This is a genomic window from Microbacterium sp. Soil_C_42, from assembly GCF_057656735.1.
Window position 1 is genome coordinate 1 of sequence record NZ_JBDGJU010000030.1, and the last position, 43,302, is coordinate 43,302.

42 protein-coding genes are annotated in these 43,302 nt (G+C 70.8%); 17 read left to right on the forward strand and 25 right to left on the reverse strand.

The features are described from left to right. Positions 1 to 313: 313 nt before the first annotated feature. The gene (locus tag AC3A46_RS15215) at positions 314 to 1,546 is read right to left on the reverse strand and encodes an AI-2E family transporter (protein ID WP_487665952.1); all 1,233 of its coding nucleotides are present in this window, start codon (positions 1,544 to 1,546) and stop codon (positions 314 to 316) included. 133 nt (positions 1,547 to 1,679) lie between these two features. Here AC3A46_RS15215 and AC3A46_RS15220 point away from each other — a divergent pair, with 133 nt between their 5' ends. After that, complete coding sequence (locus tag AC3A46_RS15220; RefSeq protein ID WP_045302127.1) at positions 1,680 to 1,973, forward strand: chorismate mutase; 294 nt, start codon at positions 1,680 to 1,682, stop codon at positions 1,971 to 1,973. Between the two features lie 100 nt (positions 1,974 to 2,073). On the opposite strand, the gene AC3A46_RS15225 is transcribed toward AC3A46_RS15220, so the two are convergent. Genes AC3A46_RS15225 through AC3A46_RS15235 form a run of 3 tightly spaced genes read right to left on the reverse strand, consistent with a single transcriptional unit; the run spans position 2,074 to position 4,069 of the window. After that, positions 2,074 to 2,769, reverse strand: a complete 696-nt coding sequence (locus tag AC3A46_RS15225; RefSeq protein WP_487665953.1) for a hypothetical protein — start codon at positions 2,767 to 2,769, stop codon at positions 2,074 to 2,076. Then, positions 2,766 to 3,680, reverse strand: coding sequence for an ABC transporter ATP-binding protein (locus tag AC3A46_RS15230; RefSeq protein ID WP_311293444.1), 915 nt, complete (start codon positions 3,678 to 3,680; stop codon positions 2,766 to 2,768). Before AC3A46_RS15230 ends, AC3A46_RS15225 begins: the two co-directional genes overlap by 4 nt. Next, positions 3,677 to 4,069 (reverse strand): GntR family transcriptional regulator, encoded by a 393-nt coding sequence (locus AC3A46_RS15235; protein ID WP_487665954.1) that lies wholly within the window; start codon positions 4,067 to 4,069, stop codon positions 3,677 to 3,679. The genes AC3A46_RS15230 and AC3A46_RS15235 overlap by 4 nt, the downstream gene beginning before the upstream one ends. 354 nt (positions 4,070 to 4,423) lie before the next feature. Between AC3A46_RS15235 and AC3A46_RS15240 the strand changes: the two genes are divergently transcribed. From AC3A46_RS15240 to AC3A46_RS15260, 5 genes are all read left to right on the forward strand, one after another. Next, positions 4,424 to 5,776: a quaternary amine ABC transporter ATP-binding protein gene (locus tag AC3A46_RS15240; RefSeq protein WP_487665955.1), complete on the forward strand. Its 1,353-nt coding sequence runs from the start codon at positions 4,424 to 4,426 to the stop codon at positions 5,774 to 5,776. After that, a complete protein-coding gene (locus AC3A46_RS15245) occupies positions 5,773 to 6,750 on the forward strand; it encodes an ABC transporter permease (protein ID WP_487665956.1) in 978 nt (325 codons plus the stop codon). The genes AC3A46_RS15240 and AC3A46_RS15245 overlap by 4 nt, the downstream gene beginning before the upstream one ends. A gap of 16 nt (positions 6,751 to 6,766) precedes the next feature. Continuing rightward, complete coding sequence (locus AC3A46_RS15250; protein WP_487665957.1) at positions 6,767 to 7,663, forward strand: glycine betaine ABC transporter substrate-binding protein; 897 nt, start codon at positions 6,767 to 6,769, stop codon at positions 7,661 to 7,663. Positions 7,664 to 7,813: 150 nt separating this feature from the next. After that, positions 7,814 to 8,710: a patatin-like phospholipase family protein gene (locus AC3A46_RS15255; protein ID WP_487665958.1), complete on the forward strand. Its 897-nt coding sequence runs from the start codon at positions 7,814 to 7,816 to the stop codon at positions 8,708 to 8,710. Then, positions 8,710 to 9,777, forward strand: coding sequence for a 1-acyl-sn-glycerol-3-phosphate acyltransferase (locus tag AC3A46_RS15260; RefSeq protein WP_487665959.1), 1,068 nt, complete (start codon positions 8,710 to 8,712; stop codon positions 9,775 to 9,777). The genes AC3A46_RS15255 and AC3A46_RS15260 overlap by 1 nt, the downstream gene beginning before the upstream one ends. Positions 9,778 to 9,959: 182 nt before the next feature. Here AC3A46_RS15260 and AC3A46_RS15265 read toward each other — a convergent pair whose 3' ends face one another. From AC3A46_RS15265 to purL, 4 genes are all read right to left on the reverse strand, one after another. After that, positions 9,960 to 10,973: a hypothetical protein gene (locus AC3A46_RS15265; protein WP_487665960.1), complete on the reverse strand. Its 1,014-nt coding sequence runs from the start codon at positions 10,971 to 10,973 to the stop codon at positions 9,960 to 9,962. 39 nt (positions 10,974 to 11,012) lie between these two features. After that, positions 11,013 to 11,819 carry a hypothetical protein gene (locus AC3A46_RS15270; protein WP_487665961.1) on the reverse strand — a complete coding sequence of 269 codons (807 nt, stop codon included), beginning with the start codon at positions 11,817 to 11,819 and terminating at the stop codon, positions 11,013 to 11,015. Positions 11,820 to 11,892: 73 nt separating this feature from the next. Then, positions 11,893 to 12,030 carry a hypothetical protein gene (locus AC3A46_RS15275; RefSeq protein ID WP_181911767.1) on the reverse strand — a complete coding sequence of 46 codons (138 nt, stop codon included), beginning with the start codon at positions 12,028 to 12,030 and terminating at the stop codon, positions 11,893 to 11,895. A gap of 104 nt (positions 12,031 to 12,134) precedes the next feature. After that, a complete protein-coding gene (purL, locus tag AC3A46_RS15280; protein ID WP_487665962.1) occupies positions 12,135 to 14,468 on the reverse strand; it encodes a phosphoribosylformylglycinamidine synthase subunit PurL in 2,334 nt (777 codons plus the stop codon). A gap of 100 nt (positions 14,469 to 14,568) precedes the next feature. Between purL and AC3A46_RS15285 the strand changes: the two genes are divergently transcribed. The 4 genes from AC3A46_RS15285 (at position 14,569) to AC3A46_RS15300 (ending at position 17,960) form a co-directional block, all read left to right on the forward strand. After that, positions 14,569 to 14,964 (forward strand): ArsR/SmtB family transcription factor, encoded by a 396-nt coding sequence (locus AC3A46_RS15285; RefSeq protein WP_487665963.1) that lies wholly within the window; start codon positions 14,569 to 14,571, stop codon positions 14,962 to 14,964. A gap of 2 nt (positions 14,965 to 14,966) precedes the next feature. Next, on the forward strand, positions 14,967 to 15,947 hold the full coding sequence (locus AC3A46_RS15290) for an SRPBCC family protein (protein ID WP_487665964.1): 981 nt from the start codon (positions 14,967 to 14,969) through the stop codon (positions 15,945 to 15,947). A gap of 102 nt (positions 15,948 to 16,049) precedes the next feature. Beyond that, the gene (locus tag AC3A46_RS15295) at positions 16,050 to 16,952 is read left to right on the forward strand and encodes a TerC family protein (protein ID WP_487665965.1); all 903 of its coding nucleotides are present in this window, start codon (positions 16,050 to 16,052) and stop codon (positions 16,950 to 16,952) included. Positions 16,953 to 17,003: 51 nt separating this feature from the next. Further along, positions 17,004 to 17,960: a DUF389 domain-containing protein gene (locus AC3A46_RS15300; protein ID WP_487665966.1), complete on the forward strand. Its 957-nt coding sequence runs from the start codon at positions 17,004 to 17,006 to the stop codon at positions 17,958 to 17,960. 6 nt (positions 17,961 to 17,966) lie between these two features. Here AC3A46_RS15300 and AC3A46_RS15305 read toward each other — a convergent pair whose 3' ends face one another. From AC3A46_RS15305 to AC3A46_RS15335, 7 genes are all read right to left on the reverse strand, one after another. After that, positions 17,967 to 18,650, reverse strand: a complete 684-nt coding sequence (locus tag AC3A46_RS15305) for a response regulator (protein WP_487665967.1) — start codon at positions 18,648 to 18,650, stop codon at positions 17,967 to 17,969. After that, positions 18,647 to 21,172: a sensor histidine kinase gene (locus AC3A46_RS15310; RefSeq protein ID WP_487665968.1), complete on the reverse strand. Its 2,526-nt coding sequence runs from the start codon at positions 21,170 to 21,172 to the stop codon at positions 18,647 to 18,649. Before AC3A46_RS15310 ends, AC3A46_RS15305 begins: the two co-directional genes overlap by 4 nt. 136 nt (positions 21,173 to 21,308) lie before the next feature. Continuing rightward, positions 21,309 to 21,920: a potassium-transporting ATPase subunit KdpC gene (gene kdpC / locus AC3A46_RS15315; RefSeq protein ID WP_487665969.1), complete on the reverse strand. Its 612-nt coding sequence runs from the start codon at positions 21,918 to 21,920 to the stop codon at positions 21,309 to 21,311. Positions 21,921 to 21,938: 18 nt separating this feature from the next. Next, the gene (gene kdpB / locus AC3A46_RS15320; protein ID WP_487665970.1) at positions 21,939 to 24,143 is read right to left on the reverse strand and encodes a potassium-transporting ATPase subunit KdpB; all 2,205 of its coding nucleotides are present in this window, start codon (positions 24,141 to 24,143) and stop codon (positions 21,939 to 21,941) included. Position 24,144: 1 nt separating this feature from the next. Next, complete coding sequence (gene kdpA, locus AC3A46_RS15325) at positions 24,145 to 25,827, reverse strand: potassium-transporting ATPase subunit KdpA (RefSeq protein ID WP_487665971.1); 1,683 nt, start codon at positions 25,825 to 25,827, stop codon at positions 24,145 to 24,147. Beyond that, positions 25,827 to 25,916 (reverse strand): potassium-transporting ATPase subunit F, encoded by a 90-nt coding sequence (locus AC3A46_RS15330; protein ID WP_045302164.1) that lies wholly within the window; start codon positions 25,914 to 25,916, stop codon positions 25,827 to 25,829. Before AC3A46_RS15330 ends, kdpA begins: the two co-directional genes overlap by 1 nt. Further along, the gene (locus AC3A46_RS15335; protein ID WP_487665972.1) at positions 25,913 to 26,053 is read right to left on the reverse strand and encodes a hypothetical protein; all 141 of its coding nucleotides are present in this window, start codon (positions 26,051 to 26,053) and stop codon (positions 25,913 to 25,915) included. The genes AC3A46_RS15330 and AC3A46_RS15335 overlap by 4 nt, the downstream gene beginning before the upstream one ends. A 172-nt stretch (positions 26,054 to 26,225) precedes the next feature. Between AC3A46_RS15335 and AC3A46_RS15340 the strand changes: the two genes are divergently transcribed. Both AC3A46_RS15340 and AC3A46_RS15345 read left to right on the forward strand, forming a co-directional pair. Continuing rightward, positions 26,226 to 26,720 (forward strand): toxin-antitoxin system HicB family antitoxin, encoded by a 495-nt coding sequence (locus AC3A46_RS15340; RefSeq protein WP_487665973.1) that lies wholly within the window; start codon positions 26,226 to 26,228, stop codon positions 26,718 to 26,720. Further along, positions 26,720 to 27,580, forward strand: a complete 861-nt coding sequence (locus tag AC3A46_RS15345; protein WP_487665974.1) for a DUF4097 family beta strand repeat-containing protein — start codon at positions 26,720 to 26,722, stop codon at positions 27,578 to 27,580. Before AC3A46_RS15340 ends, AC3A46_RS15345 begins: the two co-directional genes overlap by 1 nt. Before the next feature lie 247 nt (positions 27,581 to 27,827). Here the strand turns inward: AC3A46_RS15345 and sufU are convergent, their stop codons facing one another. The 3 genes from sufU to AC3A46_RS15360 form a co-directional block, all read right to left on the reverse strand. Then, entirely contained in the window at positions 27,828 to 28,280 is a 453-nt protein-coding gene (sufU, locus tag AC3A46_RS15350; RefSeq protein WP_045302169.1) for a Fe-S cluster assembly sulfur transfer protein SufU, read from the reverse strand. After that, on the reverse strand, positions 28,277 to 29,578 hold the full coding sequence (locus AC3A46_RS15355; protein WP_487665975.1) for a SufS family cysteine desulfurase: 1,302 nt from the start codon (positions 29,576 to 29,578) through the stop codon (positions 28,277 to 28,279). The genes sufU and AC3A46_RS15355 overlap by 4 nt, the downstream gene beginning before the upstream one ends. Positions 29,579 to 29,654: 76 nt before the next feature. Beyond that, positions 29,655 to 31,781: an APC family permease gene (locus AC3A46_RS15360; RefSeq protein WP_487665976.1), complete on the reverse strand. Its 2,127-nt coding sequence runs from the start codon at positions 31,779 to 31,781 to the stop codon at positions 29,655 to 29,657. 95 nt (positions 31,782 to 31,876) lie between these two features. Here AC3A46_RS15360 and AC3A46_RS15365 point away from each other — a divergent pair, with 95 nt between their 5' ends. The 3 genes from AC3A46_RS15365 (at position 31,877) to AC3A46_RS15375 (ending at position 34,329) form a co-directional block, all read left to right on the forward strand. Continuing rightward, a complete protein-coding gene (locus AC3A46_RS15365) occupies positions 31,877 to 32,971 on the forward strand; it encodes a VanZ family protein (protein WP_487665977.1) in 1,095 nt (364 codons plus the stop codon). 147 nt (positions 32,972 to 33,118) lie between these two features. Next, positions 33,119 to 33,853, forward strand: a complete 735-nt coding sequence (locus tag AC3A46_RS15370) for a hemerythrin domain-containing protein (protein ID WP_487665978.1) — start codon at positions 33,119 to 33,121, stop codon at positions 33,851 to 33,853. A gap of 17 nt (positions 33,854 to 33,870) precedes the next feature. Then, entirely contained in the window at positions 33,871 to 34,329 is a 459-nt protein-coding gene (locus tag AC3A46_RS15375) for an SRPBCC family protein (RefSeq protein WP_487665979.1), read from the forward strand. A gap of 60 nt (positions 34,330 to 34,389) precedes the next feature. On the opposite strand, the gene AC3A46_RS15380 is transcribed toward AC3A46_RS15375, so the two are convergent. From AC3A46_RS15380 to AC3A46_RS15400, 5 genes are all read right to left on the reverse strand, one after another. Continuing rightward, on the reverse strand, positions 34,390 to 35,616 hold the full coding sequence (locus AC3A46_RS15380; RefSeq protein WP_487665980.1) for an amidohydrolase: 1,227 nt from the start codon (positions 35,614 to 35,616) through the stop codon (positions 34,390 to 34,392). A gap of 344 nt (positions 35,617 to 35,960) precedes the next feature. Next, positions 35,961 to 37,205 (reverse strand): RNA polymerase sigma factor, encoded by a 1,245-nt coding sequence (locus AC3A46_RS15385; RefSeq protein ID WP_487665981.1) that lies wholly within the window; start codon positions 37,203 to 37,205, stop codon positions 35,961 to 35,963. Next, a complete protein-coding gene (locus AC3A46_RS15390) occupies positions 37,202 to 37,585 on the reverse strand; it encodes a YciI family protein (protein WP_487665982.1) in 384 nt (127 codons plus the stop codon). Before AC3A46_RS15390 ends, AC3A46_RS15385 begins: the two co-directional genes overlap by 4 nt. A gap of 141 nt (positions 37,586 to 37,726) precedes the next feature. After that, on the reverse strand, positions 37,727 to 38,746 hold the full coding sequence (locus tag AC3A46_RS15395; protein WP_487665983.1) for a LacI family DNA-binding transcriptional regulator: 1,020 nt from the start codon (positions 38,744 to 38,746) through the stop codon (positions 37,727 to 37,729). A gap of 36 nt (positions 38,747 to 38,782) precedes the next feature. Beyond that, the gene (locus AC3A46_RS15400) at positions 38,783 to 40,465 is read right to left on the reverse strand and encodes a glycoside hydrolase family 13 protein (RefSeq protein ID WP_487665984.1); all 1,683 of its coding nucleotides are present in this window, start codon (positions 40,463 to 40,465) and stop codon (positions 38,783 to 38,785) included. A 74-nt stretch (positions 40,466 to 40,539) separates the two neighbouring features. On the opposite strand from AC3A46_RS15400, the gene AC3A46_RS15405 reads away from it, so the two are divergent. Then, the gene (locus AC3A46_RS15405) at positions 40,540 to 41,058 is read left to right on the forward strand and encodes an adenine phosphoribosyltransferase (protein ID WP_487665985.1); all 519 of its coding nucleotides are present in this window, start codon (positions 40,540 to 40,542) and stop codon (positions 41,056 to 41,058) included. 27 nt (positions 41,059 to 41,085) lie between these two features. Here AC3A46_RS15405 and AC3A46_RS15410 read toward each other — a convergent pair whose 3' ends face one another. Then, positions 41,086 to 41,637, reverse strand: a complete 552-nt coding sequence (locus AC3A46_RS15410; RefSeq protein ID WP_487665986.1) for a pyridoxamine 5'-phosphate oxidase family protein — start codon at positions 41,635 to 41,637, stop codon at positions 41,086 to 41,088. 118 nt (positions 41,638 to 41,755) lie between these two features. Beyond that, positions 41,756 to 42,688: a 2-hydroxyacid dehydrogenase gene (locus tag AC3A46_RS15415; RefSeq protein WP_487665987.1), complete on the reverse strand. Its 933-nt coding sequence runs from the start codon at positions 42,686 to 42,688 to the stop codon at positions 41,756 to 41,758. A gap of 108 nt (positions 42,689 to 42,796) precedes the next feature. Here AC3A46_RS15415 and AC3A46_RS15420 point away from each other — a divergent pair, with 108 nt between their 5' ends. After that, positions 42,797 to 43,228: a DUF1761 domain-containing protein gene (locus AC3A46_RS15420; RefSeq protein WP_487665988.1), complete on the forward strand. Its 432-nt coding sequence runs from the start codon at positions 42,797 to 42,799 to the stop codon at positions 43,226 to 43,228. Positions 43,229 to 43,302: the final 74 nt, after the last annotated feature.

The following is a 43,302-nucleotide window of genomic DNA, read 5'->3' on the forward strand; positions in this document are numbered from 1 at the left end:
ACGAGACCTCACAACAGCACCTGGTGAGAACGCCCCTGAGTGCGTTTGTGCGGTCTCGCACGCGGGAGGACGCGGCGACCTCTTGTTGCGCCGCCGCAGCATCGGTGCGCCAATCGCGACGAGACCTCACAACAGCACCTGGTGAGAACGCCCCTGAGTGCGTTTGTGCGGTCTCGCACGCGGGAGGACGCGGCGGCGACCTCTTGTTGCGCCGCCACAGCATCGGTGCGCCGAACGCGACGAGACCTCACAACAGCACGAACACGCGACGCGTCCCGGTGCTTTCGTGCGGTCTCGCGCTGCCCGACGCCCGTCAGATCTTGGCGTCCTGCTTCGGGATGAAGACCTGCTTGATGATCAGGAGGATCGACGCCGTCACCGGGATCGCGACGAGCGCTCCGAGGAGGCCGAGCAGCGTGCCGCCGACCATCGCGCCGATCACGACGAGGGCACCGGGTACCGAGATCGCCTTGTTCATCACCTTCGGGGTCAGGACGTACGCCTCGAGCTGCATGTAGATGAGGTAGACGACCGCGAAGATCAGTGCCGGGAGCCAGCCCGTGAAGAGCGCGAGCGTCGTCGCCGTGAGCCAGTAGAGCACCGAACCGATCAGCGGGATCAGCGTGATGAGGAACGCGAGCACGCCCATCAGGGCGGGGAACGGCAGCCCGAGGAACAGATGCAGCAGGAACGCGACGACCGAGTTGCAGAACGCCAGCACCACCATGCCCATGAGGTAGGCGCCGATCGAGTCGGTGATCTGATCGGTCATCGCCGCGGCCTTCTTGCGGTTGCGGGCCGCCACGAAGCGGTTGAAGGCGACCTTCATGGTGGGAAGGCCCGCGAGGAAGTACAGGCTCAGCACCAGCACGATGATCAGGCCCGAGATGGTCGTGCCGACGCTCACCGCGAAGTTCACGACGCCGCCGCCGATCGCGGCGATGTTCGCAGGGTTGGTCAGGAACTTCTCGACCTGGTCGGTGATCTGACCCACCTGCGAGCCGAACGTGTCGCTGAGCCACCCGTAGAAGTCGGACTTCTGGAAGTTCGCGATGGTGCTCGGCAGGTCCGTGAAGAACGCGCTGATCTGCTTGATCAGGGTCGGAACCACGAGCAGGAGGATGCCGGTGAGCACGACCGCGAACGCCGTGTACACGATCACGATCGCCCACGGCCGCGAGACGTTGCGGCGGCCGAACCAGCGCACGACGGGGTCCAGGCCGAGTGCTGCGAACAGCGCGAAGACCACGTAGATGATGATCGTCGAGAGGTTCCAGAACGCCAGTCCCAGGGCCACCGCCGTCAGCGCGCCGAGCGTCAGCACGAGCCCCAACCGGAACGGGCTGTTGAGGTTCGCCCAGAACGTCTTGCCCGCGGGTGCCTCGCCGGTGAACACGGGGGCGTCTTCGGGTGCGGTGTCCACGGCGGTGCCGTCGCCGGACGCGGACGTGGTGGTCCGGCTGTCCGTGCCCGCCGCGGCGTCGGCGGACAGCGGCTCTGCAGCCTCGGCAGCGGTGGCGCCGAGGGTGGGCGAGGCATCGGTCATGGGACACACTCTAGGGCGGGGAGTGCATGGGAGCAGGCGCGCGCGGCGAACGTCACCCGGATCGCATGACCCGCGTCATCCCGGAGGAACGTGCAGGCCGCTCGGGTATCGTCGAGGGGCGAGAAGGAGCGCCATGACCGAAGACCCCACGACGACGCTGGCCCGGCTGCGAAGCAGCATCGACAACATCGACGCCGCCCTGGTGTATCTGCTCGCCGAGCGCTTCAAGGCGACCAAGCAGGTCGGCCATCTGAAGGCCGAGCACGGCATGCCCGCCTCCGATCCCGCCCGCGAGGAGCAGCAGACCGCGCGCCTGCGCAGTCTCGCCGAGCAGGCCGACCTCGACCCGGCCTTCGCCGAGAAGTGGTTCAACTTCGTGGTCGCCGAGGTCATCCGCCACCACACCGAGGCGGCCGACTCCCGCTGAACGTCCGTTTCACGTGGAACAAGGATGCTGCCACCCGGCGATCACGCCGGGTGGCAGCATCCGTTCTGACTCTCCCGCTCGCTCAACGAGCGGAAGGTGATCACGGGACCGTGCGCCGGAGCGTCAGGTAGGAGATCCCGCCGAGCACGAGTGTCAGGAGGAGTCCCCATGCGGCGAGGCCGACGGCGCCCAGTCCGACCAGCGACGACATGACCTCGCCCCACACCTCGAGGCGGGTGATGGCCCAGATCGCCACGAGCAGGAGTACGCCGACGCCGACCCAGATGAGCGTGAGCACGAGCGCACCCGAGCGCTTGTAGACGGTCGCCGACCAGAACCCGAGCATGAAGATGAGCATCGCCGTCACGAAGTAGAAGAAGGCGGCACCGAGGGCGCCGTCCTCGACGACCCAGTCCAGGGCGAAGAAGTACCCGTTGATCCCCCAGCCGTTCGTCGCCTCCTCGATCAGCCCGCCGATCGCGAACACCGCCGCCAGCAGCGCGGCGCACATCGCCGCGGCGAGCATCGTGCCGAAGAAGAACTCCCGGCGCGTGACGCTCATCGCCTGGGAGAACGGGAACGTCAGCGTCAGCGACGAGATCCCCACGAACATCAGGACCCACAGCGGTGCCTGCGAGCCGCCGCCGTAGAACGGGCCCGGCAGGCCCGACGAGCTCAGGATCGCGTAGATCGCGATCGACATCGCGAACGAGGCGCCGAGCACGATCAGCGGCACCCAGACGAACGTCTGCTTGTTGATCAGCTGCATGCGCACGACGTTGACGGTGCGGTTCATCGCAGTGCTCCTTCCTCGGATGCCGCGGACCCGGCCGCGTTCTGCGTGGTGCGCACGATCAGCTGCTGCAGCGAGACCGGCGCGACGTCGAGGCCGGCGGCTGCGAGTCGCTCGCGGTCGGCGAGCGACAGCGCGCCGAGGACGGTGACGGATGCCACGTTCCCCAGGCTCTCGCGGTGGATCACCTGTCGGCCGGCGACGAACGCGTCGACGGCGCTCGCGTCGCCCACGATGTTCGCGGCGCGGTCGCGCACGGCGTCCGTCGCCTCGTCCATCACGATGCGCCCGTGGTCGATGACGAGCACGCGCTCGATGAGGTTCGACACCTCGTCGATGAGGTGGCTCGACAGGATCACCGTGCGCGGGTGCTCGGTGTAGTCCTCCAGCAGCCGGTCGTAGAAGATCTGCCGTGCGACGGCGTCGAGGCCGAGGTACGGCTCATCGAAGAACGTGATCTCGGCGCGCGAGGCGATGCCGATGATCACGCCGACCGCCGACAGCTGGCCGCGCGACATCTTCTTGATGCGCGTCTTCTGGGGCAGCTGGAAGTCGTCGATGAGCTGCGCGGCGAGCTCGTCGTCCCAGGCGGGGAAGAAGAGCTTCGCCGCGCCGAACGCGTGCTTCGGCAGCGCGTCGTCGGGATACTTCTGGCTTTCGCGCACGAAGCACATGCGCGAGAGCACCTTCGCGTTCTCGTACGGCTGCATGCCGAACACCCGCACGTCGCCCGACGTCGCGAAGTTCTGCGCCGTGAGGATCGACATGACCGTCGTCTTGCCGGCGCCGTTGCGGCCGAGCAGGCCGTAGATGGTGTCCTTCTCGATGGTGAAGCTCACGTCGTCCACCGCGACGACGTCGCGGTAGCGCTTGGTGAGATTCTTCACCTCGATGACGTTGTTCCCGGTCGTCATCGTGCGTTCCCTTCCGTGGTGGTCGCGACGTGCGCCCCGGCGCGGTCGCGGATGAGCTGCTCCAGGTCATCGGGCCCGAGCCCGAGCTTGCGGGCCTCGGCGAGCAGCGGCTCGACGAAGCGGTCGGCGAATGCGGTGCGGCGTTCGTTCATCAGCAGTTCGCGCGCACCCGGCGCCACGAACATGCCGATGCCGCGCCGCTTGTACAGCACGCCCTTGTCGGTCAGCATCGCGACTCCCTTCGCGGCGGTGGCGGGGTTGATCCGGTAGAAGGCGGCGAGCTCGTTCGTCGACGGCGCCTGCGCCTCTTCGGCGAGGCTGCCGTCGATGATGGAGTCCTCCACGCTCTCGGCGATCTGGAGGAACAGCGCCCGGCCTTCTTCGATCACATCAGCTCCGCTTGGTTGGTTAGTTACTTGACTAAGTAACCATGGAAGTGGTCACGGCGTCAAGCCCCCGTCCCGCCGATGGCCCCGGTCGATACCCGCCGTGCTATCGCGCGTGCGCGAGGTACCGAAACGGCCGATCGGTGTCGAATTTGCCAGCCCTGGCACCGCATGAAACGGTGGTTGAGGCCTTCACGGGCCCCTCCCGACCAGTCCGCGGTCTCCGGTGACGCCTGAGCGTCAGACCGGTGAGCGTATGGTCGGCGGCCGCGGCGCGGATCCGACATCCGCCGCAGGAACGGCCGCCACCCGGGCGCGACCGATGCAGCTCCTGCACCGGAGCTGCCGAGGTGCACAGTGACCGTTCCGCCTGCCATCGAGGCGAGCAACCTCTTCAAGGTCTTCGGACGCAATCCCAAAGACGCCGTCAAGCGGCTCCGTGCCGGCGCGACGCGCGCCGACGTCGCCGATGCCGGCTCCGCGGCCGTGATCGACGCGAGCTTCACCGTCCAGCCCGGCGAGATCTTCGTGATCATGGGCCTCTCGGGCTCGGGCAAGTCCACGGTGCTGCGCATGCTCAACGGGCTGCTGCCGCCGACAGCCGGCGACGTGTTCGTGCAGGGGCAGAGCGTCACCAAGGCGTCCGCGAAGGCGCTGCGCGGCATCCGTCAGCGCTCCATCTCGATGGTGTTCCAGCACTTCGCGCTGCTGCCGCACCTCACCGTGCTCGACAACGCCGCCTACGCCCTCGAGATCCAGGGCGTCGGACGCGACGAGCGCCGTGCGCGAGCGCGCGAGATCCTCGACAAGGTCGGCCTCGGCGATCGCGCCGACGCGATGCCCGACGAGCTCTCGGGCGGCATGCGTCAGCGCGTCGGCCTCGCCCGGGCGCTGACGTCGGGCACCGACATCCTGCTCATGGACGAGGCGTTCTCCGCGCTCGACCCCCTCATCCGGCGCGAGATGCAGGAGCAGCTGATCGAGCTGCAGCGCGAGCTCGGCCGGACGATCGTCTTCATCACGCACGACCTCAACGAGGCGATGTTCCTCGGCGACCGCATCGCGGTGATGCGCGACGGCCGCATCGTGCAGAACGGCACGCCCGAGGAGATCCTCACCGACCCGGCGAACGACTACGTCGCCCAGTTCGTGCAGGACGTCGACCGCGCTCGTGTGCTGACCGCCGGCTCGGTCATGGCTCCGCCGGTCGCCACGACACCGGTGAGCGCAGGCGTCCGCGGCGCGCTGCGGGTCATGCGCGACCTGCAGGTCGGCTCGGTGTCGGTCATCGAGAACCGTCGGTATCTCGGGTCGGTCACCGACCGCGCCGTCATCCGCGCCGTCAAGGACGGCCGCACCGACCTGCGCTCGCTCGTGCGCAACGGCCGGCCGGCCGTGCACGTCGACGATCCCCTCACGGACGTCGTCGAGCGCGCGGTCGAGAGCCCCGTGCCGGTCGCCGTCATCGACGATGCCGGCCGGCTCGTCGGCACGATCCCGCGCGTGACCCTGCTCGCCGCCCTGGGCGACGTGCCGCCCGTGACCCGCGAGAACCCCATCATCGATGTGCCCGCCACCGTTCCGGCGAGCGTCATGACCGAGACCCTCGAAGGCGTCGACCAGACGGGTGGCGTGCCGGCAGGCCGTGCCGCACCGCCGACAGAGGTCGGCGCCCACGAACACGCCGCCACGGAAGGAGCCCTGCGATGAACGACCTGATCCGCCTCCCGCTGGGCGACGTCGTCGAGACCGGCGTCCGCTGGGTCATCGACGCGCTCGGCGGCTTCTTCGACGTCGTCGCCGTGATCTTCCGCGGCCTCTACGACTGGCTCGACGCCTCGCTCTCGACGCCGCCGTTCTGGGCCGTGATCCTCGTGATCGCCGCGTTCGCCTACTGGTCGAAGGGTCTCGTGCTCGCCGTCGGCAGCGCCCTGGGCCTGCTCGTGATCGTCGCGGTCGGCCAGTGGTCCAACGCGATGGACTCCCTCGCGCTCGTGATCCTCGCCGCCGTGGTGGCGATCGCGATCGCCGTGCCCCTCGGCATCTGGGCCGCACGCAGCGACCGGGTCTCGAAGACGCTGCGGCCGGTGCTCGACTTCCTGCAGACGATGCCCGCCTTCGTCTACCTCATCCCCGCGATGCTCATCTTCGGCGTGGGTCCCGTGCCCGGCATGGTCGCGACCATCGCGTTCGCGCTCGCGCCCGGCGTGCGCCTCACCGAGCTCGGCATCCGCGGCGTCGACCCCGAGATCGTCGAGGCCGGCCACGCCTTCGGTGCCTCGCCCGGACGCATCCTGCGCCAGATCCAGTCGCCCCTCGCCCTGCCGAGCATCATGGCCGGCGTCAACCAGGTCATCATGCTCAGCCTGTCGATGGTCGTCATCGCGGGCATGGTGGGCGCGGGCGGCCTGGGCGGCCAGGTCGTGCAGAGCCTCAGCCGCATCGACATCGGCCTCGGCGTCGAAGCGGGCCTCTCGGTCGTCATCCTCGCGATGATCCTCGACCGCGTCACGTCGGGCTTCTCGCAGCCGCGTGCCCGCACGCCGCGCGCCACGACCGTCGCGAGCGGGAACACGGATGCTGCCACCCCGGCAGACGCCACCGCCGAGCCCGCGCAGACCGGGGCGGCAGCGGGGACCACCCCCAATGCTCACGCAGAGCGACCCGAGCCCGTCCCGGCCTGACACGAGAGGAACCGACATGACCAAGCGACGCATCATCGCCGCCGGACTCGCCCTGGCGGGGACCGCAGCTCTGCTCGTCAACGGCGCGCTCGTGCAGACGGGCGTCGGCGGCTCCGACAAGGGGCACCTGACGATCGCCGTGTTCAACGGCTGGGACGAGGGTATCGCCGCGTCCGAGCTGTGGAAGGCGGTGCTCGAGGAGAAGGGCTACACCGTCGACCTCGAGTACGCCGACCCGGCCGCCGCGTACACCGGCATCGCGAAGGGCGACTACGACCTCACGCTCGATACGTGGCTGCCGCTCACACACGCCGACTACATGCAGACGTACGGCGACCAGCTCGTCGACCTCGGCGCCTGGAACGACGAGGCCAAGCTCACGATCGCCGTGAACGAGGACGCCCCCATCGACTCGCTCACCGAGCTCGCCGCGAACGCCGACGTGTTCGGCAACCGCCTCGTCGGCATCGAGGCGGGGTCGGGGCTCGTGACCGTCACTCAGGACGACGTGATCCCCGGCTACGGCCTGGAGGGCATGGAGTTCGTGACGTCGTCCACGCCCGCGATGCTCACCGAGCTGCAGGCGGCGACGGACGCCGGACGCGACGTCGCCGTCACCCTCTGGCGGCCGCACTGGGCGTACAACGCGTTCCCGCTCAAGGATCTCGAAGACCCCGACGGCCTGCTCGGCGACGCCGAGGGCATCCATACCGTGGCATCGACCTCGTTCGCCGACGAGTTCCCCGAGATCGCCGACTGGCTCAAGGCTTTCCGCATGGACAACGAGCTGCTGTACTCGCTCGAGGACGCCATGTTCGGCTCCTACGACGGCGACGACTACGGCCCCGTCGTGGCGGAGTGGGTCGCCGACAACCAGGACTACGTCGACGGCCTCACCGCCTCCGGTCGTTGACCGGGCGAGGAACGAGCGAAGTGCAAACGCCCTGAGCGTTCGCGGATCTCCGGGCCGGTGTCGCTCGACGGTCCGGGGCGTTTCGACTCGCAAGCTCGCTCAACGACCGGGAATCACGGCCGGGGCGGAGTCCCGCAATAGGGTGTGGGCATGACGGTGGCCTTCGTTCTCGGTGGCGGCGGCGTGCGCGGTGCGGTCGAGATCGGGATGCTGCGGGCCCTGCTCGAGTCCGGCATCCGCCCGGACGTCGTGGTCGGCACCTCGATCGGCGCCATCAACGGGGCCCTGGTCGCGAGCGACCCGACGCCGGCCGTGATCGAACGCCTGCTCGACGCCTGGACCTCTCCCGAGGCGAACGCCGTCTACGGCGACTCGCTGTTCGCCCAGTTCACGCGCCTCGTGAAGACCAAGACGCACCTGAACTCGCCCGCGCCGCTGCGGCACCTGCTCGAGCGGTCCCTCGGAACCGGCAGAACCTTCGAGGACCTCGCGGTCCGGCTGCGCGTGGTCGCCGCGAGCATCGAGCGTGCGGCCGAGCACGTGTTCGAGTCGGGGCCGCTCGTCGAGGCGATCCTCGCATCGGCCTCGGTGCCGGGACTCCTGCCGCCGACCCGCATCGGCGACGAGCATTTCATCGACGGCGGCATCGTCAACTCGATCCCCATCGAGCAGGCAGTCGAGGTCGGCGCGACGACGGTCTACGTGCTGCAGGTCGGGCGCATCGAGACGCCGCTGGTCGCCCCGCAGTCGGCAGTCGACACCGCGCGCGTGGCCTTCGAGATCGCCCGCCGCCATCGCTACGCCCGCGACGTCGCGACGCTTCCCGAGGGTGTCGCACTGCACGTGCTCCCGAGCGGCGGCGGGCTCGACGGCGACGACTCGCTCATGTCGTATCGCCGCATGGACACCGTCCGCCGCCGCATCGACGCCGCCTACGACGCCAGCCGCGCGTTCCTCGCCGAGCGCGAATCGGGCGCCCACAGCGACCCCCCGGTCGTCGATCGCGCGCAGCGGGACGAGACGCCCCGAGCCGGCGAGGAGACCTGATGCGGATGCTGCCGACCTGGGTGCGCCGCATCCTTCTCGCCCCGCTCGTGATCGTGGCGGCGCTCGTGATGCTGGTGCTCAGTCCGCTGTGGCTGCTGGTCGCCCTCGCGCTGACCTCGCTCGTGCCCGGACGGTTCCGGCTGCCGCGCGTGCTGTGGCTCGTGACCGTGTACCTGCTGTGGGACGCGATGCTCGTGATCGCGCTCTTCGCCCTCTGGATCGCCTCGGGCTTCGGCTACGCGCTGCGTCGGCCCGGCTTCGTCACCGCGCACTACCGCCTCGGCGCCTGGGCCCTGCGCCTCCTGTTCCGGATCTTCGGCGGCGTGCTGCGGCTCACGATCACGACCACAGGGTCCGATGATTCCGATCCGGCTACCGGCCGCGCCGCGTTCGAGGCGCTGTTCGCCCCCGGCACCCCGCTCGTGGTGGCGAGCCGGCACGGCGGCCCGGGCGACTCGTTCATCCTCATCCACACGCTGCTGAACGAGGTCGCGCGCCGGCCCCGCATCGTGCTCAAGTACACGCTGCAGTGGGATCCGGCGATCGACATCCTGCTGCACCGGATCCCGGCGCGGTTCATCGTGCCGTCGGGGTTCGGCCACGGGCGCAAGGGCGGCGGCGCGTCGGTGGAGGCAGCGCTTCGCGGCCTCGCGGCCGACCTCGGTCCCGAGGACGCGTTCGTGATCTTCCCCGAAGGCGGTCAGGTCAGTCCGACGAGGCGGCGCTCGCGCATCAAGCGACTGCGCGACGCGGGCCGGGAGGCGATGGCCGAACGCGCCGAGGCGATGACGCACGTGATGGCGCCGCAGCCGGGCGGCATGCATGCCGCGCTGGATGCCTCACCCGACGCCGACGTCGTGTTCATCGCGCACACCGGCCTCGAGCGGCTCCACACCCTGCGCGACATCTGGCGCGAGCTGCCGATGGACAAGGGCATCACGATGCGCGCGTGGCGCGTGCCCCGATCGGAGATCCCCGAGGATCTCGACGCCCGTGCAGCCTGGCTCTTCGACTGGTTCGCCCGCATCGACGGCTGGATCGACGCCCACCCCGAGCTCGCCGCCTGACCTCGAACCGGTGCTGCTCGCTGGTTCGGCGCGTTTCGTCTCGCTCGTTCCTCGCTCGCTCAACGACCGGAAGAGGATGCGGGAGGAAGAAGCGGGAGGCCCAGTACCGGTCGTTGAGCGGAGGGCGCTCTGGCGCCCGCAGACGAAACGCCCCGAGTGTGCGGGAGCGTCCGTCCCCCCGGTCAGCGGTGGGGCTTGGGATGTGTCACGCGGCCGGGCGCATCGCCGTTCCCGCGGGAGGGCACTGGCCACGTCGCACCGGGAGGCGGCGTCGTGCTCGGGCGCTTCGGTGCGGGCAGGGGGTCGGCGATGAGCTCGGGCGTCGCCGGGGCTTCCGCGCGCGGCGGGGCCGCAGCTGGGCCCACGCGCCCGGAGGCTTCGGGCGACGCGTCAGCGGCGTCTGGAGTGGGCGTGGAGACCGTCGCCGTCGTCGATGAGGTGACAGGCCCGAGTTCGAGCATGACCTTCTTCTCGAGCACCTCGATGGCCTCGTCCGAGATCGACAGGAGCCCGTCGAGCTCCTCGCGCACGCGGCGGTAGGCGAGCTGGCGCTCGGCGGGCGTCGCGGCCTCGTCGATCGCGACGGTGAGCAGCTTCTTCGCGGTGTCGAGGCGCTTGCGCTCGTCGTCGGTGAAGGTCGAGTCGCGCAGGCGCCGTGCGTCGCGCTCGGCGACGTCGAAGGCCACCTCGAAGTCGGCGACCGCGTTGCGATACTCGGCGAGCTGCTCCTTCGGGAGGCGCGCTTTCGCCGACGCGGGACGCAGCCCGTCGGCGATGCGCTTCGCCCGCAGGAACGCGGCGGTGAGCGGTTGGCGTCCGTCACTCATGGCCGGGAACGCGATGATCTTCGCGACGTCGAGCTCGTACTCGAGCCAGCGCCCCGTGACGGCGTCGTGCGTCGCGAACAGCCGCTCGAGCTGGGTCACCTGCGTCTCGCGGGGGGCGGATCCCGCCTGCGAAGCCGGCACGGTCGCGGTGGCCCCGGTGATCGGGGGGAGGGATGCCGCAGCCACGGGCTTTCCGCGCGCCGCCGCCTGTGCGGCCTTGAGCTCGGCCTTCGCGTGCATCACCTCGAGGCGGCGCTTGTGGCGCATGCGCGCGCCGCGTTCCCAGGCATTGCCGACCATGCCGAGGACACCCATGAGCGGGAAGACGAGCCACCAGAAGTTGCCCGCGAACTCCCAGAACGCTTGCACACTGTCATGCTAACGGCCGGTCGCCGCCGCGTGGTCGGCTCAGGGCACCCTGCCAGCGGGCGGCTCGCCCTGGCGGGGCGGGGGGATCCGTGCGATCAGCGCGGGAAGGCGGTCGGCGATCTCCGACAGCACCGCGGCGGCGGCGGTGAGCCCCGCGGCGGCCGTCGCTCCGGTCGACGAGGCACGAGCTGCCCCGGGGACGCCCGACTGCCGCTCCGCCTCGGCGAAGGTCGCCTCGAGATGGCGCACGGCGACCCGGTACTCGAGGAACTGCTCCGGCGTCACGCGGTCGCGCAGGGTCGGGCGCTTCGCCAGGGCCTCGCGCTGTGCGCGCAGGAAGACGACGGTCGCGGGCTGCCGCGGATCGGTCATCTGCGGATACGCCAGCGCCTTGTCCACGTCCGTCTCGTAGGCCAGCCATCGGGTGTTGACGCTGTCGTGCGCCGCGTAGAGGCGCTCGATCGGAAGCGGGTCGCGGGTGGAGGCGGCGCGGTACTGGGCGTAGCCGGCCTTCACCCGCGTGCGGCTCGCGCGCAGAGCGAGGGAGGCGGTCTTCTCGTCCTGCCTCGCGGCCTGCAGCTCGCGCCGTGCCTCGGCGGCGTGCGCGGGCGGGACGGAGGAGCGGGACTTGGCGGTCAGCAGATCGGCCTGCGCCGTGCGCAGGCGGGCCTTCGCGGCGACGAGGTCGCGGTAGGCCTGCGATTCCTCCGCGCGGGCGGCATCGAGCTCCAGGCGTCGTGCCCGGCGGCTGCGCGTCGTCATGCCGGCATAGGCGGCCGCCCCGGCGCCCACGGCCGCCGGACCGATCCACCACCAGCTCGAGACGATGAGGAGGATGGGCTCCACCCTGCCATGATAAACGCGATATAGCGCGGTTGTCGCCGGGAGTCTGCTGACACTTCGGCCCCCCGCCGCACCCTCAGCCGAAGAGGAGGGCGAACACGGTGGCGCCGCCGCCGACGAGGATGAGGGCGACGATCGTCACCCACGCGATGATCTTGACGCGCCGCTGCCGGGTGTCGTTGAAACCGCTGTACTCGTCGTCTTCCGCCGCCATGCGACCCATCCTACTTGCGGGTTTGGGGCGCTCTTCGTCCGTTGGGGCGGAGATTCTGCGCCCCAACGGTGAGAATGCGCCCCGAACCCGGGTGGCTCAGGACGTCAGGCGGTGTGCTCGGTGATGATCGGGCCGAAGGCGTCGGGCAGCGTCGAGGTCGACAGGCCCCGCAGCTCCGCGAGCGGGACCGTGAACAGGCCCTGCACCTCGAGCGCGGGCTCGTCGCCGTCCGCGGCCGCGTCGGTCACGCCGATGCGCAGCACCGGGTAGCCCCGGCCTTCGCACAGGCCGCGGAACTTCACGTCGTCCTCGCGGGGTACCGAGACGATGACGCGGCCCGTCGATTCCGAGAACAGGGCGGTGGCAGCATCCACCCCGTCGCGCTCCATGATCTCGTTCAGCCAGACGCGCGCGCCGACGCCGAAGCGCATGGTGGCCTCGGCGAGGGCCTGTGCCAGGCCGCCCGACGAGAGGTCGTGCGCCGACGAGATGAGCGACTGCTGGCCGCCGGCGTGGAGCAGCTCGGCGAGCTTCTTCTCCTGCGCGAGGTCGACCGCCGGCGGGCGACCGCCGAGGTGGTCGTGGATCGTGCCGGCCCACTGCGACCCCGACAGCTCGGTCGAGGTCACACCGAGCAGGTAGATGTTCTCGCCGGCGTCCTGCCAGCCCGACGGGATGCGGCGGGCGACGTCGTCGATGATCCCGAGCACGCCGACGACGGGCGTCGGGAAGATCGGCTGGTCGCCGGTCTGGTTGTAGAACGACACGTTGCCGCCGGTGACCGGGACGCCGAGTTCGAGGCATCCGTCCGACAGTCCGTCCACGGCCTGCGAGAACTGCCACATGACCTCGGGGTTCTCCGGCGAGCCGAAGTTGAGGCAGTCGGTGACGGCGGTCGGCTCGGCGCCCGAGACGGCGACGTTGCGGTACGCCTCGGCCAGCGCCAGCTTGGCGCCCTGGTACGGGTCGAGCTGGCAGTACCGGCCGTTGCAGTCGGTGGCGATCGCGAAGCCGAGACCGGAGTGCTCGTCGACGCGGATCATGCCCGCATCGTCGGGGAACGACAGCGCCGTGTTGCCCATCACGTAGTAGTCGTACTGGTTCGTGATCCACGACGTGTCGGCGAGGTTCGGGCTCGCGACGAGCTTCGTGAACTGCTCGCGCAGGGTCTCGGCGTCGGTCGGACGCGGGAGAGCGGATGCCGAGTCCTCGCGCAGCGCGTCGATCCACGTGGGGTAGGCCACGGGGCGCTCGTAGACAGGCCCGTCGACGGCGACGGTCGAGGGGTCGACGTCGACGATCTGCTCGCCGTGCCAGAAGATCTGCAGGCGCCCGTCGCCGGTCACCTCGCCGAGGACCGAGGTCTCGACGTCCCACTTGCCGACGACCTCGAGGAACGCGTCGAGCTTCGCGGGCGCGACGATCGCCATCATGCGCTCCTGGCTCTCGCTCATGAGGATCTCCTCCGGCGTGAGCGTGGGGTCGCGCAGCAGCACCTTCTCGAGGTCGACGCGCATGCCCGAGCCGCCGTTCGCCGCGAGCTCGGAGGTCGCGCACGAGATGCCGGCGGCACCGAGGTCCTGGATGGCCTCGACGAGCTCGTCGCGGTAGAGCTCGAGGCAGCACTCGATGAGCACCTTCTCGGCGAACGGGTCGCCGACCTGCACCGCGGGGCGCTTGGTCGGGCCGCCGTCGGCGAAGGTGTCGGAGGCGAGGATCGACGCCCCGCCGATGCCGTCGCCGCCGGTGCGGGCGCCGAAGAGGACGACCTTGTTGCCGGCGCCGGTGGCGTTGGCGAGCTTGAGGTCCTCGTGGCGGAGGACGCCCACCGCGAGGGCGTTGACGAGCGGGTTGCCCTGGTAGACCGCGTCGAACACGGTCTCGCCGCCGATGTTGGGCAGGCCCAGGCAGTTGCCGTAGAAGCTGATGCCGCTCACGACGCCGTGGACCACTCGCGCCGTGTCGGGGTTGTCGATGGCGCCGAAGCGCAGCTGGTCCATGACCGCCACGGGTCGCGCACCCATCGAGATGATGTCGCGGACGATGCCGCCGACGCCGGTCGCGGCGCCCTGGAACGGCTCGATGTAGCTCGGGTGGTTGTGCGACTCGACCTTGAAGGTCACGGCCCAGCCCTCGCCGATGTCGACGACGCCGGCGTTCTGGCCCATGCCGACCATGAGCCGTTCCTTCATCTCGTCCGAGACCTTCTCGCCGAACTTGCGGAGATAGATCTTCGAGGACTTGTAGGAGCAGTGCTCCGACCACATGACGGAGTACATCGCCAGCTCGCCCGACGTGGGACGGCGGCCGAGGATCTCGCGGATCCTGTCGTACTCGTCGGGCTTGAGACCGAGCGCCGCGTACGGCTGCTCCTTCTCGGGCGTGGCGGTGGCGTTCTCGACGGTGTCGGCGACAGAGGTCGATGCGGGGGTGGTCACGCGGCTCAGCTCCAGAAATTCGGGGATGCCGGACCTCAACAGTCTAGTTCGGCACGAGACGGGTTGACGGATGCGGCGATCAGGGCTAACGTACAACCAAATGGTTGTAGGAATTGAGCTCAGCGATGACGAGATCGACCGCGTATTCCACGCATTGGCAGCGGCGACCCGGCGCGACATCCTGCGTCGGACGCTCGCAGGCGAGCACTCCGTATCGGCGCTCGCCCGCGAGTACAACATGTCGTTCGCGGCGGTGCAGAAGCACGTCACCGTGCTCGAGGCCGCCGGCCTCATCGTCAAGCGCGCCGAAGGCCGTGAGCGCCTGGTCCGGGCGGACCCCGAGATGATCGCCCGCGCCCGCGCACTGCTCGCCCGCTACGAAGAACTGTGGCGCGCACGCATCGACCGGCTCGATGCGCTGCTCGCCGAACCCGCCGGCACGCCCGGCCCCACCGAAGAACCGAAGCACGATCACCGCAGGAACGAAGGAGAATGACGATGCCCGTCACCGACGTCACCACCGATCCCGAAGCGCTCACCATGACGCTCACGGCCGAGTTCGCAGCTCCCGTCGAGAGGCTGTGGGAGGCCTTCACCGAGCCGCGGCAGCTCGAGCGGTTCTGGGGCCCTCCGGGCTACCCCGCCACCTTCACGGAGTTCGACCTCACGGCCGGGGGCCGCGCCCGGTATCACATGACGAGCCCGAAGGGCGAGGAGTTCCACGGGGTGTGGGAGTTCCTCGAGATCGACGGCCCCCGCACCTTCACCGCTCTCGACTCGTTCGCCGACGCGGAGGGCACGGTGCTGGCAGAGATGCCGACCTCGCGCATGGTGTTCACGTTCGCGCAGACCCCGACGGGCTCGCGCCTGGTCAACACCACCCACTTCGACTCCGCCGAGGCGCTCGAGAAGATCGTCGCGATGGGAGCCGTCGAGGGCTCGACGATGGCGATCAACCAGCTCGACCGCGTGCTCGAGGGCCTGCGGGCGTACTCCGCGGGCAAGGGCACACAGACCGAGATCCTCGACGACACCCACGTGCGCATCACCCGGCTCATCGAGGGCCCGATCGACCTCGTGTGGCGCGCGCACCAGGAGCCCGAGCTCATGCAGCAGTGGCTGCTCGGCCCCGACGGCTGGCGCATGTCGGTGTGCGAGATCGACCCGTCCGTGGGCGGGAAGTACCGCTACCAATGGGAGCCGCTCGAAGGGACCGAAGGCGAGACCTTCGGCTTCGACGGTGAGACGCTGCTGTCCGAGGCACCGCGCCGCGCGGTCACCACCGAGCACATGACCGGAACCGAGTTCCCCCCGACGCTCAACGACCTGAACCTCTACGAGGAGGACGGCGCCACCCTCATCACGCTCCTCATCGAGTATCCCGACAAGGAGACCCGCGACATCGTGCTCGCCACCGGCATGACCGACGGCATGGAGGCCAGCTACGGCCGCCTCGAGGGCGTCCTCGCGCAGGTCTGAGTCGGACGCGCGCACGGCGCCAGCGCTGAGCCGCCCGGCCCCGCGAGGTGCGCGAACGGGCTGAGCCGCTCGGGAAGTCCACGTCGCCCGTACGATGGCGGCGTGGACTTCTCCTTCGCTTTCACGCCCGATCTGATCGCCGTGTTCCTGACGCTGTTCGTCCTCGAGGTGGTGCTCGGCGTCGACAACGTCATCTTCATCTCGATCCTCGCGTCCAAGCTCCCCAAGGAGCAGCAGGCCAAGGCCCGCAACCTGGGCCTCACCCTGGCGATGCTGATGCGCGTCATCCTCGTGCTCTTCGCCGGGTGGATCGTGACGCTGAAGGAGGAGGTGTTCTTCATCGGGGAGCTGGGCTTCTCGTGGAAGGACATCATCCTCATCGCCGGTGGACTGTTCCTCGTCTACAAGGCCGTGACCGAGATCCACCACAAGCTCGAGGGCGCCGAAGACGGGCACGGCGCGGGCGGCGGCAAGAGCATCACGTTCGGGTCGGTCATCGCACAGATCCTCGTGCTCGACCTCGTCTTCTCGCTCGACTCGGTCATCACGGCCGTCGGCATGACGGAGAACCTCGTCGTGATCATCACGGTCGTCGTGCTGTCGTTCGGCATCATGCTGTTCGCGTCGCGCTACATCTTCGCGTTCGTCAACAAGCACCCCACGGTGAAGATGCTGGCGCTGTCGTTCCTCTTGCTCATCGGCGTGTTCCTGGTGGCCGAGGGTTTCGGATTCCACATCGACAAGGCGTTCATCTACGGCCCGATGGCGTTCGCGATCTTCGTCGAGGCGCTCAACCTGTGGGCGGCGGCCACCAAGGCCAAGCGCGAGCAGCGCCGCCGCACCCCCGTTCAGCTGCGCCCGCAGTACCCCGACGTCGACGAGTCGGTCGCGGTCGCCGCTGCGCTGTCGAACGCGCCGGGTGCCGGCTCCGTCGGCCTGTCGTCCAAGCCCGTGGCCGGAGACGCCGCGCCCGCCGCCGGCGAGGAGCGCCAGGGCCTGGGCTGACACCGGGCCCGTCGCCGCGCGAGATGGCGGCCGGCACGGGAGGATGGCGCCATGCTCACCGTTCGCGTCACCGCACCGCACGACCTGGCCCGAGAGCTCTGCGATCGCCTCCGTGACGAGCCGACCGTCAGCGACATCGTCTATGTCCCGGCCGCGACTCCCGGTGGCGGAGGGGATCTCCTCCACTTCGAGATGGCGCGGGAGAACGCCAACAACATCATGCGCATGCTGCGTCATGCCGGCGTTCCCACGCACGGCTCGATCGTGGTGAGCGAGCCGATCGCCGTGCTGTCGGATGCCGCGGACGCCGCCGAGCGCGCCGCGCCGGGGCATCCCGCGGACGGGGTGCTGTGGGCGCAGCTCGCCGACCGCTCTCGCGAGGACGCGCGGCCGTCATGGGCGTTCTTCGTCTTCTTGCTGCTCGCGACGCTCATCGCGGGGATCGGCCGCGTCCTCGATCAGCCGATCCTCATCATCGGGGCGATGGTGGTGGGCCCCGAGTTCGCGCCGCTTGCGGCGATCTGCTACGCCATCGTGCGTCGCAAGCGGGGGATCGCGGGCATGGCGTCGGTCACGCTGTTCGGCGGCCTCGTGCTCAGCACCGTGATCGCATGGGCGATCTGGACGGCCGTGTACGCGCTCGGGCTCATCACCTACGAGGATGCGACCACCGGGCCGGCCACCGAGTTCATCGTCTCGCCCGACGCGTGGTCGTTCGTCATCGCGCTGCTCGCGGGCATTGCGGGAGTGCTGTCGCTGACCACCTCGAAGTCGTCGGCGCTCGTGGGCGTGTTCATCTCGATCACCACGGTGCCCGCCGTCGGAACGCTCGGCGTCACGCTGGCCGTCGGCGCGTGGGACGAGGCGCTGCGCTCCGTCGTCCAGCTGGTGGCGAACCTCGCGGGCCTGTTCATCGCCGGCATCGCGACACTGTTCATCCAGCTGCACATCGGTCGCCGCATCGGACTGCGCGTCGCCGCGAGGCGGGCCCGGCGCGCAGCGGCGTGACGCGGGTCAGGCGGCGGCGTCGGCGAGGAGGCGGTAGCCCATGCCCGACTCCGTCAGCAGGTGCGCGGGGTTGCCCGGATCGGGCTCGAGCTTCTTGCGCAGCTGCGACATGTACAGCCGCAGATAGCCGGTGTCGGCCACCTGCTCGGTGCCCCAGATGTCCTTCAGCAGCGCCTGCCGTGTCACGAGCGAGCCGGGGTTGCGCGCCAGGAACTCGAGGATCTTCCACTCGGTCGGCGTGAGGTGCACGCGCTCGCCCGAGCGGGTCACCGTCTTGGTCGACAGATCCACCTCGGCGTCCCCGAAGGTGACGACGGGGACACCGGATGCTGCGGTCACGCGTCGCGAGAGCGCCCGCAGCCGTGCGAGCAGCTCGTCGATCTGGAACGGCTTGGTGACGTAGTCGTCGGCGCCGGCATCCAGCGCCTCGACCTTGTCGGCGGAGCCGGTGCGGCCCGAGACGACGATGATCGGGGCCGTGGTCCAGCCCCGCAGCGCCTCGATGACCTGCACGCCGTCGAGGCGCGGCATCCCGAGGTCCACCATCACGATGTCGGGATGCTCCTTCGCGGCGAGGGCGATCGCCGCGGCCCCGTCGGGTGCGGCGAGGACTTCGTAGCCGTGCGCGGCGAGCGTGATCCGCAGCGCACGGACGAGCTGCGGATCGTCGTCGGCGATCAGGACCTTCACGGCAGCGACCTCTCGTCGGCGGGGATCGCGTCCGCGACCGGCAGCGCGATGACCATCGTCAGGCCTCCTCCGGGGGTGTCCTCGGGGGCGAGCGTACCGCCCATGCCCTCGGTGAAGCCCTTCGACAGGGCGAGCCCGAGTCCGAGCCCGGCGGTGTTGTCGGTGTCGCCGAGCCGCTGGAACGGCACGAACATGTCGTCGCGGCGCTCCGGCGAGACGCCGGTGCCATGGTCGACGACGCGGATCTCTGCGGTGCGGCCCAGGCTGCTCGTCGCGACGCGCACGCGCGATCCCGCCGGGTTGTGGCGCGCGGCGTTCGCGAGCACGTTCACCAGCACTCGCTGCAGCAGCACCGGGTCGGCCTCGACGTGCGGCAGATCGGGGTCGAGCGCGAGTTCGAACCGGTCGGGCCCGGCGCCGAGCTCGTCGAGCGCGGCCAGGACGACGCCGGCGCTGTCGACGGACTGCAGCGACACCGCGAGCACGCCCGCCTGCACGCGGCTGACGTCCAGCAGGTCGGTGACGAGCGCCGACAGTGTCGCGAGCGACTCGTCCGCGGTCGCGAGGAGTTCGGCCCGGTCCTCCGGCGAGAGGTTCGGTCCCGCGGCGCGGAGCCCGCCGACGGCGGCCACTGCGGCGGCCAGCGGGCGGCGCAGGTCGTGGCTCACGGCCGACAGCAGCGCGCTGCGCACCTGGTCCGTCTCGGCGAGGGCTCCGGCCTGCCGCGCCGTGGCGGTGAGGTCGGTGTGCTCGAGGGCCGCCGAGAGCTGGGCGGCGACGGCGTCGATGAGCCGGCGCTCGGAGGAGTCGAGCACGTGGCCGTGCAGCTCGAGCATCGCGGGCGGGCCCCCGTTGCGGCGCGCGACCGTCACGGCCTCGTACCGGCCGTCGCGCACGGGCTCGCCGTCGGTCGCGACGACGGTGCCGTCGGCGTCGACCAGGCGCACGCCGGCCAGCCCGAGCGATTCGCGCGTGCGGCTGATCAGAGCGGGCACCGCGGACTCGCCGCGCAGCACGCTGCCCGCGACGTTCGCGAGCAGCTCGGCCTCCGCCTCGGCCCGCCGGGCGGATCGCGCCGCGCGCGCGGCGCGATCGACGATGAAGCTCACCAGCACGGCGATCACGACGTAGAGGATGAGCGCCCAGACGTTGCGCGGATCGGCGACCGACACCGTGTAGTAGGGCGCCACGAAGAAGTAGTTCAGGGTGAAGCCCGACATCACCGCGGCGAAGACCGCGGGCCAGATGCCGCCGACGAGCGAGACAAGGACCACGAGCAGCTGGTAGGCGAGCACGTCGGTGGTGATCGTGTCCTCGCTGCGCAGCGAGACCAGCAGCCACGTGAGGAGCGGGCCGCCGATCAGCGCGAGCGCGAACCCGAGCACGCGGCGGCGGACGCTCAGGGCACCGCCGGTCACGCGCGGCAGCGGGAACCGGTCGCCCGCCGCGTCATGCGTGACGATGTGCACGTCGATGTCGCCGGACTCGCGGATCACCGTCGCCCCGATGCCCGGGCCGGTGAAGAGCGTCGCGAGGCGGCCGCGCCGGCTCACCCCGATCACGAGCTGCGTCGCGTTCACCGAGCGGGAGAACTCGACGAGCGCGTGCGGGATGTCGTCGCCGACGACCTGGTGGTACGTGCCGCCGAGGGACTCCACGAGCGCCCGCTGCGCGGCGAGGGCGCCCGGGTCGCCCGAGCGGAGGCCGTCCTGGCTCGACACGTGCACCGCGAGCAGCTCGCCGCCCGCCGACCGCGCGGCGATGCGCGCACCGCGGCGCAGCAGCGTCTCGCCCTCGGGGCCACCGGTGAGCGCGATGACCACGCGTTCGCGCGCCTGCCACGCACCCTCGATGCCGTGCTCCGCGCGGTAGGTCTTGAGGGCGCTGTCGACCTCGTCGGCCAGCCACAGCAGCGCGAGTTCGCGCAGGGCCGTGAGGTTGCCGAGCCGGAAGTAGTTCGACAGCGCCGCGTCGATCCGCTCGGCGGGGTAGACGAGCCCCGCTGAGAGGCGGTCGCGCAGCGACTGCGGTGAGAGGTCGACGACCTCGACCTGGTCGGCGGCGCGCACCACGGCATCCGGAACCGTCTCGCGCTGCGCGACCCCCGTGATCTGCTCGACGACCCCGCCGAGCGACTCGATGTGCTGCACGTTGACCGTCGTGATGACGTCGATGCCCGCGTCGAGCAGGTCGGCGACGTCCTGCCAGCGCTTGTGGTGCTTCAGGCCCGGCGCGTTGGTGTGCGCGAGCTCGTCGACGAGGGCGATCTCGGGGCTGCGCTCGAGAACGCCCTCGAGGTCCATGTCGCTGAGCTCGACGCCGCGGTGCGACACGAGCGCGCGGGGCACGACGGGCAGTCCGTCCATGAGCGCGGCGGTGGCCGCGCGCCCGTGCGTCTCGACGACCGCGATCACGACGTCGCGCCCGTCCTCGGCGAGGCGGCGGCCCTCCTCGAGCATCTCGTACGTCTTGCCGACGCCGGGGGCCGCGCCGAGCAGCACCCGCAGCTTGCCGCGCTTCACGTGCTCACCCTATTTCTTCCTCGCTGCCCTTGGTTCGGGGCGGATCCTGTCCGTTGGGGCGCGACTTCTCCGCCCCAACGGACACATCGCGCCCCAGACCCGGGAGGGGGAACGGATGCTGCAGCCGCGGGCACGGTCATGAGCCCAGCGCGTCGAGGGCGAGGTTGAGCTCGACGACGTTGACCCGCGGCTCGCCGAGGTAGCCGAGGTCGCGCTGCTGGATGTGCGCCTCCACCACGCTGCGCACCTCCGACTCCGTGAGCCCGCGGGCCGCCGCGACCCGGGGCGCTTGGAGCAGTGCGTACGCGGGACTGATGTGGGGATCGAGGCCCGAGCCCGACGCGGTCACCGCGTCGGCGGGCACCTGCGACGGATCCACGCCCTCGAGCTCGGCGATCGCGGCCCTGCGCTCCTCGACGGCCGAGACGAGGTCCGGGTTCTCCGGCCCGAGGTTCGAGCCGCTCGACGCCCCGCCGTCGTACCCGTCGCCGGCGGCGGACGGACGCGACTGGAAGTACTGCGCAAGCGCCGCGCCCGAGGGATCCACGAAGGACTGCCCGATGAGCGCCGACCCGACGGTGTCGCCCGCCGAGTTCTGCACCAGCGAGCCGTTCGCCTGCCACGGCAGGGCGAGCTGGCCGATGCCGGTGACGAGCAGGGTGTACCCGACGCCGAGCACGAGGGTGAAGACGAGCATCGCGCGGACGGCGACGCCGGTCGTGCGGACAGTGGAGCGGGTGGTGGACATGTGCGTCTCCAGAAGGGCTCAGAAGCCCGGGATGAGGCTCACGACGAGGTCGATGAGCTTGATGCCGACGAAGGGGGCGATCACGCCGCCGAGCCCGTACACGAGCAGGTTGCGGCTGAGGATCTGAGAGGCGCTCGCCGGACGGTACTTCACGCCCCGCAGCGCCAGCGGGATGAGGATCACGATGATCACGGCGTTGAAGATGATCGCGCTCGTGACCGCCGACGCGGGCGACGACAGCTGCATCACGTTGAGCGCCGCGAGGCCCGGGAACACCCCCATGAACATCGCCGGGATGATCGCGAAGTACTTCGCGATGTCGTTGGCCAGCGAGAAGGTGGTGAGCGCCCCGCGCGTGATCAGCAGCTGCTTGCCGATGCGCACGATGTCGATCAGCTTCGTCGGGTCGGAATCGAGGTCGACCATGTTGCCGGCCTCCTTCGCAGCGGAGGTGCCGGTGTTCATCGCGACGCCGACGTCGGCTTGCGCGAGGGCGGGGGCGTCGTTGGTGCCGTCGCCGGTCATCGCGACGAGGCTGCCGCCCTCCTGCTCCCTGCGGATCAGTGCGAGCTTGTCCTCGGGCGTCGCCTCGGCGAGATAGTCGTCGACGCCCGCCTCCTTCGCGATGGCAGCGGCCGTCAGGGGGTTGTCGCCGGTGATCATGACCGTGCGGATGCCCATCGACCGGAGCTCCTCGAACCGCTCGCGCAGGCCGTCCTTGACGATGTCCTTGAGGTGGATCACCCCGAGCACACGGCCCGCGCCGGAGGGATCGAGCTCGGCGACGACGAGCGGCGTGCCGCCCGACTGCGCGATGGCGTCGGTCTCGCTCGTCAGGTGGGCGCGCACCGCGGTCGGGACGTCGGATCCGGATGCTGCGAGCCACGCGATCACGGCAGAACCGGCGCCTTTGCGCACCTGCCTGCCGTCTGCGAGGTCGACGCCGCTCATGCGGGTCTGGGCGGTGAAGGGGACGACGGTGGAGCCGGCGGGCTCGCGGACGTGAAGACCCTGCACCGCGGCCAGCTCGACGACCGAGACGCCCTCCGGGGTGGGGTCGGCGAGCGACGACAGCGCGGCCGCCCGTGCGAGCTCGTCCTCGCCGACGCCCGGCATCGCGACGAAGTCCGAGGCGCGGCGGTTGCCGTACGTGATCGTGCCGGTCTTGTCGAGGAGCAGCGTCGTGACGTCGCCCGCGGCCTCGACGGCGCGGCCCGACATCGCGAGCACGTTGCGCTGCACGAGGCGGTCCATGCCGGCGATCCCGATGGCGGAGAGCAGAGCGCCGATCGTGGTCGGGATGAGGCAGACCAGCAGCGCGATCAGCACCGGGATGCTCACGGGAGACGCGGCGTACGAGGCGATCGGGTTGAGCGTCAGCACCACGATCACGAACACGATCGACAGGCTCGCGAGCAGGATGTTCAGCGCGATCTCGTTGGGCGTCTTCTGGCGCGCGGCGCCCTCGACGAGCGCGATCATGCGGTCGACGAACGTCTCGCCCGGCTTCGACGTGATGCGCACGACGATGCGGTCCGACAGCACGCGGGTGCCGCCGGTGACGGCCGAGCGGTCTCCGCCCGACTCGCGCACGACCGGCGCGGACTCGCCCGTGATCGCCGACTCGTCGACGGTCGCGATGCCCGCGACGATGTCGCCGTCGCCCGGGATCAGCTCTCCGGCCGACACGATGACGACGTCACCGAGCTTCAGGTCGGACGATGAGACCTCGACCGTCTCGGTTCGCTCGGCGGCGGCATCCGATCCTCCGTCGTAGGCGATGACGCGACGCGCCATGGTCGAGGTGCGGGTCTTGCGCAGCGACGCGGCCTGCGCCTTGCCGCGGCCTTCGGCCACCGACTCCGCGAGGTTCGCGAACAGCACCGTGAGCCACAGCCAGACGGCGATGCCCCACGTGAAGCCGAAGGGCACGGCGGTGCCGCCGGACTGCTCGGGGCCGCCGAGGAACGGCTCGGCGATCGCGATCGCCGAGGTGAAGGCGGCGCCCACCCACACCAGGAACATGACGGGGTTGCGCCAGAGAGCCGCGGGGTTGAGCTTGCGCAGCGCGCCGGGGACGGCTGCCCACAGCTGGGCTGCGCTGAACGCCCGGGAGGACGGCTTCGGCGGCTGGGGCGCGATCGTGCCCGCGACAGGGCGTGCGGTCGGCTCCGCCTCCCCGGTCGTTGAGCGAGCGAAGCGAGACGAAACGTCGGTGGACATGTCAGACGAGCCCTTCCGCCAGGGGACCCAGCGTGAGAACGGGGAAGTAGGTGAGTGCGGTGATGACGACCGCGACGACGGCGAGGAGGCCGACGAACTGCGGGCGATGGGTGGGGAGGGTGCCGGCGGTCGAGGGCACCGGCCTCTGAGCGGCGAGCGAGCCGGCCAGGGCGAGCACCAGCACGATCGGCAGGAACCGCCCGAGCAGCATCGCGACGCCCAGCGCCGTGTTGAGCCACGGCGTGTTCGCGGTGAGCCCCGCGAACGCCGAACCGTTGTTGTTCGCCGCCGAGGTGAACGCGTAGAGCACCTCGCCGAGGCCGTGGACGCCCGGGTTCCAGATCGAGGTCGACTCCATGTCGGAGCGGATCGCCGGGATGCCGAAGCTCAGCGCCGTGCCCGCGAGCACGAGCGCGGGCGTCACGAGGATGTACAGGCTCGCGAGCTTGACCTCTGTCGGCCCGATCTTCTTGCCGAGGTACTCGGGCGTGCGGCCGACGAGGAGGCCGCCGACGAACACCGCGATCACGGCGAGCACGAGCATGCCGTAGAGGCCCGACCCGACGCCGCCGGGGGCGATCTCGCCGAGCATCATGTTGATCATCGGGATCATGCCGCCGAGTGCCGTGTACGAGTCGTGCATCGAGTTCACGGCGCCGGTCGAGGTGAGGGTCGTCGCGCCGGCGAAGAGCGTCGAGCCCCAGATGCCGAACCGCGCCTCCTTGCCCTCCATCGCGGCGCCGGCGAGCTGCGGCGCGGTGCCGAGGCCCAGCGACTCGAGCCACGTCACGGCCGTGATCGACACGACGGCGATCGTGCTCATGACGGCGAGGATCGCGTAACCCTGACGGTCGTCGTTCACCATGCGTCCGAACGCCCGCGGAAGCGCGACCGGGATCGCGAGGACAGCCAAGATCTCGAGCACGTTCGACCACGGCGTCGGGTTCTCGAACGGGTGCGCGGAGTTGGCGTTGAAGAATCCGCCGCCGTTCGTGCCGAGGAGCTTGATGGCCTCCTGCGAGGCCACCGGCCCGCCCGGGATCGACTGCGTGCCGCCCGCGACGGTGCCGACGTCGACGAACCCGTCGACGTTCTGCACGACCCCGGCGGCGATGAGCCCGATCGCCGACACGACGGCGAGAGGCAGCAGCAGGCGCGTGATCCCGCGGGTGAGGTCGACCCAGAAGTTGCCGAGCGTCGCGGACCCGCGCCGCTCGAAACCGCGCACGAGCGCGACGGCCACCGCGATGCCGACGGCCGCCGACACGAAGTTCTGCACGGCCAGACCCGCGATCTGCACGGTGTAGCCCATCGTCAGCTCGGGGGAGTACGACTGCCAGTTCGTGTTGGTCACGAACGACACAGCGGTGTTGAACGCGAGGCCCTCGGGCACGGCGGGCAGGCCCAGGGAGTACGGCAGCACGGCCTGGAAGCGCTGCAGCGCGTAGACGAAGAGCACGCCGACGGCGGAGAAGGCGAGCACGCCGCGCAGGTACGCCTGCCATGTCTGCTCCGAGCGCGGGTCGACGCCGGCGAGGCGGTACATGCCGCGCTCGACGCGCCAGTCCTTGTCTGCGGTGTAGACGCGGGCGATCCCGTCGCCCAGCGGTCGGTAGAGGAGCGCGAGGATCAGGATGACCGTGGCGATCTGCAGGACGCCGGTCCACACGGTGGCGGCGTCCATCAGAACTTCTCCGGCTTCACGAGCGCGACGACGAGGTAGACGATCGCGGCGAGCCCGAGCGCGGCGCCCACGAGCGAGAAGACGATCATCCCTGCGCCTCTCCGCTCGTCGCTTCGCGCCGGGCGGAGCCGCGGGCGCGTGGGCCCAGCTTCTCCACGCCCTTGGCGACGAGTCCGACGAGCGCGAACAGCGCGAGCGTCAGGGTGAGGTAGATGACATCGAGCACGGGGTCTCCTGGAAGGTGCGGTTCAGGTGCGGATTCGATGCAACTCCGCGACGGATGCTGCATCCGCCGTCCTCACGGAATACGAACGCCGTCCCGCCCGACGCTCACGGCAACCAGACGCATCAGCCATCCCGCCGTTGACTTGACACCACGCTGATGTCACTCTGACGTCATGCAGATCGTGGCCCACGTCGAGGAGCTCCAGCGTCAGCTCGCCGCCGCCGCACCTCCCGATGACTCCGAAGTGGCGGCGCGTCTCGCGGCGGCACTGGAGCCCGCGGTGCGGCTCGCGATCCTCGAGGCGCTGTCCGAGGCGGCGGGCGAGATCACGCGAGAGCTCGCGCCCGGGTCCGTGGACGTGCGCCTGCGCGGGCGCGACGTCGAGTTCGTCGTCGCGCGGCCCCAGCCCGAGCCCGCGACAGCGGGTGCGGTCAACCCCAGCGGTCCGGTCGTGCCCGCGGCCGCAGCATCCGATGATCCCGATGACGCCCCCGCACGCACCACCCTCCGCCTGCCCGACTCGCTGAAGGCACGCGCCGAGGCGGCCGCGACCGCCGAGGGGCTCTCGCTCAACACGTGGCTGGTGCGGGCCGTCGCCGCGGCCGTCGAACCCGCACCCCCCGCGGCCCGCGGTTCGAGCTCCGCCTACACCGGCTGGGTGCGCTGATGCCGACGTTCCCCGTGTCGGGCCCGGCCGCCGTGCGCATCGAGCTGCAGATGGGCCGCATCGACGTCGTCGCCGAACGCCGCCGCGACCTCGCGGTCGAGGTCGCGCCGGCGAACGCGCACCGCGCGGGTGACCGCAGCGCGGCCGAGGCGGTGCGCGTGACGCAGGCGGGGTCCGACCTGCGCATCGTCGGCCCGGTGCGGGTCAACCTGTTCGGCTCGGGCGACGCCGTCGACGTGTCGGTGCGCATCCCCACCGGTTCGGACGTCTCGCTCGCGCTCAAGTACGGCTCGATCCGCGTCGCCGGCGCGGTCGGCACCGCGCGCATCGCGCTGGACTACGGCGACGCGACCCTCGAGCGCACCGGTCGCGCGGACCTCGGTCTCGGGCACGGCGAGCTGCGCGTCGAGCATGTGCGCGGCGACGCCGACGTCGACATCAAGTCCGGCCGTGCGCGCATCGGCATCGTCGACGGGGCGCTGCGGCTCAAGGGATCCGACGCCGGCATCGACGTCGGTTCGGTCTCGGGCGTCGCCGACATCGCGACGTCGAGCGGCGTCGTGCACCTGGGCGACCCGGGCCCCGCACTCACGGTGCGCTCGGCGTACGGTCCGGTGCGCATCGGCGACCTCAACGGCGGCACCGCGCGGGTGGAGGCCTCGTACGGCGCGGTGGCGCTCGGCATCCGCTCCGGCACCGCGGCGTGGCTGGATGTGTCGAGCCAGCACGGCGTCGTGCGCAACGAGCTCTCAGCGGCCGCCGGTCCGGTCGAGGGCGAGGCGTCGGTCGAGCTCTACGCGCGTGCCGGGTACGGCGACATCACCGTGCACCGCACGCACCCCGTCGCCGGCGGCGACTGAGGATCATGCGGCCAGGCGCGCGCGCGGACGCCCAGGGCGTTTCGACTCGCTCGTTCCTCGCTCGCTCAACGACCGGGGGTGGGGGTGTCGCCGCACGCTCGCTCAGCGACCGCGGGTGGGGGTGTCGCCGCGCGCTCGCTCAACGACCGGGGGTGGGGGTGTCGCCGCACGCTCGCTCAACGGCCGGGGGGTGGGGGTCGTTGCCGCACGCTCGCTCAACGACCGGGGGTGGGGGTGTCGCCGATTCTCAGGCGCGGGCGGTCGCGTCCTCGAAGGCGACCCACGCGAGCATCGCGCACTTCACGCGGGCGGTGAACTTCGAGACCCCCGACAGGGCCGCGGCGTCGCCGAAGACCTCTTCGTCCAGGGGGATCTCGCCGCGTGAGCGCAACGCCTCGCGGAAGCCTTCGACGAGAGCGGATGCCTCGGCCCGCGGCATCCGCTCCTCCTCTTCGATGAGCGCGGCGAGCATGGACGCCGACGCCTGCGAGATGGAGCAGCCGGCGCCGTCCCACGTGACCTCGTCGACGGTGGTGCCGTCGTCGGACAGGCGCACGCGGAGGGTGATCTCGTCGCCGCAGATGGGATTGCGCTGGTACGACGTGGCGACCCGGCCCTCCTCGGCGCCGAGGCCCTTGCCGTGCGGGCGCTTGGAGTGGTCGAGGATGAGCTCCTGATAGAGCGATTCGAGGCCGCTCATGCGCCGGCTCCGAAGAACGAGCGCACACCAGACAGCGCGTCGAGGAAGACGTCGACGTCGTCCGCCGTGTTGTAGAGCGCCGACGACGCCCGCACGGAGGCGGTGAGCCCGAAGCGGCGGTGCAGCGGCTGCGCGCAGTGGTGTCCGACGCGCACGGCCACGCCTCGCGCGTCGAGGAACTGCCCCACGTCGTGCGCGTGCACGCCGTCGACGTCGAAGGCCCAGAGGCCCACGCGCTCCGCGGCCGGTGCGTCGCCGAGCAGCCGCACACCGGGGATCGCGCGCAGGCCGTCGCCCATGCGGGCTTCGAGCGCCTTCTCATGCGCGTGGACCGCGTCCATGCCGACGCCGTTCAGGTACCGCACCGCAGCCGCGAGCCCGATCGCCTGCGACACCGGCTGCGTACCGGCCTCGAAGCGCTGCGGCGGCGGCAGGTACGACGCCTCGTCGAGGGTCACGGTGGTGATCATCGAGCCGCCGGTGAGGAACGGCGGCAGGGCCTCGAGCACCTCGGCGCGACCGTAGAGGCCCCCGACGGCGTAGGGCCCCAGCATCTTGTGCCCCGAGAAGACGGCGAGGTCGACGCCGAGCGCAGGGAAGTCGAGCGGCAGGTGCGGCGCCGACTGGCAGGCATCGAGCACCGTCACCGCTCCGACGGCCTGCGCGAGGGCGACGAGGTCGGCGACCGGGTTCACGATTCCCAGCACGTTCGACACGTGCGTGAACGCGACGATCCGCGTGCGCTCGCCGATGAGGGCGGCGGCAGCATCCATGTCGAGAGTGCCGTCATCACGGACGGGGATGTGGCGCAGCACCGCGCCGGTACGGGCGGTGAGCTCCTGCCAGGGGATGAGGTTCGCGTGGTGCTCGGTCTCGGTGATGACGATCTCGTCACCGGGCTGCAGCGCGAACCGCGCGCTGGCGGGGGCGCCGCGGCCGACCGATGCATTGCCGATCGCGTAGGCGACGAGGTTGAGGCCGGCCGTCGCGCCGCTCGTCCACACGAGCTGCTCGGGGCGGGCGCCGACGAACCCGGCGACCGTCGTGCGGGCGTCTTCGAAAAGCTCGGTGGCCTCGGCGGCGAGGGTGTGCGCCCCGCGGTGCACGGCGGAGTTCGCCCGCGTGAGGAAGTCGACCTCGGCATCGATGACCGCCTGCGGCTTCTGGCTCGTCGCGCCCGAATCGAGGTACACGAGCCGTTGCCCGTTCACGCGCTCGCCGAGGAGCGGGAAGTCCGCGCGCAGCGCGGCGGCGTCCAGGGGTGCTGCCTGGGAGGGGGCGGGGGCGACAGAACTCACCCTTCCAGGCTACGCGGGATGCTGCGATCCGGCGCCGGGTGCGTGTTCGGGGGGCGCACCCGGCGCCGGGCACCCGTCAGGGCTTGGTCGGCACCGGGGGTTCGGGGGCATCCGCCGTCTCGGGCGGACCTGCGGGGCGCACGGCACGACGGCCGACGCGGTGCACCTGCGGCGCCGTGCCGCGACCTGCCCGCTCGTCGCCGGGAAGGATGTGCGAGCGGCGTCCGTAGATGAGTTCGGACGAGTCCAGGAGCCACGGCACGAGGGTGATGGAGACGCCGTGCACGAGCATGAGCTGCTGAGCGATGCGGCGGGCGCGGCGGTTGTGCAGGAGCGACTCCCACCAGTGCCCGACGATGTACTGCGGCAGGTAGACGGTGACCACCGACGACCCGTGCTCCTCGCGGTATCTCTTCACGAACTCGGCGACCGGGCTCGCGTACATGCGGTAGGGCGACTCGATGATCTTCAGCGGGATCGGCATGCGGTGCGCCCGCCACTCCTCCTCGAGGGCCGCGGCATCCTCCTTGGTCACCGAGACATGCACGGCGAAGGTCTTGTCGTGCTTGGCGGCCAGGGCGTAGTCGACCGCCTTGACCACCGGCTTCTGCAGCTTGTTGACGAGGATGAGGGCGACGTCCCCCCTCGAGCCGAAGTGGGTCTGGTCGTCCATCGCGATCTCGTGCTCGACGTCGCGGTAGTAGCGATGCACGCCGACCATGAGGAACGACAGGATCGGGATCGCCAGGAACACGAGCCACGCGCCGTGCGTGAACTTCGTGATGGTCACGATGATGAGGACGGATGCCGTCATCGTGGCGCCGATCGAATTGATGACGAGACCCTTGCGCAGGCCGAACAGCTCGGTTCGCGTGGAATCCCCGCGCCGCGCCTCGGCCGTGAGCTCCCGGATCGCCCGGATCCCCCGCATCCAATGCCGGATCATCCCGATCTGACCGATCGTGAACGAGACGAACACGCCGATGATGTACAGCTGGATCAGGTTGGTGAGGTTGGCCTGGTAGACGACGAGCACGCCGATCGCGACCAGACCCAGGATGATCATCCCGTTCGAGTACACGAGGCGGTCCCCGCGCGTGTTGAGCGCCTTGGGCGCGTACCCGTCGCGGGCGAGAACCGACCCGAGCAGGGGGAATCCGTTGAACGCCGTGTTGGCGGCGAGCAGCAGCACGACGGCCGTGGCCGCCTGGATGACGAAGAACGGGATCGAGTTCATGCCGAACACGGCCGACGAGACCTGAGCCATGAGGCTCGGCTGCGGGTTGGTGCAGTCGAAACCGATGAGGTCGCAGGGGTTCTCCGCGTAGTGCACACCGGAGACGAGCGCGATCGCGGTGAGCCCCGCGAAGAGCAGGATCGCGATGCCGCCCATCATCGCCAGCGTGCTCTGCGCGTTGCGCACCTTGGGCTGGCGGAACGCCTGCACGCCGTTCGAGACGGCCTCGACGCCGGTGAGGGCCGAACAGCCGCTCGAGAACGCGCGCAGCACGAGCAGGATGACCGCGGCCTGCGTGAGGCTCTCGGTCTGCACCTCGTACTGGGCGCTCGAGGCGACGGGCGGGTTGCCGGTGACGATCTGGAAGAGGCCGACGACGATCATGACGCCGACCGAGCCGATGAAGAGGTACGTCGGGATGGCGAATGCGCGCGACGCTTCGCGCACGCCGCGCAGGTTCACGATGACGATCAGGATGACGAAGCCCACGGCCAGCTCGACGCGCCAGGGGTTCAGGCCCGGAAGCGCCGAGATGATGTTGTCGACGCCGGAGGCGACCGACACCGCGACCGTGAGCACGTAGTCGACGAGCAGCGCGGAGGCCACGATGACGCCCGGGATCTCGCCGAGGTTCTTGCGCGCCACCTCGTAGTCGCCGCCGCCGGAGGGATACGCCTTGATGAGCTGCCGGTAGCTGATCACGACGACGGTCAGCAGCACGATGACGGCTGCCGCGACCCAGGGGGCGAACGTGAGGAACGCGAGGCCGCCGGTGAGGAGGATGAGCAGCAGCTCCTGCGGGGCGTACGCGACGGACGACAGCGCGTCCGAGGCGAAGATGGGCAGCGCCAGCTTCTTGGGGAGCAGGTGCTCGTCCGAGTCGGTGGACGCGAGCGGATCCCCCAGGATGAGGCGCTTGGCGATCGGCTTCTCATCGACCGACTGCTCACGGCTTTCGTTCGTCACGGCCCGTAAGGCTACTCGTGAGGAGAACGCGAGGATGCATCCAGACGGCCATCCTCACGAAATCCATGCGGGTGCCTCTCTGGGACACTCGTAGCGTGGACGAGCAGATCATCCTCGGTGTGCTCGCGATCACGCTCGGGGTGGTCGTGGGGGTGCTGCTCTTCGTCCCCTTCGTCGCGCTCAGCTACCGCCGTCGGGGCGGATTCGGCGTCGGCCGCTTCGTGGTCTGGGGCGCCGCGCTCGTCTACATGATGGCGATCTGGACCTACACGCTCCTGCCCCTGCCCCACCCCGACGCGATCGCGTGCGCGGGCGTGAACATCGATGTGACGGCGATCGCCGCCGACCTGCGCGGGGCCATCGTGCGTCGCGGCAGCGGGTTCGCGATGGACCCCGCCGTGCGGCAGCTGCTGCTCAACGTGCTGCTCTTCCTGCCGCTCGGCTTCTTCCTGCGTGTGCTGGGCGGACGGGGCGTGATCACGGCCCTCGTCGCCGGCGTCGTGCTGTCGGGGTTCGTCGAGGTCACCCAGCTCACCGGGGTCTGGGGCCTCTACCCGTGCGCCTACCGTGTGTTCGACGTGGACGATCTGCTCACGAACACCCTGGGTGCGGTGCTCGGCTCACTGCTCGCGCTCGCCGTGCCGCGGCGCTACCGCGGGTCGCCGCGCCTGCCCGACGCGGACCGGCCGCAGCCCGTCACGAGCGGCCGGCGCCTCCTCGGCATGCTGTGCGACGGGCTCGCCGCCTGGGTGCTCACCCTCACGGTGGTCGTCGCCGTGCAGCTCGCGCTCTCCCTCCTCGGTGCGGACGCCGCCGTGCGCGACGGATCCGCGGCGAACGTCATCGGCTCGGCGGTGACGATCGTCGTGTGGCTCGTCGCGACGCTCGCGACGGGCGGCACGATCGGCGACCATGCCGTGCAGGTGCGCTTCACCGGCGGCCCGCTCCCGGTCGGGCTCGCGCGCTTCCTGCGCTTCGTCGCCGGCATCGGCGGCTACCTCGTGCTGAACGCGCTCCCCGGTGCGTGGACGTTCGTGGCTTCGGTGTTCGCGGTGGTGTCGATCGTGCTGGTCTTCACGACCGACACCCGTCGCGGCCTCCCCGGTCTCGCGTCGGGTCAGCGCCTCACCGACGCGCGGGATCTGCAGGAACCGGATGCTGCGCCCCCGGGTCCGGGTCACGCCCCGTAGCGGCGCGATCGCTGTGCTTCGCCGAGCTCGAGGGCACCGGAACCCGGTTGCGGGGCCGGTGCGATGAGGCCGCCCCGGGAGTAGAATCCGGCTGATCACCGCCTGGGGTCGTCAGCGCCGACGAGCTGCGGGGATCGGGGGTGCGATATGGCTACCAAGCTTCCTTCCTCCGGGGCCATGCCGGAGGGGCAGGAACCCGGCTGCGACACGTCCGGCCTGATCCTCGTCCACAGGATCTTCCGCTGGCTCTACCGCGAGCTGCCGCAGCTCGTGCGCGGCGTGCCCCCGGGCGACACCGCCCGCGCGGCAATCGTGGGCCGGTACGCCCACCTCGACTTCTATGCGCTGCACATGCACCACGAGACCGAGGACGCCGCGCTGTGGGACAAGCTGGTCTCGCGCGACCCCGGCTGCGCGCTGCACGTCGATCAGATGCGCGCGCAGCACGCCGAGGTCGCGTCTCAGCTCGCCCGGATCGAACCGCAGCTCGAGCCGTGGCTGCGGACGGCGGATCCCGCGCTCCGCGACGCGTTCGCCGGCGACATCGAGCACCTGCGCGACACCCTCACCGCGCATCTCGGGCAGGAGGAGGACGACATCATGCCGGTGGCCGGCGCCGTCCTCTCCCAGCAGGAGTGGGACTGGATGGAGCAGCACACGCGGGCCGAGCTCATGGCGCACCGGAAGGAGCTCGGCAAGGACATCATGTCCCTCCAGCTCGGACTGCTGGTCGCCAGCGTGCCCGAGGCCGAGCGCGACGAGTGGATGCGCACGAACGTCCCCGCGCCGATCCGGCTGCTGTACCAGCTGCTGATGAAGCGGCAGTACGACAGGGCGATGCGGGAGCTCTACCCCGACCGCCCGGTTCCCGCGATGGTGTGACCGCCATGTGGAGACGCGTGACGCTGGACGTGCATCTCGACCACCCGCCCGCTCGCGTGTTCCCGTATTTCGCCGACCCCGGCACGTGGCATGACTGGGCGCCCGCGGTCGAACTCCGCCGGCGTGTGGGCGACGGGCCGCCGAGCGTAGGCAGCCGCTGGACCGCGATCGACCACATCATCGGCCCGTTCCGCGTCCACTTCGAGGACGTGCTCGAAGTCGTCGAGCCCGACGAGCGGGTCGTGTGGCACTCCACCTCGCCGTGGAACTCGCGCGTCGAGTACGCCTGCTCCGCCGAGGATCGCGGGACGCGCGTGCACGCCGACTACGGGGGCGACGTCGCGGGGTGGCTGAGGCTTGTCGCACTGCTTCCCACGTTCGTCCTGGCCCGCATCCTCATGCGCGACTTCCGCGGACTCCAGCGGCTGCTCGATGCAGAGGACGCCCGCGCAGGAGCCGTCGCCGAACCCGCCTGACGCCCTCGGCGACGACGCCGGAGCGAACGGATGCTGCGGCCCGCAGCATCCGTCCACCGGCTACGCCGTCGGCGTGCCGAGGAACTCGCGCGCGGCGACCACGAGCGCGTCGACGCCGCGGCTCAGCGTGGGCTGGAGCACGGGGGCGAAGAACGGCGAGTGGTTGGTCGGGATGTCGCGCTCGACCGTGCCGGCGGCGGTGGCGTCGGCGAAGGCCGCCGGGTCGACACCGCCCCAGAACCAGAAGACCAGCGGTACGCCGGCCTCGCGGGCGAACCACGAGACGTCCTCGCTGCCGGTGAACATGCCCGGGTCGATCACGGTGCCGTCGCCGAACGTCCTGTCGAACGCCGCGGTCAGGCGCGCGGTCGCGTCGGGGTCGTTGATGGTCGGAGGGAGCGTGTGGTCGGTGACGATGACCGGCGGCTGCTCCGCGCCCGACGCCTGCGCCTCGGCGCGGACGATGCGCTCCACCTTCTCGAGCACGCGGGCGCGCGCCTCGTCGTCGGGGTAGCGCAGGCTCAGCTCGAGCTTCGCCTCGGCCGGGATGATGTTGTTCTTGAGGCCCGCGTGGATCGAGCCGACGGTCACGACCGCGACGTCGCGGGGGTCCACCTCGCGCGACACGATCGTCTGCAGCCGCATGACGGTGGCCGCGGCCATGACGACCGGGTCGATCGTCGCCTGCGGACGCGAGCCGTGGCCGCCGCGGCCCAGCAGCGTGACCGTGAGGCCGTCGGATGCCGCCATCTGCGTGCCGCTGCGCACGCCGATCGTGCCGGCGGGCAGCGGCGTGACGTGCTGGCCGAGCACGATGTCGGGCTTCGGGAAGCGGTCGAGCACGCCGTCGGCGATCATCGCCTGCGAGCCCGCGCCGTACTCCTCGGCGGGCTGGAAGACGGCGACGATCGTGCCGGACCACTCGTTCTTCGTGGCGACCAGGCGCTCGAGGGCGCCGAGCAGCGCCGTGACGTGCATGTCGTGCCCGCACGCGTGCATGACCGGCACGTCGTTGCCGGCCGGGTCGGTGCCGCGCGCCGTGCTCGCGTACTCGAGGCCGGTCTGCTCGGGCACCGGCAGCGCGTCCATGTCGGCCCGCAGCCACACGACGGGGCCCTCGCCGTTGCGGATCACGCCGGTGACGCCGGTCTTGCCGATCCCCTCCTCGAACTCGATGCCGAGCCCGCCCAGGTGCTGTGCGATCACCCCCGCGGTGCGGGTCTCCTGGAAGGACAGCTCCGGATGCCGGTGCAGATCGACGTAGATCGCTTCGAGGTCGAGGGTCATGCGGTCGAGCCTACGCGGCCGCGCCGCCGCGCCCCCTCCCGCTCCGCAGTCCGTTTCGGCGACCTCTCACCCCACCACACCCGCACAACGTGACTGCGGAAGCAAAGACGTTCTGTGCTGCGCAGTCACGTTGTGCGGGTGCGGGCGGGGTGGACGCGCCAGAAGTGACTGCGGAAGCGAAGACGTTCTGTGCTGCGCGGTCACGTTGTGCGGGTGCGGGCGGAGTGGATGCGCCAGAGGTGACTGCGGAGCGCAGCGGGGACGAGGGCGCGGGGACGGGGCGGGGGACGAGGGCGGGGGGCGAGGGCGGGGGACGAGGGCGGGGGTGGGGGTGTGGGGCGGGATCAACCCGCCAGCTGGTCGCGGCGCCGGACGAGGTATGCGCGTTCGGCGGGGTTGCCGGCGAGCTGCACGGCACGGTCGTACGCCGACCGCGCCTCCTCGCTGCGCCCGAGCCGGCGGAGGAGGTCGGCGCGCGCCGCGTGGTAGGCGTGATACCCGTCGAGAGGTCCGCGGAGCCGGTCGAGCTCGGCGAGCGCGACGTCGGGACCGTCGATCTCGGCGACCGCGATGGCGCGGTTGAGTCGCACGATGGCGGACGGATCGGCGCCGAGCAGGCGGTCGTAGAGCGCGACGATCTGCGACCAGTCGGTGTCGCGAGCGGACAGGGCGGCGGTGTGCACCGCGTTGATCGCGGCGAGCAGCTGGTAGCGCCCCGGCGGCGCACCTCCGGCGGCGACGGCGGCGATCCGCTCCCGGACCAGCGCGTGGCCCTCGACGATCAGCGCGCGGCTCCACGCCCCGCGATCCTGCTCTTCCAAGGTCACGAGCTCGCCCGTGCGGGACACACGCGCGGTTCGTCGCGCGTCGATGAGCAGCATCAGCGCGAGCAGTCCCGTCACCTCGCCCTCATCGGGAAGAAGCGCGCGCAGCAGCCGGCCCAGGCGGATCGCCTCGTCGGTCAGGTCCGCCCGCATCGGGTCGTCGCCGCCGGTCGCCAGATACCCCTCGTTGAAGACGAGGTAGATCACCGCGAGCACGCCGGCGAGCCGCTCTCGGAGATCGGTCGCCGACGGCACCCGATAGGGGACGTGCGCCGCCGCGATCTTCGCCTTCGCACGGGTGATCCGTCGCGCCATGGTGGTCTCCGGCACGAGGAAGGCGTGGGCGATCTCGGCGACCGTGAGTCCACCCAGCAGCCGCAGCGTCAGGGCGACCCTGGCCTCCATGGGGAGGACGGGATGACAGCAGGTGAAGATCAGCCGGAGCCGGTCGTCGTCGACCGGTCCCGTCTGCTCGGGAGGAGAGTCGTCGGACAGCATCAGCGCCGCCTTGTGCTTGTCGTCGCGGCGCGACTCACGTCTCAGCCGGTCGATCGCCTTGCGCGTCGCGGTGGTGGTGAGCCACGCACCCGGGTTCGGTGGCACGCCGTCACGCGGCCAGTGCTCCACCGCGGCAGCGAACGCCTCCGCGGCGGCATCCTCGGCGAGGTCGAGATCGCCGAAGCGGCGGGCGAGCCCCGCCACCACCCGCGCCCACTCCTCGAGGTGGGCGCGGGTGATCGCCTCATCGACGGTGGGGCCGGTCACGGCTCGGACGCGTGCCGCTCCACGATCTCCGCCATGTCGCCGGGGAAGCGGTGCACCTCCTGCGGCCAGTCGAGGGCGACGGCCAGTCGTCCCGCCCAGTAGCGGGCGGCCTCGTCGTCGGGCACGTTCACGACGGTGAACCCGCCGAGGTGCTCCTTCGTCTCGGCGAACGGCCCGTCGGTGAAGACCGCCTCGCCGTTCTTGCTGACGACGCTGCAGACCGCGGTCGAGGCGTCGATGCCCCCCTCCGCGAAGAGGAAGACGCCCGCGCTCTTCATCTCCTCCAGAAGCTCCTGCGAGGCCGTGCTCTTGCTGCGCAGCTGGTCGGCCGTCTGCGGGGGCACCCATTCGTCGTTGAATGCGATCAGGTAGTTCGGCATTGTCGTCTCCTCTCATCGGGACGAGGACCCCGTCGTGGACCCTCCGTCGCGGCGCCCGAACGGGCCCGCATACCTGATCCACGAACGGGCAGGCTCCGATACGACACTATTGCCGAGACCGGTGGAGAAGTCGCGACACCGTCACTGCGGCAGGCGCGCCGTGGAGCCTCGCACGATGAGCTCGAAGGGCAGCTCGCCCGGCCGGTGGACGGGGGTCTCGGCATCCGTCGATTCCAGCGCCTCGAGGATGGCGTCCGCGGCGCGCTCGCCCTGGCCGAGGGGGAACTGGTCGACCGTGGTGAGGCGGAAGAACTCGCCGAGCTCGTGGCCGTCGATGCCGATCACCGACAGATCCTCGGGCACCCGGTAGCCGAGCTCGCGTGCGGCGAGCAGTGCCCCGATCGCCATCTCATCGGATGCCGCGAAGATCGCGGTCGGCCGGCTGCCGGGCTTTCCCAGCAGCTGTTTGGCGGCGCGGAAGCCGCCCTCGATGGTGAAGTCGGCGGGCTCGAACAGCGACGGGCTGACCTCGATGCCGGCGTCGGCCAGGGCCAGCTCGAAGCCCTGCCGGCGCTGCGTCGGGATGTGGAAGTCGATGTCGAATTCGGGGCTCGCGCCGATGTGCGCGATCCGGCGATGGCCGAGCGCGAGCAGGTGCTCGGTGGCCAGTCGCGCGACGGCCACGTCGTCGACCGTGAGGGTCGTGAGCAGCGGATTGGGTCCGCCGATCGCGATCACGGGCAGGTCGAGCTCGACGAGCCGCTCGGTCTCCTCCTGGCCGAGCTCGAGCGAGATCGCGATGACCCCGTCCACGCGCTGGCGCCGCAGGAACGTGTCGAAGACGTCGTGCCGCTCGCCGCGGTCGGCGGTGAGGCTATAGAGCGTGATGTCGTAGCCGCGGCGCATGAGCGCCGAGGCGATCCCGCTCAGCACGGTCGAGAAGAACCAGCGGTCGAGGAACGGCACCAGCACGCCGATGTTGCGCGTGCGACCCGAGGCGAGGCTCGAGGCCGAGGCCGACACCACGTACCCGAGGCTCTTGGCGGCCTCCTCGACCTTCGCCTTCGCGCCCGCCGAGACGTGCCCGCGCCCGCTCAGCGCGCGTGAGACGGTCGCCGTCGAGACACCCGCCGCGCGGGCGACCTCGTCGATGCTGACCACGTCGTCACCGTACCTTCTCGGAGCTCAGCTCGCGTGTCAGGCGGTCTCGATCCAGACCGTCGTGTCGCCCGGGAGCTCGCCGTCCGCGACAGGGCCGCTGGACGCGATCACGATACCGTCCGGCAGCGCGATCGGCGTGGAACCGGTGTTCGCGAGGACGGTGACATTCCCGTTGCGGAATGCGACAGCATCCGTTCCGTATCCGTCGATCCACTCGAGCGAACCCGCACCCAGCGACCGCGCCCGGCGCTCGGCGAGCAGCGCGCGGTAGAGCTCGAGCGTCGAACCCTCGACGCCGGTCTGCGCGTCGCGGGCGAGCGTCGCCCACTCGGCGGGCTGGGGCAGCCACGACGCACCGGTCGCGTTGAAGCCGTAGCCCGGGGCATCCGCGTTCCACGGGATCGGCACGCGGCAGCCGTCGCGGCCGTAGCGCTCGCCGTTCGTGCGGAACCACGTCGGGTCCTGACGGGCGTCGCCCGGGATGTCGATGACCTCGGGAAGCCCGAGCTCCTCGCCCTGGTAGAGGTAGGCCGAACCCGGCAGGGCGAGCATGAGGGTCGTGGCCGCGCGGGCGCGGGCGAGCCCCACCTCGCGGATCGGCTGGCCGGGGGAGTCCGGGCCGATGCCGTGACCCTGCGGGTTCTCGGCGGTCAGCGCCAGGCGCGAGGCGTGACGGACGACGTCATGGTTGGAGAGCACCCACGTCGAGGGCGCGCCGACACCCGGGAACGCGTGCAGCGACACCTCGATGACCTCGCGGAGGTCGGCGGCGTTCCACTTCGTCTCGAGGTAGGGGAAGTTGAAGGCCTGGTGCATCTCGTCGTGACGCACCCACTCGGCGGTGCGCGCGGCGGTGGGCAGCCACGCCTCGGCGGCGAGGGCGCGGTCGCCCTGGTACTCCTCGAGGATCTTGCGCCAGTCGCGGTACACCTCGTGCACGGCGTCCTGGCCCCAGTACGGCACGTTCTCCGCCTCGCCGCCCATCGAGCCGGCCTCGGGGTTCGGGATGTAGTCCGGCAGCCCCTCCGCCTTCACCAGGCCGTGGGCGACGTCGACGCGGAAGCCGTCGACCCCGCGGTCGAGCCAGAAGCGCAGGATGCGGCGGAACTCCTCGCGGACCTCCTCGTTGGACCAGTCGAAGTCGGGCTGCGACGAGTCGAACAGGTGCAGGTACCACTGGCCCGGCTCGCCGTCGGCCTCGACCACGCGCGTCCATGCCGGGCCGCCGAAGACGGACTCCCAGTTGTTCGGCGGGAGCTCTCCGTTCTCGCCCTTGCCGTCGCGGAACATGTAGCGCGCGCGCTCGGTGCTGTGGGGAGCGGCGGCGAGGGCCTGCTGGAACCATTCGTGCTGGTCGGACGAGTGGTTCGGGACGAGATCGACGATGACACGGATGCTGCGCTCATGCGCCGCGGCCAGCATGTCGTCGAAGTCGGCCAGGGTGCCGAAGAGCGGGTCGACGTCGCAGTAGTCGCTGACGTCGTAGCCGGCGTCCTTCTGGGGCGAGCGCTGGAACGGGCTCAGCCAGATGGCGTCGATGCCGAGGTGGGCGAGGTCGTCGAGGTGCGAGGTGATGCCGGGGAGGTCGCCGATGCCGTCGCCCGACGCGTCCGCGAAGGAGCGCGGGTAGATCTGGTAGATGACGGCGGTGCGCCACCACTCGCCGCCGACGGTGGTGAGGAACGCGTCCGTGCGCTCGATGGTCTCTGCGGAAGTCATCCGGCCAGCATACTGCAAGCGCTTACACCACCTCATAACGTATGACGCACAGGGGTCGGGCGTAGGGTTGGCGGGTGCTGTCCGAAGCCCTCACGCGCGCCGAATCCCTCATCCGCACGATCCCCGACTACCCGGAGCCGGGCGTGCAGTTCCGCGACATCACGCCTCTGCTGGCGGATGCCCGAGCCGTCCGCACCGTCATCCACGCGATGATCGCCCCGTTCGAGGGGTCGTTCGACGTCGTCGCCGGGGTCGAGGCGCGCGGGTTCCTGCTCGCCGGTGCGGTCGCGATGGAGGCCGGCGTGGGCCTGGTCCCGATCCGCAAGGCGGGCAAGCTGCCTCTGCCCGCAGCATCCGTCTCCTACGCGCTCGAGTACGGAACCGCCACGATCGAGGCGCACGACGACATCGCCCGCGGCACGCGGGTGCTGCTGGTCGACGACGTCCTCGCGACCGGTGGCACGCTCGTCGCGGCGCACGAACTCGTCGAGTCGCTCGGCGGAGCGGTCGTGGGCACCGCGGTGCTCATGGAGCTGACCGCGCTCGGCGGCCGCGAGGTCGTCGGCGACGTCCACACGGTCTTCACCGCCTGACGGCGCCCCCGCCGCCGGCATCGGCGGTCACCCGTCGGAGCGGGGTCCCGGGAGCGTGTCCTGCGGACCCGTGCGCGGAGTGAAGTGCGGAATCGGTGCCGGCCGCTCGGCACGGGGCTGCGGCGACGGCTCGGCCGGAGTCCGCGGCGCGGCGTCGCCCTCGAACGGCATGAGCGGATCCTTGCGGCTCGCGTGCTGGGGGAACCGGCGACCCGTCACGGTGTTCGCGACGACCTTCATGACGAAGAACTTCGCGGTCGGGCTCCACGACGCGAGCCGGCGGACCCCGCTGTCACGGATCTCGTCGTCACGGGTGACGCGCTCCGCCTTGCCGCGGATCACGACGCTCCAGTAGTGGTCCTCGTCGGTCGCCCCGTCGACCTCGAAGGCGACCATCGGGTGCTGCGCGATGTGGAGGAGCTTCGCGTCGCGCGCCGTGCGGATGTACAGGGCGCCCTCGTGGGCGACGTAGTTGACCGGGAAGATGTCGGGCGCACCGTCGGCGTTGTCGACCGCGAGCCGGCCGAGTTCGGCGGTCTGCAGGTACTCCCAGCACGCCGAAGCGGCAAGCCGTTCCACCTGGGGAGGCTGGCCTGCACTCGGGGGACCACTTGGGGAATCGCTCATCGCTCACCACCGTCCGTCCCCTCCGGTCTACCTCAGAGCGGCGGAGAACTGAAGGGGCAGCTGCGCCGGCTCAGCCGCCGAGCACGACGTTGATCGGCGGCTCGCCGGCGGCGAGGCGCTCGATCTGCGTCCGCACGAGCTTCGCGACCCGGGGCCGCATCGCGCTCGACGCGCCGCCGACGTGCGGGGCGATGAGCACCCCCGGAAGGCCCCACAGCGCATGGCCGTCGGGGAGGGGCTCGGGGTCGGTGACGTCGAGGGCGGCGCGGATGCGTCCGCGACGCACGTGGTCGACGAGCGCGTCGGTGTCGACGAGGGTGCCGCGGCCGACGTTCACGATGAGCGCCCCGTCGGGGAGCGCCGACAGGAACGCGTCGTCGACGAGCCCCTGCGTGGCCTCACCGCCGGGCAGTGTGAGGATCACGATCTCGGCCTGGGGGAGCAGCTCGGGCAGCTCGTCGATGCCGTGCACCGCGACGCCGTCCTCGTCGCGGGCGCGCGACGCGACGGGGGTGATTTCGACCTCGAACGGCTCGAGCCGCGCGGCGACGGCCTTGCCGACGCCGCCGTAGCCGAGCAGCAGCACGCGGCGGTCGGCGAGGCTCTGCGCGAAGACCGGCGCCCAGCGGCCGGCCGCCGTGTCGACGGCGAACGCGTCGATGTGACGCTGTGCGGCGATCGCGAGACCCACCGCGAGCTCGGCGGTCGACGTCTCGTGCACCGACGCCGCGTTCGCGAAGACCAGGCCCTCGGGCAGGATGGCGGCGACGCCGTCATAGCCGATGGACTGGCCCTGCACGAGCCCGACCTCGACGCCCTCGAGACGCTCGAGCACGCGCGCCATCGACATGTACGGCGGCACGACGATGTCGAACCGCTCGCGCGGGGCGGCAGCATCCATCGGCCACACCACCAGGTCGACGCCGTCGGGCAGGGCGCCCAGATCCGCGGCGAGCTGCTCGGTGGGGACGCTGACGACGAGATTGCGGATGCCTCTGCTCACCCGCTCCACGCTACCGGCGCGGTGCGGGGCGGGCGTCACCGGGCGGCGCTACGCTCGCGTCGAGCGACGACCGCGACCGGCGTCGGCGCCTGAGCGGAGGAGGCCGAGATGGTTCCCGAGATCAACTACTGGGCGGTGCTGATCGCGACGGCGTCGAGCATGGTCGTCGGCTCGATCTGGTACACGCCGAAGGTCTTCGGCACGAGATGGGCGAAGCTCGCGAACGTCGACATGAACCGGCCGGGCGCAAGTGCCGTGGTGCCGATCGTGGTGACGCTGATCGTCAGCTTCGTGACCGCGTGGGTGCTGGCCGGTGCCTCGTCGATCGCCTGGCACTTCTACGGCGGCGGCTACCTCTGGGCGGCGCTGCTCACGGGTGCGATCCTCTGGGCGGGCTTCACCGCGGCTCGCTTCATCACGCACGACGCGTTCGAGGGGCGGCCGTCGTCGCTGACCGTGCTCAACATCTCGCACGAGCTCGTGACCATCATCGTCATGGCGCTCATCATCGGCCTGTGGCCGCCGGCGGGAACGGTCTAGATGTGATGTCCAGGCAGGTTGTTGAGTCTGCTGAAGGGTGGGGCTCCGATGGCGGAGTGGCGCCTGTGCTGATT

Excerpts from the sequence above, each read along its gene's own strand:
- AC3A46_RS15255 (WP_487665958.1), top strand. The coding sequence starts at position 7,814 with ATGACGGTGGCCTTCGTTCTCGGTGGCGGCGGCGTGCGCGGTGCGGTC.
- AC3A46_RS15245 (WP_487665956.1), top strand. The coding sequence starts at position 5,773 with ATGAACGACCTGATCCGCCTCCCGCTGGGCGACGTCGTCGAGACCGGC.
- AC3A46_RS15400 (WP_487665984.1), bottom strand. The coding sequence starts at position 40,465 with ATGACTTCCGCAGAGACCATCGAGCGCACGGACGCGTTCCTCACCACC.
- AC3A46_RS15215 (WP_487665952.1), bottom strand. The coding sequence starts at position 1,546 with ATGACCGATGCCTCGCCCACCCTCGGCGCCACCGCTGCCGAGGCTGCA.
- AC3A46_RS15275 (WP_181911767.1), bottom strand. The coding sequence starts at position 12,030 with ATGGCGGCGGAAGACGACGAGTACAGCGGTTTCAACGACACCCGGCAG.
- AC3A46_RS15345 (WP_487665974.1), top strand. The coding sequence starts at position 26,720 with ATGCCGACGTTCCCCGTGTCGGGCCCGGCCGCCGTGCGCATCGAGCTG.
- AC3A46_RS15390 (WP_487665982.1), bottom strand. The coding sequence starts at position 37,585 with ATGCCGAACTACCTGATCGCATTCAACGACGAATGGGTGCCCCCGCAG.
- sufU (WP_045302169.1), bottom strand. The coding sequence starts at position 28,280 with ATGAGCGGCCTCGAATCGCTCTATCAGGAGCTCATCCTCGACCACTCC.
- kdpB (WP_487665970.1), bottom strand. The coding sequence starts at position 24,143 with ATGTCCACCGACGTTTCGTCTCGCTTCGCTCGCTCAACGACCGGGGAG.
- AC3A46_RS15220 (WP_045302127.1), top strand. The coding sequence starts at position 1,680 with ATGACCGAAGACCCCACGACGACGCTGGCCCGGCTGCGAAGCAGCATC.
- kdpC (WP_487665969.1), bottom strand. The coding sequence starts at position 21,920 with ATGTCCACCACCCGCTCCACTGTCCGCACGACCGGCGTCGCCGTCCGC.
- AC3A46_RS15260 (WP_487665959.1), top strand. The coding sequence starts at position 8,710 with ATGCGGATGCTGCCGACCTGGGTGCGCCGCATCCTTCTCGCCCCGCTC.
- AC3A46_RS15300 (WP_487665966.1), top strand. The coding sequence starts at position 17,004 with ATGCTCACCGTTCGCGTCACCGCACCGCACGACCTGGCCCGAGAGCTC.
- AC3A46_RS15420 (WP_487665988.1), top strand. The coding sequence starts at position 42,797 with ATGGTTCCCGAGATCAACTACTGGGCGGTGCTGATCGCGACGGCGTCG.
- AC3A46_RS15290 (WP_487665964.1), top strand. The coding sequence starts at position 14,967 with ATGCCCGTCACCGACGTCACCACCGATCCCGAAGCGCTCACCATGACG.
- kdpA (WP_487665971.1), bottom strand. The coding sequence starts at position 25,827 with ATGGACGCCGCCACCGTGTGGACCGGCGTCCTGCAGATCGCCACGGTC.
- AC3A46_RS15230 (WP_311293444.1), bottom strand. The coding sequence starts at position 3,680 with ATGACGACCGGGAACAACGTCATCGAGGTGAAGAATCTCACCAAGCGC.
- AC3A46_RS15370 (WP_487665978.1), top strand. The coding sequence starts at position 33,119 with ATGGCTACCAAGCTTCCTTCCTCCGGGGCCATGCCGGAGGGGCAGGAA.
- AC3A46_RS15225 (WP_487665953.1), bottom strand. The coding sequence starts at position 2,769 with ATGAACCGCACCGTCAACGTCGTGCGCATGCAGCTGATCAACAAGCAG.
- AC3A46_RS15380 (WP_487665980.1), bottom strand. The coding sequence starts at position 35,616 with ATGACCCTCGACCTCGAAGCGATCTACGTCGATCTGCACCGGCATCCG.
- AC3A46_RS15340 (WP_487665973.1), top strand. The coding sequence starts at position 26,226 with ATGCAGATCGTGGCCCACGTCGAGGAGCTCCAGCGTCAGCTCGCCGCC.
- AC3A46_RS15285 (WP_487665963.1), top strand. The coding sequence starts at position 14,569 with ATGGTTGTAGGAATTGAGCTCAGCGATGACGAGATCGACCGCGTATTC.
- AC3A46_RS15250 (WP_487665957.1), top strand. The coding sequence starts at position 6,767 with ATGACCAAGCGACGCATCATCGCCGCCGGACTCGCCCTGGCGGGGACC.
- AC3A46_RS15330 (WP_045302164.1), bottom strand. The coding sequence starts at position 25,916 with ATGATCGTCTTCTCGCTCGTGGGCGCCGCGCTCGGGCTCGCCGCGATC.